This window comes from Actinomadura sp. NEAU-AAG7, from assembly GCF_018603865.1.
Lineage (GTDB): Bacteria > Actinomycetota > Actinomycetes > Streptosporangiales > Streptosporangiaceae > Spirillospora > Spirillospora litoris.
Genome location: NZ_JAHFZY010000004.1, coordinates 168,974 through 224,035 on the forward strand (window position 1 = coordinate 168,974; position 55,062 = coordinate 224,035).

Here is a 55,062-nt window from a genome sequence, read left to right on the forward strand (position 1 = left end):
CGAGTCCGTCACCGTCATGGACGGCCCGTTCGCCACGCTCCCCGCGACCGTGAACGAGATCAACGCCGAGCAGCAGAAACTGAAGGTGCTGGTCTCGATCTTCGGTCGCGAGACGCCGGTCGAGCTGTCGTTCAACCAGGTCTCCAAGATCTGACCGGAGCGCTCCGCGCACCGCGTAGCCTTGACGGGTCGCCCCGCCGTGCGGGGCCGGTCCGGTCTTGAGATCCCGCGCTCGCGGGACGCACGGGACTTCAACGGTTCCTACACGGCGGATTCGTCCCAGCCGCCGTGTCGCCCGGGTGTCCGGGAGTCGGAACCACCGATAAATGGGACAAAGGGGTTCGCATGCCTCCGAAGAAGAAGATTGCCGCGCTGGTCAAGGTGCAGCTCCAGGCCGGCCAGGCCACCCCGGCGCCGCCCGTCGGTACCGCGCTCGGCCCGCACGGCGTCAACATCATGGACTTCTGCAAGCAGTACAACGCTGCCACGGAGTCCCAGCGCGGCAACGTCATCCCCGTAGAGATCACCATCTACGAGGACCGCTCGTTCAGCTTCGTCACCAAGACCCCGCCGGCCGCGCAGCTCATCCTGAAGGCCGCCGGTGTCGAGAAGGGCAGCGGCGAGCCGCACAAGACCAAGGTCGGCTCGGTGACCCGCGACCAGATCCGCGAGATCGCCACGACCAAGATGCCCGACCTGAACGCCAACGACCTCGACGCCGCCGAGAAGATCGTCGCCGGCACCGCCCGCTCGATGGGCATCGAGGTCAAGTAACAAGGGGCACCACCGTGGAAGGGCCGGCGCTGGCCCGCACCACAACGTTTCCATTGGAGGAATCGGAAGATGAAGCGCAGCAAGGGCTACCGCGCCGCCGCCGAGAAGATCGACCGTGACCGGCTCTACAGCCCGGTCGAGGCCGTGAAGCTGGCCAAGGAGACCGTCGCCGTCAAGTTCGACCCGACCGTCGAGGTCGCGCTGCGGCTCGGCGTCGACCCGCGCAAGGCCGACCAGATGGTGCGCGGCACCGTCATCCTGCCGCACGGCACCGGCAAGACCGCCCGCGTGCTGGTCTTCGCCGGCGGCGCGAAGGCGGAGGAGGCCCGCGAGGCCGGTGCCGACCTCGTCGGATCGGACGAGATGATCGAGCGGATCCAGGGCGGCTTCCTGGAGTTCGACGCGGTCGTCGCGACGCCCGACCAGATGGGCAAGGTCGGCCGGCTGGGCCGCGTCCTCGGCCCGCGCGGCCTGATGCCGAACCCGAAGACCGGCACGGTCACGATGGACGTGGCGAAGGCCGTGTCCGACATCAAGGGCGGCAAGATCGAGTTCCGGGTCGACCGGCACGCGAACCTGCACTTCGTGATCGGTAAGGCGTCCTTCGCCGAGCGCCAGCTCGTGGAGAACTACGCGGCGGCGGTCGAGGAGATCCAGCGTCTCAAGCCGTCGGCCGCCAAGGGCCGCTACGTGAAGAAGGCGGCGCTGACGACCTCGATGGGCCCGAGCATCCCGCTCGACCCGAACGCGGTCCGCAACCTCGCGTCCGAGCTCGAAGAGGGCTGAGCCCAAGCGAGACCACCGGCAGGGCGTCCCCGGAAATCCGGGGGCGCCCTGCCGTTTTTTCATGGGCGTGCGGCCCTGGGCAGCAGGAACGCGGCGGTGGAGCCCAACGTCGCCAGGGCGGCGGCGCGCATCCAATCAAGTGTCTGTTTGATCGAATCAAGTGTTGACATGCGTCGAGGCGTTCGCCGGCGAGCCCTATCACGTCGTGCTGTCGGCCGGCCGCGACGCCGACCCGGCCGGTCCCGGCCCGCTGCCGGCCAACGTCGAGGCGCACCGGCACGTACCGTAGCCAGCCCCGATGGTGGCGGTGCCCCGCACGCCGGAGCAGCGGACCACCGCCGACCGCCTCGTCGAACTCGGGCTGGGCCGGAGCCCCGCCCCGGCCGAGGCGACCCCGGACCGGCTGCGCGAAGCCGTCCGCGACGCGGGCGGCGCCCCCAGGGCCGCCGACGTGATCGAGGCCCGGCTGGCCCCCGCCGCGGCGACCGGCGCGTGCTGACCTCTGCCCCGGCCGCCCGGGGGGTGGCGAGTGGGGGGGCGTGGGGGTACGCCATTGGTCGTAGCGGATCGGCGTCCATTCGTACCACCGGGGGATGTAGCGCTGGGGGCCCGCGACGAGACTGGGGTCACCTGAAGGCGACGAAGGAGGCACAACCCCCATGAACCGACGAATCGTGGTGGCGGCCGGTGGTACCGCGGTGGGCGCGGCGCTCGTGCTGTCCGGATGCAACGGGGACAACGGATCGGGGAACGGTTCGACGGAGAACATGAAGCTCAGCGCCAACGAGGCGCTGCTGAAATCGTCCGAGAAGACCGGGCAGGCCGACACGTTCAAGGCCGACCTCACCGTGAAGAGCACCGGGACGAACGGTGGGCAGGTCCACGCCAACGGCCAGTTCCGGCTGCGTCCGACGCTGAAGTTCACCGCGAAGCTGGACGAGTTCAGCCTCGGCGGGCGGGACGTCCCGGGCGTCAAGGGCCAGGCGATCTACACCGACAACGTCCTGTACGCGAAGGTCCCGCAGGTGGCGCAGTTCGTCAGCGGCGGCAAGTCGTGGGTGAAGGTCGACGCGAACAAGCTCGCGCAGCGCGGCGGGCTCAACCTCGGGGACCTGCTCAACCAGGTCCAGCAGGTGGACCCGGCCGAGCAGACCAAGATGTTCACCGGCTCCAAGGACGCCTCGCGCGTCGGCACCGAGACGATCGACGGGGTGAAGACCACGCACTACAGGGGCACGGTGACCGTGCAGGACGCGCTGAACCGGCTGGACGCGCAGGCGCGCCAGAACGTCCAGAAGTGGCTGCCGAAGGCCGACGGCGACGGCAAGATCAGCTTCGACCTGTGGACGGACGGCCAGAACCTGCCGCGCAAGCTGGAGTCGAGGGTCACGGGGTCCCAGGCCGAGAACGGCACGGTGACCGTGCTCTACAGCGACTACGGCAAGTCGTTCGGCGTGAACCCGCCGCCCTCGGACCAGGTGGGCGAACTCTCGCTCGGGTCGCTCCTCGGGGGCAACTAGCCACGGTTAGAAAAGCGGCAGCGCGGACAAAACGAACCCCGCTAGTCTCCTCTGCGTCCTACTTGACGTCCGGCCGGAGCGCTCGGGCACTCAGACCAGACGAAGGAGACCCCCCAGATGATCCGTCGCTTCACCGTGGGGACGGCGGTGGCCGCCGGCCTCGCCCTCTCGCTCACCGGCTGTCTCGGCGACTCCGGTACGAAGGTGGACGAGGCCGGCAAGAACATCAAGCTGACCGCCGCGCAGGTCCTGCACAGGACCGCGCAGAAGACCGGGCAGACCGACTCGTTCAAGGCGGACCTGTCCATGAAGGTGGAGGGCACCGCGGCGGGCGACACGTCGATGACGGGCAGCGTGCAGTACCGCCTGAAGCCCGACCTGGCGTTCGGCATGCGGTTCGACCGGATGACGGTCGCGGGCCGGTCGATGCCCGGCATGGAGCAGGTGCTGGTGGGCCGCACCATGTACATCAAGATGCCGATGCTGTCGCAGCTCGGCGGCAACGCGGCCAAGCCCTGGCTCAAGATCTCGCTGGACGAGCTGGGCAAGAAGTCGGGCATGAACCTCGACCAGCTCATGGAGCAGTCGCGGCAGATGGACCCGGTGGAGAGCACCAAGATGCTCACCGCGTCCAAGGACGTCCGGGAGGTCGGCAAGGAGACGGTGGACGGCGTCCGGACGACGCACTACACCGGCACCTACCGGCTGGAGGACGCGCTCGCCAAGCTCCCGGCCGAGGAGCAGCGGCGCAAGCGCCAGGCCATGGGCAAGCTCGGCATGGACGCGATGTCCTTCGACCTGTGGGTGGACGACCGGCAGCTCCCCCGCAAGATGGCGATGGGGTCGGGCCTGACGGCCGAAGGCAAGATGACGATGACGATGACGTTCCGCGACTACGGGAAGCCGGTGCAGATCACCGCGCCGCCCGCGAGCGAGACCAGCGACTTCGGCGCGATGCTCGGGCGGCTCGGCAACGGGTTGCGGCCCCCGACCGGGACCTGATCGCCTGACCTGGGGATCGCCTGCCAAGGGTGACGGGGCCGCGCCGGGAACGGCGCGGCCCTCCTGATTTGGCCCGGGGACGGCGAACGCGTATTCTGTTGCCTGCCGAAGACCGCCGGTCGTCGCCTCCCACGAGGCGACCGAAGGACCCGAAGAGATTCGGGCGGCCCGCGTAGGTGAGACGAGAGCTTCACATGACCTCCGTGTCGTGTCACGCCCCGTGCGCCTACGCCGGGGCGTTCCTGTTTTTCTGGAGCTTTTCAGCCCCGGCGGCTTCCCCAGGTAATCGGAAGGAGGCCCCATGGCCAAGGCCGAGAAGGCAGCGGCGATCGCCGAGCTCAAGTCCGAGTTCGAGAACTCCAGCGGCGCCGTGCTGACCGAGTACCGCGGGCTCACGGTGGCGCAGCTCAAGGAGCTGCGCGGCAACCTCGGCGACAACGCGAGGTTCGCCGTGGTGAAGAACACGCTGACCAGGCGCGCCGCGGGCGAGGCCGGTGTCGACGAGCGGTTCAGCGAACTGCTCGACGGCCCCTCGGCGATCGCGTTCGTCAAGGGCGACGTGGTCGAGGCCGCCAAGGGCCTGCGTGACTTCGCCAAGGCCAACCCGCTGCTGGTGATCAAGGGCGGCTTCATCGACGGTCAGTCGATGGACGCCTCCGAGGTCGCCAAGCTCGCGGACCTTGAGTCTCGCGAGGTCATCCTCGCGAAGCTGGCCGGCGCGATGAAGGCGAACATGAGCAACGCGGCCGCGCTGTTCAACGCCCTGCCGACCAAGGCCGCGCAGCTGGCCGAGGCCCTGCGCGTCAAGCGCGAGGCCGCCGGCGAGACCGCCGAGGCACCCGCCGACGCGGCGGTCGACGCTCCGGCCGACACACCGGCCGACGCTCCGGCCGACACGGCCGCCGAGGCCCCGGCCGACGCGCCCGCCGCCGAGTAGCACCCGCGGTTCCCCTAAACCCTGAAGCCATAGCGGAGGAAACATCATGGCGAAGCTCAGCAACGACGAACTGCTCGACGTCTTCAAGGAGATGACCCTTCTTGAGCTGTCCGCCTTCCTGAAGGAGTTCGAGGAGGCGTTCGACGTCAAGGCCGCCGCCCCGGTCGCGGCCGTGGCCGCCGCCCCCGCCGCCGGTGGTGCCGGTGGTGGCGAGGAGGCCGCCGTCCAGGACGAGTTCGACGTCATCCTCGAAGGTGCCGGCGACAAGAAGATCCAGGTCATCAAGGAGGTCCGCGCGCTGACGAGCCTCGGCCTCAAGGAGGCCAAGGACCTGGTCGACGGCGCGCCGAAGGCCCTGCTGGAGAAGGTCAACAAGGAGACGGCCGACAAGGCCAAGGAGGCCCTGGAGAAGGCCGGCGCCTCGGTGACCGTCAAGTAGCACGGCCCGCGCGCTTCTCTTCGACGAGGCGGTCGTCCCACCCGGTGGGGCGGCCGCCTCGTCGCGTCCGCCCGAACGGGTTGTGTGGATCCGGGTGCGCGGCGTAACGTCCCGTCTGACGCGGTGGCCCCAGCAGGCCACATCGTCCCCCACAGTGCCGTAAGTAACGATTGTCTTACAACGTCGCATTTTGCCGCTGATCTGGTACTGAACCCCTTCCATTTGCGCGAAGGGCCGCTACGGTAGTGGCACCCGTCACGGCTACCGGACGGTAGCAACAGGGTGGACACGAGGTGTCACGGCCCGCGTGCTACTCGCTCAGTGGTTCGGGAGCCCCCCGGCCTGGACGAAAGGTGACGAGTGGGTGTCGAGATCAGGGTCGAGGGCCTGACGAAGTCCTTCGGCCGTCAGACCATCTGGCAGGACGTGTCGCTGACCGTCCCTGCCGGAGAGATCTCCGTGCTGCTCGGCCCGTCCGGAACCGGCAAGTCGGTGTTCCTGAAGTCGCTGGTCGGCCTGCTCAAGCCCGATCGCGGCCACATCTGGATCGGCGACCGCGACCTGCCGCGCCTGCCCGAGTCCAAGCTGTATGAGACCCGCAAGCTGTTCGGCGTGCTCTTCCAGGACGGCGCGCTGTTCGGCTCGATGAACCTCTACGACAACGTCGCGTTCCCCCTGCGCGAGCACACGAAGAAGTCCGAGTCGCAGGTTCGGCGGATCGTCATGGAGAAGCTGGAGCTGGTCGGCCTCGTCGGCGCCGAGCGGAAGCTGCCCGGCGAGATCTCCGGCGGCATGAAGAAGCGCGCCGGGCTGGCCCGCGCCCTCGTCCTGGACCCCGAGATCCTGCTGGTGGACGAGCCGGACTCCGGCCTGGACCCGGTCCGCACCGCGCTGCTGAACCAGACGATGGTCGACCTCAACGCCGAGATCGGCGCGACGTTCCTGATCGTCACCCACGACATCAACACCGCCCGCACCGTCCCCGACAACATCGGCCTGCTGTTCCTGCGCGAGCTGGTGATGTTCGGGCCGCGCGAGATGCTGCTGTCCAGCGAGGAGCCGGTCGTCCGGCAGTTCCTCAACGCCCGCACGGTCGGGCCGATCGGCATGTCGGAGGAGAAGGACGTCTCGGAGCTGGAGGCCGAGGCGGCGCTCGGCCGCGACCCCGGACGGCTGCCGCCGATCCCGCCGCAGCTCATGACCAGCGACGGCCGCATCCGCCCGGGCCAGCACGCCCCGGGCGCGTGGTGCGCGGCGCACGGCGTCACGCCCCCGGCGGGCTCGTTCGTCGACGACCTCGGCCGCGACTGGGTGGAGGAGTGGCCGCGCTACGTCGCCTCGATGGCCCCGGGCGCCGCCGCCGCGGCCGACGGCGGCTTCGCGGGCGACCCGCGTCCCGGGCCGTCCGCGCCGGGTGCGGGGCGCTGATGGCCGCACCCGGCATCGACGCGGACCGGCGCGGCGGCGACGAGGCGGACGGCGCGTCCTCCGGCGGAGCCCTCGGCGCCTTCCGCCGGATCACCGACGGCGCGGCCAACATCGCGATCAAGGAGCCGGGCCGGTTCTTCGCGCTGTGCCTGGACACCTTCCGCGCGATGTTCAGGTGGCCGTTCCAGTGGCGGGAGTTCATCGAGCAGGCGTGGTTCATCGTCAGCGTCACCGTCATCCCGACGATGCTGGTCGCGATCCCGTTCGGCGGCGTGCTGTCGTTGCAGGTCGGCGGGCTGATCCGGCAGCTGGGCGCGCAGTCCTACACCGGCGCGACCGCGGTCGTGGCGATCGTGCGGGAGGCGAGCCCGCTGGTGACCTCGCTGCTGGTCGCGGGCGCCGCGGGCTCGGCGATGTGCGCCGACATCGGCTCCCGGAAGATCCGCGAGGAGATCGACGCGATGGAGGTGCTCGGCATCAACCCGCTGCACCGGCTGGTCGTGCCGCGGATGCTCGCCTGCGCGTTCGTCGCGGTCTTCCTCAACGGCCTGGTGTCGGTGGTCGGGCTGATGGGCGGCTACTTCTTCAACGTCATGCTCCAGGACGGGACGCCCGGCGCCTACCTCGCCTCCTTCAACGCGATCGCGCAGCTCCCCGACCTGCTCCAGGCCGAGCTGAAGGCGTTCGTGTTCGGGATCACCGCCGGGCTGGTCGCCGCCTACAAGGGGCTGAACGCCAAGGGCGGGCCGAAGGGCGTGGGCGACGCGGTCAACCAGACCGTCGTCATCACGTTCATGCTGCTGTTCCTGGAGAACTTCCTGATCTCCACCCTGTACTTCCAGTTCGTCCCGTCGAAGGGCATGTGATGGGGACCGGGGCGCCGCGAGGGGCGCCGCGCGGGGCGCGGCCGGGGGTGCGGCCATGAGCGCGACGTCGAGCGGCGCGCGGCGCACGTTCTTCCGGTGGCTGGGCGTCCCGATGCAGCGGCTTGAGGACTTCGGGCGGCAGCTCTGGTTCTACCTGCGCGCGTTCGCGTGGACGTTCCGGGTGCTGCGCCGCTACCGGACGGAGGTCCTGCGGCTGCTCGCGGAGGTCAGCCTCGGCACCGGCGGGCTCGCGGTGATCGGCGGCTCGGTGGTGATCGTCGGGTTCATGACGTTCTTCACCGGCAGCCAGGTCGGCCTCCAGGGGTATGAGTCGCTGAACCAGATCGGCACGGCCGCCTTCACCGGGTTCGTCGCGTCCTACTTCAACACGCGGGAGATCGCGCCGCTGGTGTCGGCGCTGGCGCTGTCGGCGACGGTCGGCTGCGGGTTCACCGCGCAGCTCGGCGCGATGCGGATCTCCGACGAGATCGACGCGCTGGAGGTCATGGCCGTCCCCTCGATGCCGTTCCTCGTCACCACCCGGATGATCGCCGGGATGATCGCGGTGGTGCCGCTGTACATCGTCGGGCTGCTCGCCTCCTACGGCGCGACACGGCTGATCGTGACGCTGTTCTACGGGCAGTCGACGGGCACCTACGACCACTACTTCCACCTGTTCCTGCCGCCGAACGACATCCTCTGGTCGTTCGGCAAGGTGATCGTCTTCGCGGTGCTGGTCATGCTGATCCACTGCTACTACGGCTACCACGCGAGCGGCGGCCCGGCGGGGGTCGGCATCGCGGTCGGCCGCGCCGTCCGCACCAGCATCGTCGTGATCAACGTGGTCGACCTGATGCTGGGGATGGCGATCTGGGGCGCCTCCACGTCCGTGCGGATCGCGGGGTGAGCGGGTGATGGGCGAACGGATCCGGTACCGGCTGCTCGGCCTGGCGATGCTGGTCGCGGTGGCGCTGCTGCTGGCGCTGACGGTCGCGCTGTTCAACAAGGCGCTGACCCCGGTGACCAGGGTGGACGTCGCGGCCGAGCGGGCCGGGCTGCAACTGCTGCCGCGCTCGGACGTGAAGGTGCGCGGGCTGATCGTCGGCGAGGTGCGCGGCACGGAGGCGACCGACGACGGCGCCCGGCTGCACCTGGCGCTCGACCCGGACAAGGCCCGGCTGATCCCGAACAACGTCCAGGCGCGGCTGCTGCCGAAGACGCTGTTCGGCGAGAAGTACGTCGACCTGGAGATCCCCGAGCACGCGGGCGCGCTCGGCCTGCGCAAGGGGCAGGTGATCCAGCAGGACCGCTCGCAGGCCGCCGTCGAGGTCAACAAGGTGCTCGACGACCTGCTCCCGCTCCTGCGGGCCGTGAAGCCCAAGCAGCTCAACTCGACGCTGAACGCGCTCGCCACCGCGCTCCAGGGGCGCGGCGACCAGATCGGCCGCGACATCGAGCAGGCCGACGCGCTGCTGCGGAAGGTCAACCCGGAGCTGGGCACGCTGGTGCACGACCTGAACGCGCTCTCGGACGTGTCCGACATCTACACCGCCGCGGCGCCCGACCTGCTCCAGACCCTGCGCAACCTCAACGTGACCAGCACGACCATCACCGACAAGAAGGCGACGATCGAGGGCCTGATCCCCGCGGTGACGAGCCTGGCGAACGACGGCGACGCGTTCATGCGGCGGAACGGCCCGAAGATCATCGGGTTCAACATCGCGAACCGGGACGCGCTCGGCGTGGTCGCCCGGTACTCGCCGTCGCTGCCGTGCGTGCTCGCCGGGATGATGAAGCTGAAGGGCGAGGCCGAGCGGGCGGCGGGCGCGAACGGCTCCAAGACCTTCAACCTGACGATCGAGATCGTCAAGCCGCGCCCCGCCTACACCTACCCGCTGGACAAGCCGGAGGCCAAGGACCAGCGGAACCCGCGCTGCTACGGCCTGCCGAACCCGAAGGTCCCCTTCCCCGACTACCTCGCGCTGGACGGCACGCAGGACGACCTGTGGTGGAAGAACCCCGATGACCCGAACGGCGGAGGCACCCCGGGGAACCGCGGCCGCGCCGTGTCGAACGTGTTCGTCGATCCCGGGTCGATGAGCGAGAAGGAGCGGGTCAAGAGCATCGTGGCGCCGATGACGCGCACCCCGTCCGACCGGCTGTCGGACCTGTCGCAGCTCATGATGGCGCCGCTGCTGCGCGGATCGGTGGTGACGGTCCGGTGAGGACGACGAGCGCCGCGATCAAGCTGGGGATCTTCGTGGTCCTCACCTCGCTCGCGACCGGCGTGCTGGCGATGACGATCGCCAACGTGCACTTCGGCGCGACGCGCGGCTATAAGGCGATCTTCACCGATGTGGCGGGGCTGCTGCCCAAGGACGACGTGCGGGTCGCGGGCGTCCGGGTCGGGCAGGTCGAGAAGATCCGGCTCCACCGCGGGAACCAGGCCGAGGTGACGTTCAGCGTCAGGAAGGGCGGGGTGTTCCAGGCGGGGCTGCCCGCGTCCACGAAGGTCCAGATCCGGTACCGGAACCTGATGGGGCAGCGCTACGTCGCGCTGACCGACGGGGCGGGCCGCTCCAACGACTACCTTCGCCCCGGCGGGACGATCCCGGTCGGCCAGACCGCGCCCGCGCTCGACCTGACGACGCTGTTCAACGGGTTCCGCCCGCTGTTCAAGGCGTTGGAGCCGGACGATGTGAACAAGCTCGCGTTCCAGATCGTCCAGACCCTCCAGGGCGAGGGCGGGACGGTCAACAGCCTGCTCGCGCACGTCGCCTCGCTCACCAACACCCTCGCGGACCGCGACCAGGTCATCGGGAAGGTCATCGACAACCTGAACGCGGTGCTCGGCACGATCAACGAGCGGCACGACGAGATCAACCAGCTGATCACCGACCTGCGCGGCTTCGTCGGCGGGGTGTCGGACGACCGGCAGGCGATCTTCGACTCGGTCGCGGCGATCAACGACCTGACCGGCACCACGCAGGGGCTGCTGAAGGACGTCCGGCCCGACCTGAAGGACGACATCGCGGGCCTGCGGCAGCTCACCGGGACGCTCAACGCGAACAGCGGCGCGCTCGACCAGGGCTTCCAGCGGACCCCGGGCCGGCTCCAGAAGCTCGTGAACATCTCCTCCTACGGCTCCTGGTTCAACATGTACATCTGCGGTTTCGACGCGAGGGTGCGGCTGCCGGGCGGACCGGCCATCCAGACCCCGGCGCTCGTGAACGAGAACGCGAGGTGCAAGTAGATGAGGGTCCCGTTCCGGGAGCGCAACCCGGTCCCCATCGGCCTCGCCGGGTTCGCGGTCATCATCGTCGCGCTGGCGGTCGCGCTGAACCTCGACGGCATCCCGTTCCTGTCCGGCGGCACGACCCACACCGCCGACTTCAAGGAGGCGGCCGGGCTGAAGTCCGACGAGGAGGTCCGCGTCGCGGGCGTCAAGGTCGGCAAGGTCACCGGCCTCGAACTCGACGGCGACCACGTGAGGGTCACCTTCCGGGTGGACGACGGCGTGCGGCTCGGCGACCGCACCGGCGCCGACATCAAGATCAAGACGGTGCTCGGCGCGCACTACCTGGCGCTGACCCCGCGCGGGAAGGGCGCGCTCGGCCGCCACATCCCGATCGAGCGGACGCACGTCCCCTTCGAGGTCGTCCCGGCGATCAGCGAGCTGACGAAGAAGTTCCAGAAGATCGACGAGAAGGAGGTCGCGCGGTCGTTCGACGTGCTCGCGCAGACCTTCCAGAACTCGCCCGAGGAGATCCGGGCGTCGCTGCGCGGGCTGCGGCGGCTGTCGAACACGGTCGCCTCCCGCGACGACCAGCTCCACGAGCTGACCGGCAAGGCCAGGGACGTCTCGCAGCTGCTCGCCGACCGGAACAAGGACTTCGCCAAGCTGATCCAGGACGGCGACAAGGTGCTCCAGGCCGTCCAGGCCAGGCGCGCGGTCATCCACCAGCTGCTCGTCAACACCGTGACGCTGTCGCAGCAGGTGAACGCCCTGATCAAGGAGAACGAGGCGCAGTTGCGCCCGATGCTCGACAACCTGCGCAAGACCAACGCGATCCTGCTGCGCAACCAGGACAACCTCGACCGGATCCTCCAGCTGTTCGCGCCGTTCGCCCGCCAGTTCGCGGACGTCACCGGCACCGGCCGCTGGTTCGACTCCTACATCCAGAACCTCATCCCCATCCCCGCGTCCCTGGAGCTCCCCTCGGGCGGCGGCGGGCAGAAGAAGGGCGGACCACGGCAAGGCGGACCACGGCAAGGCAGTCGGCCCGGCAACGACAGCCCGTTGCCCTTCCTCCCGTGAGCGGCAGGCAGGTTCCCCGTGCGTAACTCAGCGACCATCCTCCGGCTCGGCGGCGCGATCCTCGCGCTCGCCGTGCTGGCCGCGCTGCTCACGCTGGCGTTCCCGGAGAAGCGGCAGCGGCACATGACGGCCTACTTCAGCCGGACGGTCGGCCTCTACAAGGGCGCCGACGTGCGCATCCTCGGGATCCCGGTCGGCGAGGTGACCAGGGTGACGCCGGTCGGCGACTCGGTCCGCGTCGAGCTGCGCTACGACGCCAAGTACAAGGTCCCGGCCGACGCCCGCGCCGCCATCGTGAACCAGACGCTCGTCGCCGACCGCTACGTCCAGCTGACGCCGGTCTACCGGGGCGGGCCGGTCCTCCCGGACAAGGCGACGCTGACGGTCGGGCGCACCCAGGTGCCCGTCGAGGTCGACGAGATCGGCGGCAGCCTGAACGACCTCAGCCAGGCGCTGGGCCCGAAGGGCGCCAACGCCCCGGGCACGGACGGCACGGGCGCGCTGTCGCGGCTGCTGAAGGTCGGCGCCGACAACCTGGACGGGCAGGGCGCCGACATCCGGCAGACGATCGGCGACACGTCCAAGATGCTGAGCACGCTCAGCGCCGACCGCGGCGACGTCGCCAAGACGATCCAGAACCTGCGGGTCATCACTGACGCGATGAAGGCGAACGACCAGCAGATCAAGTCGTTCACCGGCCATCTGAACGGGGTGTCGGGGCAGCTCGCGGGGGAGAAGGAGGAGCTGAGCGCCGCGCTCAACACGCTCGCGCCGACGCTGCGCGACATCCAGCGGTTCATCAAGGACAACCGGGGCGAGCTGGCCGTGAACGTCCGGCAGCTCGCGCAGGTGACGGGCGTGCTCGTCAAGGAGAAGGACGCGCTGGCGGAGGTGCTGGAGGCCGGTCCGCTGGCGATCAACAACCTGGCCCGCGCCTACGACCCGATCAGCGGCACCATCCACGACCGCGCCGACCTGCGCCAGTTCCACGACCTGGCCGACTGGCTGTGCTCGCTGGCCTACTCGGTCGGGACGCCCGCCAAGCAGTGCCTGAGCTTCCTGCGGCCCTTCAACCCGATCGGCAAGGCGCTCACGAACTTCAGCCTGGACCTGTCCTGGATCACCGCGCTGACCACGCACTACGACCCGGTGCCGATCCCGCCGGACGCCTACGGCCCCGGCGGCCAGGGCAAGTCGGGCGGTCAGGGCGAGCCGGGCGGCAAGGGCCCGGGGACCACCGGCCGGCCGGTGCGCAACCCGCACCAGCCGCAGCCGATCACCTCGCTGCTCCCGGGAGGCGGCCGATGAGCCCCGCCCGGCGCCGCGCGCGGCTGCTCCTGTCGGCCGCCCTCGCGGGCGTGGCCGCGCTGTCGGGCTGCTCGTTCGGCGGCGTGGACTCCATCCCGCTGCCCGGCGGCCCCGACCTCGGCTCGAACCCGCGGACGGTGAAGATCGAGTTCGCGAACGTGCTGGACCTCGTCCCGCAGTCGGTCGTCAAGGTCAACGACGTCTCGGTCGGCAAGGTCGAGAAGATCGACCTCGCGGGCGGCGACGCGGGCTGGCACGCCGTCGTCACCGTCAAGCTGCGGCGGGACGTCCGGCTCCCCGACAACGCCACCGCGACGATCGGGCAGACCAGCCTGCTCGGCGAGAAGTACGTGGCGCTCGCGCCGCCCGCCGGGCAGCCCCCCACCGGGGAGCTCGGCTCGGGCGACCTGATCCCGCTCGGCCGCACGTCCCACGGCACCGAGATCGAGGAGGTGCTGTCGGCGATGTCGCTGCTGCTGAACGGCGGCGGCCTCGAACAGGTCGCCACGATCAGCCACGAGCTGCAGGCCGTGATGGGCGGCCGCGAGCCGACGATCAGGTCGGTGCTCGACCGGGTCAACACCTTCACCGGCACCCTCGACCGCAACCGCGCCGCGATCACCCGCGCGCTCGACAGCATCGAGCGGCTCACCGGCAGGCTCTCGGCCGAGCGCCGCACGATCACCGACACGATCGACCGGACCGGCCCGGCGATCACCGTCCTCGACCGCAACCGCGCCGACCTCACCAGGATGCTCGTCGCGCTGGACCGGCTGAGCCGCACCACGACCGGCGTGATCAGGGCCTCGCAGGCCGACATGGTCGCGAACCTGCGCGACCTCGACACGATCCTGCGCAACCTCAACAAGGCCGGGTCCGACCTGCCGCGCTCGCTGGAGGCGCTGATCACCTTCCCGTTCCCGGCGACGTTCGGCAACGTCGTCGAGGGCGACTACGGCAACGTCCGGCTGACCCTCGACCTGGACTTCGAGTCGATCGCGCGGAACCTGCTCGGCGGCACCGACCTCGAAGGGCTGCTCGGCAGCGGACAGCAGATGCGGAACATGCTCCAGGTGCCGAACGTGACGCTGCCGGAGGCCCCGCTGGGCGTGCTGCCGCAGACCCCCGAAGGGGGCGGCGGGGGAGGCGGGGGCGGCGTTCTCCCGGCCCTTCCGAGCCTTCCGGGTCTGACCGGAGGCGGCGCGTCCCCGAGCCCGTCCGGGACGCCCGCGACGCCGCGCGGGTCGGGCGGGTCGGGCAGGCCGCGCTCGATGGCGCCGCCCGGCGGCCTCCGGGACCTGATGACGGGGGGACTCTCGTGATCCTCAAACCCGGCGTCAAGCTCCAGCTCATCGCCTTCGCGCTCATCACGGTCATCGGTGTGGCCGTCGTGTCGGTGAACTACATCGGCATCGGACGCGGCGCGCTCGGCAAGGAGTACACCGCCTACGTCGACCTCACCGACTCCGGCGGCGTGTTCACCGGCGCGGAGGTCACCTACCGGGGCGTGCCCGTCGGACGCGTCGGCCCGATCGAGCTGACCCGCGACGGGATCCGCGTGAAGCTGAAGCTCGAACGCGGGAGCGGCAAGCGGATCCCGCGCGAGGGGACGTCCGCGATCGTGGCGAACCGGTCGGCGGTGGGGGAGCAGTACATCGACCTCCGGCCGAGCCGCAGGGACGGGCCCTACCTCGACCAGGGCGAGGCGTACACGATCCCCCGGAGGCTGACCAGGCTGCCGGTGTCGACCGCCGAGCTGCTGCGCAACGTCGACGCGCTCGTCGGGTCGGTGAACACCAGGGACCTCGCGACGATCGTGGACGAGCTGGACAAGGCGTTCACCGGATCCGCGTCCGACCTCCAGTCGATCCTGGACGACACCGACCGGCTGCTGAAGACCGCCGACCGGGCCTTCCCCGACACCAAGCGGCTGCTGGACAACAGCGTGACCGTGCTCGGCACGCAGCGGTCCCAGGGCGCGAACATCCGCGGGTTCGCCCGCAACCTCAACGAGCTGACGACCTCGCTCCGCGAGGACGACCCGGCGCTGCGCCGGACCATCACGAACGCCCCGGGCGCCGTGGACGAGACGCACAAGGCGATCGACCAGCTCGCGCCGACGCTGCCCGTCCTGCTGGCGAACCTCACCACGACCGGGCAGATCGTGTCGTCCCACAAAGCGGGGCTCCGGTCGCTGTTCATCCTGTATCCGGTGACGCTCGCGGGCGCGTTCACCGTCACCCCCGGCGACGGCACCCAGCACCTCGGCCTCGCGCTCAACATCGACTCCCCGCCCCCCTGCACCAAGGGCTACGAGAAGGTCAAGAAGCGCTGGCCGCAGGACACGTCCAAGAAGGACCCCAGGCTCGACGCAGGGTGCAAGGACGCGCACGACTCGCCGAGCGCCGTCCGCGGGGCCCGCAACTTCCCGCGCGAGGCCGTCGCGCCCTATCCGCGGGTCCCCCCGGGCGCCACCAGCGGCGCCGGATTCCCCGAAGGCGGCGCGGACGGGAAGAGCGGCAACGGCTCGCAGGCCGGGGGCCCGGACGGAAAGCAGCCGACGAAGGCGCCGACCGGCCAGCTCGCGGACGGCAATCTCTACCTTTCGTACCCGGCGGAAACAGTCGAATTCGCTGGATACGATCCATCGACCGGGGCGGTCTACGGCCCCGACGGCAAGCAGTACGTGATGCCCCGGAGCGCCGGAACCCGCCAGTTGGGAGAGGAAGCGTCGTGGAAGTGGCTCCTGCTCGGACCGTTGAGCCAGTGAGGCCGGCCCGATGAGGCGCACCCCCTGGCTCCCCCTGGCCACGATCGTGCTGAGCGTCCTCGTGGTGGGGCTCGTCGTCGCGTCCGCGTGGCTCGGCGTCGTCTCCATGCGGAAGAAGGACGACGCCGACCAGCGGGCGAAGGCCCTTCAGGCGGCGCGGCAGATGGGCGTCAACCTGATGACGCTCGACCACACGACCGCGCAGCGCGACGTCGACCGCATCGTCGCCGGCACCACCGGCGACCTCAGGAACAAGCTCGGCACCCAGGCGAAGCAGCTGCTGGACCAGCTCGCCAAGACCGGCGCCAAGTCCAGCGTCAGCGAGGTCGACGCCGCCGTGGTGTCGATGGACGGCGACTCCGCCGAGGTGATCGTCTCCCTGAACGGCACCGTCACCAACGCCAAGGTGAAGCAGGGCGCGCCGCGCGCCTACCGGTACCAGATGGACCTCACCCGAGACGGTGACCGCTGGCTCGTGTCCGAACTGGAGGTGGTCCCGTGACGGCCGAGACGACCGACAAGGCCCGCAGGGCCGCCGAGCGGGCGACGAAGGCCGAGGAGGCCGCCGAGGCCGCCCGGCTCGCCGAGGAGGCCGCGGCCAGGGCCAGGGAGGCGGCGCGGCTCGCCCAGATCGCCGCCGAGGCGGCCGCCGCCGAGGCCGAGGCCGAGCCGGAGGCGGAAGTCGAACCCGAGGCCGCCAGATCCGCTGAGACGCCTTCGGGTGACGGCGAGGCCCCCCAGGGCTCGGCCGCCCCCATCGAGGGCGCAGCGGACGGCTCAGCCCCTCCGGAGGCCGCCTCCGCGGCGGCCGAGACCTCCGCCGAGACGTCCAAGATCGACCTGAGGAGGCCCACCGGCGCCGAAGCCGGGGAGCCCTCGAAGGAAGCGACTCTCGCGAGCGTCGCCGAGTCCACCGAGTCCACCGCGTCCCCCGAGTCCGCGAAGACCGGGACCGTCCTGGACGAGTCCGGCGGCGACGGCGCCGAGGAGGGCGCGCCGAAGCGGAGGCGTGTCCGCGTCCCCAGGGTCCGCGCCGAGGGGCGGGGCTCCGGGGCGCTGCGGAGCGGGACGCTGGTCGTCGTGCTGGTGGGCCTCGTGCTCGCGCTGGGCGGCGCGACGACCATGCTCGCGCTCAAGGTGCGCGACCAGAAGGCGACGGAGACCGCGTCCAGGCAGGGGCTGTTCGCCGCGTCCCGCGCGGCCCAGGCGCTGTCGTCCTACGACTACCGGAGCCTGGACAGCGACCTGAAGGCCGGCGCGGCGATGACCACGGGCAGGCTGCGCGGCGAGTTCGAGAAGCTCGCCGAGACGCTGAAGACGCTGGCGCCCCGCGAACGGGCCGTCTCCTCGACGACGGTGATGAAGGCGGGCGTCGTGAGCGCGTCCCCGGACAGGGTCGTCGCGCTGGTGTACGCCAACCGGACGTCGCAGACCGCCTCCGACAAGCAGCAGCGCTTGCCCGAGCCCTTGCGGATCAGGTTGACCATGGTCAAGGAGCGGGGGAAGTGGCTCGCCTCGGAGCTCGCGGTGATCTCCTAGCGAGCCCGTGCGGCCCGCCCGCGAGACCCGCTCCGAGCGGCCTCGACGGGCCCGTCCGGCACCTGGTGATCGGTGCGTTATCGCCCGCCGCCAGGGGCGTTTCGTGCGCTTACCAACGGGTAGGCGACCGGATCCTAAACTATGGCCTTCCTCACTGCAGGTCAGAGCCCGAAAAGTCCAAGTCCGCTCTTGACTACACGCCCCTGAGGGGCGATGCTCCAAGGCAACTGTGATGCATACTGCGGCGCTAGAGTTGCGAGCGGTGTGGCGGTCGGCTACACTGCCCCTTTGCGCTGCCCTCTGACTATCCACGTGTGAGAGCTCCCCCGCGAGGGGTCCGTTTTGGACCCTGATGTGCGGGTCTTGGACGTGGATCGTCTGGCGTGCGTGTCGTCAGTTACGCCGCGAGCCCTCGGAAGGACCACTCTTGGCAGCCTCGCGCAACGCCTCGAATACCGCAACCGGTCCGAACCGCGTCTCCTTCGCGCGCATCAAGGAGCCGCTCGAAGTCCCGGACCTCCTTGCACTGCAGACCAACTCCGTTGACTGGCTGCTGGGCAACGAGAGGTGGAAGGCCCGGGTCGAGGCGGCCCAGAAGGCCGGAAGTAAGAGCGTCCCGACCCAGTCGGGGCTGGAGGAGATCTTCGAAGAGATCAGTCCGATCGAGGACTTCTCCGGAACCATGTCGCTGTCGTTCCGCGACCACCGGTTCGAACCGCCCAAGTACTCCGTCGAGGAGTGCAAGGACAAGGACATGACCTACTCCGCCCCGCTCTTCGTGACGGCGGAGTTCATCAACAACACCACCGGTGAGATCAAGAGCCAGACGGTCTTCATGGGCGACTTCCCGCTCATGACCCCGAAGGGCACCTTCATCATCAACGGCACCGAGCGCGTCGTGGTCTCGCAGCTGACCCGCTCGCCCGGCGTGTACTTCGACCGCGCCCTCGACAAGGCGTCCGACAAGGACATCTACGGCTGCCGGGTCATCCCGAGCCGCGGCGCCTGGCTTGAGTTCGAGATCGACAAGCGCGACAACGTCGGCGTGCGCATCGACCGCAAGCGCAAGCAGCCGGTCACCGTGCTGCTCAAGGCCCTCGGCTGGGACGAGGCGCGCATCCGCGAGCACTTCGGCGCCTACGAGTCGATCAACGTCACGCTGGAGAAGGACCACACCTCCGGCCAGGACGACGCGCTGCTGGACATCTACCGCAAGCTGCGGCCGGGCGAGCCGCCGACCCGCGAGTCGGCGCAGACCCTGCTGGAGAACCTGTACTTCAACCCCAAGCGGTACGACGTCGCCAAGGTCGGCCGATACAAGATCAATAAGAAGCTCGGCCTCGACCTCGACATGAAGCAGGGGACGCTCACCGAGGACGACATCGTCTCCACGATCGAGTACCTCGTCCGGCTGCACGCCGGCGAGGAGGAGGCCACCCTCGGGGCCGTCGCCGTGCCGATCGAGGTCGACGACATCGACCACTTCGGCAACCGGCGCCTGCGCACGGTCGGCGAGCTGATCCAGAACCAGGTCCGGCTCGGCCTCGCCCGCATGGAGCGCGTCGTCCGCGAGCGGATGACCACCCAGGACGTCGAGGCCATCACGCCGCAGACGCTGATCAACATCCGGCCGGTCGTCGCCTCCATCAAGGAGTTCTTCGGCACCAGCCAGCTCTCGCAGTTCATGGACCAGACCAACCCGCTGGCCGGGCTGACGCACAAGCGCCGCCTGAACGCGCTGGGTCCTGGCGGTCTGTCGCGTGAGCGCGCGGGCATGGAGGTCCGCGACGTCCACCCGTCGCACTACGGCCGCATGTGCCCGATCGAGACGCCGGAAGGCCCGAACATCGGCCTGATCGGCTCGCTGGCCGCCTTCGGCCGGGTCAACCCGTTCGGGTTCGTCGAGACCCCGTACCGCAAGGTCACCGACGGCGTGGTCACCGAGCAGATCGACTACCTGACCGCCGACGAGGAGGACCGCTACGTCATCGCGCAGGCCAACTCCCTGCTCAACGACGACGGCACCTTCGTCGAGGACAAGGTCCTCATCCGCAAGAAGGGCGGCGAGGTCGAGCTGATCCCGCCGCGCGACGTCCAGTACATGGACGTCTCCGCGCGGCAGATGACCTCGGTCGCGACCGCGATGATCCCGTTCCTGGAGCACGACGACGCCAACCGCGCGCTGATGGGCTCCAACATGCAGCGGCAGTCGGTGCCGCTGCTGCGCAGCGAGGCGCCGCTGGTCGGCACCGGCATGGAGTACCGTGCCGCGACCGACGCGGGCGACGTCATCACGGCCGAGAAGGCGGGGGTCGTCGAGGAGGTCTCGGCCGACTACGTCACCGTGATGAACGACGACGGCACCCGCACCACCTACCGGGTCGCCAAGTTCAAGCGGTCCAACCAGGGCACCTGCTTCAACCAGAAGCCCATCGTGGAAGAGGGCGCCCGGGTCGAGCTGGGCCAGGTCATCGCCGACGGGCCGTGCACCGACAACGGTGAGATGGCGCTCGGCAAGAACCTGCTCGTGGCGTTCATGCCGTGGGAGGGCCACAACTACGAGGACGCGATCATCCTCAGCCAGCGCCTCGTCCAGGACGACGTGCTGTCCTCGATCCACATCGAGGAGCACGAGGTCGACGCCCGCGACACCAAGCTCGGCCCCGAGGAGATCACCCGGGACATCCCGAACGTCTCCGAGGAGGTCCTGGCCGACCTCGACGAGCGCGGCATCATCCGCATCGGCGCGGACGTCGTCCCCGGCGACATCCTGGTCGGCAAGGTCACGCCCAAGGGCGAGACCGAGCTGACCCCCGAGGAGCGGCTGCTGCGCGCGATCTTCGGTGAGAAGGCGCGCGAGGTCCGCGACACCTCGCTGAAGGTGCCGCACGGCGAGCAGGGCAAGGTCATCGGCGTCCGGGTGTTCTCCCGGGACGAGGGCGACGAGCTCCCGCCCGGCGTGAACGAGCTGGTCCGGGTGTACGTGGCGCAGAAGCGCAAGATCACCGACGGGGACAAGCTCGCGGGCCGGCACGGCAACAAGGGCGTCATCTCCAAGGTGCTCCCGGTCGAGGACATGCCGTTCCTTGAGGACGGCACGCCCGTCGACATCGTCCTGAACCCGCTCGGCGTCCCCGGACGCATGAACGTGGGCCAGGTCCTGGAGACCCACCTCGGCTGGGTCGCCTCCCGCGGCTGGAAGGTCGAGGGCGACGACGCCGAGTGGAAGCGCGCGCTCAAGGAGATCGGCGCCGACGAGGCCCCGGCCTGGACCAACACCGCCACGCCGGTGTTCGACGGCGCCCGCGAGGACGACGTCACCGGTCTGATCGAGAGCACCCTGCCCAACCGCGACGGCAACCGCATGGTGGGCCCGGGCGGCAAGGCGCGGCTGTTCGACGGTCGCACCGGCGAGCCCTACAAGGACCCGATCTCGGTCGGCTACATCTACATCCTCAAGCTGCTCCACCTGGTCGACGACAAGATCCACGCCCGCTCGACCGGCCCGTACTCCATGATCACCCAGCAGCCGCTCGGCGGTAAGGCCCAGTTCGGCGGCCAGCGCTTCGGTGAGATGGAGGTGTGGGCGCTGGAGGCCTACGGCGCCGCCTACGCCCTCCAGGAGCTGCTGACCATCAAGTCCGACGACGTCCTCGGCCGCGTCAAGGTCTACGAGGCCATCGTCAAGGGCGAGAACATCCCCGAGCCCGGCATTCCCGAGTCCTTCAAGGTGCTCATCAAGGAGATGCAGTCGCTGTGCCTCAACGTCGAGGTGCTCTCCAGCGACGGCATGTCCATCGAGATGCGCGACACCGACGAGGACGTCTTCCGCGCCGCGGAGGAGCTCGGCATCGACCTGTCCCGGCGTGAGCCGAGCAGTGTCGAAGAGGTCTGATCAACTCAAGGGGAAAACAGTTGCTTGACGTCAACTTCTTCGACGAGCTACGCATCGGCCTGGCGACCGCTGACGACATCCGCCAGTGGTCGCACGGCGAGGTCAAGAAGCCGGAGACGATCAACTACCGCACCCTCAAGCCGGAGAAGGACGGGCTCTTCTGCGAGAAGATCTTCGGTCCGACCCGGGACTGGGAGTGCTACTGCGGCAAGTACAAGCGCGTCCGGTTCAAGGGCATCATCTGTGAGCGCTGCGGCGTCGAGGTGACGCGCGCCAAGGTGCGGCGCGAGCGGATGGGCCACATCGAGCTGGCCGCGCCGGTCACGCACATCTGGTACTTCAAGGGCGTCCCCTCGCGCCTCGGCTACCTGCTGGACCTGGCCCCGAAGGATCTCGAAAAGATCATCTACTTCGCGGCCTACATGATCACCAGCGTGGACGCCGAGCGCCGCGACCGCGACCTGCCCACGCTGGAGGCCCACATCTCGGTGGAGCGCCAGCAGATCGAGCAGGCCCGCGACGCGCAGGTCGAGGCCCGCCAGCAGAAGCTGGAGGGCGACCTCGCGGAGCTGGAGGAGGCCGGCGCGAAGGCCGACCAGAAGCGCAAGGTGCGCGACGGCGCCGAGCGGGAGATGAAGCAGCTGCGCGACCGCGCGCAGCGCGAGATCGACCGGCTCGACGAGGTCTGGAGCCGCTTCAAGAACCTCAAGGTCCAGGACCTTGAGGGCGACGAGCTGCTCTACCGCGAGATGCGCGACCGGTTCGGCAAGTACTTCGAGGGCGGCATGGGCGCCGCGGCCATCCAGGCCCGGCTCCAGAACTTCGACCTCGACGCCGAGGCCGAGAAGCTGCGCGACATCATCCGCACCGGCAAGGGGCAGAAGAAGGCCCGCGCGCTGAAGCGGCTGAAGGTCGTCTCGGCGTTCCTCAACACCCGCAACAGCCCGCTCGGCATGGTGCTGGACTGCATCCCGGTGATCCCGCCGGACCTGCGTCCGATGGTGCAGCTCGACGGTGGGCGGTTCGCCACCTCCGACCTGAACGACCTGTACCGCCGCGTCATCAACCGCAACAACCGGCTCAAGCGGCTGCTCGACCTCGGCGCGCCCGAGATCATCGTCAACAACGAGAAGCGGATGCTGCAGGAGGCCGTCGACGCGCTGTTCGACAACGGCCGCCGCGGCCGCCCGGTCACCGGGCCGGGCAACCGCCCGCTGAAGTCGCTGTCGGACATGCTCAAGGGCAAGCAGGGCCGGTTCCGCCAGAACCTGCTGGGCAAGCGCGTCGACTACTCGGGCCGCTCGGTCATCGTCGTCGGCCCGCAGCTGAAGCTGCACCAGTGCGGCCTGCCCAAGCAGATGGCGCTGGAGCTGTTCAAGCCGTTCGTGATGAAGCGGCTGGTCGACCTCAACCACGCGCAGAACATCAAGTCCGCCAAGCGGATGGTCGAGCGGGCCCGCCCGGTCGTGTGGGACGTGCTGGAAGAGGTCATCACCGAGCACCCGGTGCTGCTGAACCGCGCGCCGACCCTGCACCGCCTCGGCATCCAGGCGTTCGAGCCGCAGCTGGTCGAGGGCAAGGCCATCCAGATCCACCCGCTCGTCTGCACGGCGTTCAACGCCGACTTCGACGGCGACCAGATGGCGGTGCACCTGCCGCTGTCGGCCGAGGCCCAGGCCGAGGCGCGGATCCTGATGCTCTCGACCAACAACATCCTGAAGCCGTCGGACGGCAAGCCCGTCACCATGCCCACCCAGGACATGGTCATCGGCCTGTACTGGCTGACGACGGAGAAGGACGGCGCCCAGGGCGAGGGCCGTGCGTTCGGCGGCATCGCCGAGGGCATCATGGCCTACGACCGGGGCGAGCTCGACCTCCAGGCGAAGATCCACATCCGGCTCAAGGACGTCCCGCCGCCGCGGGACTGGATCGCGCCCGAGGGCTATGAGCCCGGCCAGCCCTACCGGCTGGAGACCACGCTCGGCCGCGCGCTGTTCAACGAGACGCTGCCGGAGGACTTCCCCTTCGTCAACGACGAGATCGGCAAGAAGCAGCTGTCGGCGATCGTCAACGAGCTGGCGGAGACCTACCCGAAGGTCGCCGTCGCCAACGCCCTGGACGCGCTGAAGAGCACCGGCTTCCACTGGGCCACCCGGTCCGGCGTCACGATCGCGATCGACGACGTCATCACCCCGCCGAACAAGCAGGACATCCTCGGCGGGTACGAGGCGCGCGCCGACAAGGTGCAGCGGGAGTTCAACCGCGGTCTGATCACCGATGACGAGCGCAAGCAGGAGCTCATCGAGATCTGGAACCACGCGACCGCCGACGTCGCCAAGGACATGGAGCAGGCGTTCCCGAAGGCCAACCCGATCTGGATGATGATCCAGTCGGGCGCCCGGGGCAACCCGCTCCAGCTGCGGCAGATCGCCGGTATGCGCGGGCTGGTGTCGAACCCGAAGGGCGAGACGATCCCGCGTCCGATCAAGTCCTCGTTCCGCGAGGGCCTGTCGGTCGTCGAGTACTTCATCTCGACGCACGGCGCCCGCAAGGGTCTGGCCGACACCGCGCTGCGCACCGCCGACTCGGGCTACCTGACCCGGCGCCTGGTGGACGTCGCGCAGGACGTCATCGTCCGCGAGGAGGACTGCGGCACCGACCGCACGATCCCCTTCGAGGTCGCCGACCGGCTGGAGGACGGCTCGCTGGTCAAGCTGGCCACGACCGAGACCAGCCTGGTCGGCCGCACGATCGCCGAGGACGTCGAGGTCGACGGGACCGTCATCTTCCCGGCCGACACCGACCTGTCCGACGCGGTCGTGACGCGGCTGGTCGAGGCGGGCGTGGACCGCGTCCGCACCCGCAGCGCCCTGGTCTGCGAGGCCAAGATCGGTGTCTGCGCCGCCTGCTACGGCCGCTCGCTGGCCACCGGCAAGCGGGTGGACGTCGGCGAGGCCGTCGGGATCATCGCCGCGCAGTCGATCGGTGAGCCCGGCACGCAGCTGACGATGCGCACCTTCCACACCGGCGGTGTGGCCGGTGGCGACATCACGCACGGTCTGCCGCGTGTCCAGGAGCTGTTCGAGGCGCGCATCCCCAAGGGTGTCGCCCCGATCAGCGAGGTCGCCGGCCGCGTCAAGATCGACGAGACCGAGAAGGCGCGCAAGGTCGTCGTCGTCCCCGACGACGGCGCCGACGAGATCGCCTACCCGGTGCCGATGCGCTCGCGCCTGCTGGTGAAGGAGGGCGAGCACGTCGACGTCGGCCAGCAGCTCATCGCGGGTGCGATCAACCCGCACGAGGTGCTGCGCATCCTCGGCCCCCGCGCCGTGCAGCTCCACCTGGTCCACGAGGTCCAGGAGGTCTACCGGTCGCAGGGCGTGTCGATCCACGACAAGCACATCGAGATCATCGTCCGCCAGATGCTGAAGCGGGTGAACATCCTTGAGTCCGGCGACACCGAGCTGCTGCCGGGCGACCTCGTGGAGCGTCCGATCTTCGAGGAGCGCAACCGGAACGTCGTCGCCGAGGGCGGGGTGCCCGCCGCGGGCCGCCCGGTCCTGATGGGCATCACCAAGGCCTCGCTCGCGACCGAGTCGTGGCTGTCGGCGGCGTCCTTCCAGGAGACGACCCGGGTGCTCACCGAGGCCGCGATGCACGCCAAGAGCGACCCGCTGCTCGGCCTCAAGGAGAACGTCATCATCGGCAAGCTCATCCCGGCCGGTACCGGCATGCCGCAGTACCGCAACGTCCGGGTGGAGCCCACCGAGGAGGCGAAGGCGGCGGTGTACTCCGTCGGCTCCTACGACGACGGCGCCGAGTACGCCTTCGGCCAGGGCTCCGGCGAGGCCGTCCCGCTGGAGGAGTACGACTTCGGGCAGTACAACCGGTAGTTCCGCAAGGCACGGCGAGGCCGTACGGAAAGGCCGCCCCCCGCGTTCGCGGGGGGCGGCCTTTCCGCGTTGTCACAGGATGCGGGCCTGTTTCGTCCCCATGACGTGTGGGACGACGAAGAGTTGGCGAGGGAGTTCCAGGCGCTGCGCGGACGGCTCCTGGGCGTGGCCTACGGGCTCCTCGGCAGCGTGGACGAGGCGGAGGACGTGGTCCAGGAGAGCTGGCTGCGGCTCCGCTCGGCCGACCGCGCCCGGATCGAGGACCTGACCGGCTGGCTGATCGTCACGACCGCGCGGCTGGCGCGGGACGTGCTGCGCTCGGCGCGGTACCGGCGGGAGGAGTACGTCGGCCCGTGGCTGCCGGAGCCGCTGGTGACCGGTGGGCGCCCGCGCCCCGACCCCGCAGGCGGCGGCGACCCCGCCGACCGGGTGACGCTGGACGAGTCGCTCAGCATGGCCCTGCTGGTCGTGCTGGAGTCGCTCACCCCCGCAGAGCGGACGGCGTTCGTCCTGCACGACGTGTTCGGGATCGGGTTCCCCGAGATCGGCGAGGTGGTGGGCCGCGGACCGGCGGCCTGCCGCCAGCTCGCCGTGCGGGCCCGCAGGCGGATCGAGGCGCGGGCCCCGCGCTTCGAGGCGCCCCCGGACGAGCAGCGCCGCGTCCTCGCGGCGTTCGCCGCCGCCTGCCGGACCGGCGACGTCCAGGCGCTGCTGGCGCTGCTCGACCCCGATGTCGTCGTGCGCAGCGACGGCGGCGGGCGGGTGGCGGCGGCGCGCCGTCCCGTCCACGGCGCCGACCGCGTCGCCCGCTACCTGTTGGGCGTCGCCCGGTGGTACGCGGGCGACGGCGGCATCACGCACGCCACGGTCAACGGCCGCCCGGGGCTGCTCTGGGCGCGGGACGGCCATCTCCAGGGCGTCATGTCCCTCACCCTCGACGGCGGCCGGATCGTCTCCGTCGACTTCGTCCGCAATCCCGACAAGCTCGAACGCGCACGACACCTGAGAGGAACACACTGATGCCGGACGTTCTGATCCTCGGCGGCGGGTTCGCCGCCGTCTGGAGCGCCGCCGCGGCCACCCGCCTGCTGCGCGAGGAGGGCGCTGAGCGCTCCGTCACGGTCGTGGCACCCGACGACCACATGGTGATCCGGCCCCGGCTCTACCAGGCCGACCCGGGCGCGATGCGGGTCCCGCTGGACGGCGTCCTCGGGCCGATCGGCGTGGAGCGGGTGCGGGGGTACGCCACCGCCGTCCATACCGACCGGTCGGCGGTCACCGTCCGAGGGCGGGACGGGAGCGTCACCGAGCTCTCCTACCAGCGCCTCGTCCTGGCCACGGGCAGCGCGCTGGCCCAGCCGGACCTGCCCGGCGCCGAGCACCTCCACAACGTGGACACCGTCCAGGCCGCCATCGCGCTCGACGAGCACCTGCACGCCCTGCCCGAGGGCCCGGGACGCCACACGGCCGTGGTCATCGGCGCGGGCTTCACCGGCCTGGAGGTCGCGACGGAGCTGGCCGGGCGCATGCGGGCGCCGGGCGTCGCCGGGGACGCGGCGGACGGGGTCCGCGTCGTCCTCGTGGAGCGCGCCGACGTCCTCGGCCCCGACCTCGGCCCCGGCCCCCGCCCCGTCATCACCTCCGCGCTGGAGGAGCTGGGCGTCGAGGTGCGGCTCGGCGCGTCGGTGACCGAGATCACGCCGAACGGCGTCGTGCTCGGCGACGGCACGTCCATCCCGGCGAGCACCGTCGTGTGGACGGCCGGGGTGCAGGCCAGCCCGCTCACCCGCGACGTCCCGGCCGAGCGCGACCGCATCGGGCGCCTGGTCACCGACGCGTACCTGCGCGTCCCCGGGGTCCCGGGCGTGTACGCGGCGGGCGACACCGCCGCCGCCCCGGTCGAGGGCGGCAACCTCACGATGCCGAGCTGCCAGCACGCGACCCCCCTCGGCCGCCACGCGGGCCACAACGCCGCCGCCGACCTGCTCGGGCTCACGCCGGCGGAGTTCGCCCCCGACCCCTACGTGACGTGCCTGGACCTCGGCGCGGCCGGCGCGGTCTTCACCACCGGGTTCGAGCGGACGGTCGAGAGCACCGGGGAGACGGCCAAGGCCCGCAAGCGCGCGGTGAACGAGGAGTGGATCTACCCGCCGGTGCACGACGCGGAGGCGCTGCTGCGGCAGGCCGACCACCGGCTGTCCGTCCGCCGCCCGGTCGCCGCCGGCTGACCCGGCACGCCGTTTACCTGCGGTTATCTGGGTTTTCTTGACCTTTGACCGGGTTTTGCGGTGCCGTGCCCGGGGAGGGACCGGTTGCTGGCTAATCTGCGTGACGGGGAGGAAACCATATGAAACGGGTCATTACCGCAGCAGTGATCGCGATCGCGGCGACGGGGGTCGGGGCGGGAGCGGCCGGCGCCGCCCAGACGTCGCAGCCATCGCGACCAACGCAGCCGTCGCAGCAGCGCCAGGACTGCCGGACCTACTCCAGCACCACCGTGTGCGGCAAGGTCCAGCTCGACCAGAAGCAGCAGGCGTGCGCGACCTCGATGGTCCAGCAGGGGATGACCCAGCGCCGAGCCGAGGTGGAATGCCACGCGTTCGGCTGACCGTCCGCGAAGCCCGCGAAGCCCGCTTCCCCCGAGGGGGAGCGGGCTTCCGGCATTCCGGGACACCCCGAGGTCGCCATCCGGGCGCGCGGGGTGAAACGATCGAGGCTCGGTCTGCGAAGGAGGCGGGACATGGATCAGGTGCGGCTCGGCGCGACGGGAACGAAGGTCTCGCGGATCTGCCTCGGCATGATGAGCTACGGCGACCCGGGGCAGCGGGAGTGGTTCCTCGGCGAGGACGCCGCCGAGCCGATCGTCCGGCACGCCGTCGAGGCGGGCGTGACGTTCTTCGACACCGCCGACATGTACTCCACCGGCGCCAGCGAGGAGATCACCGGCCGCCTGCTGGGCCGCATGTTCCAGAACCGCGACGACTACGTCCTCGCGACGAAGGTGTACTTCCCGATGGGCCCCGGCGCCAACGAGTCCGGCCTGTCGCGCAAGCACGTGATGGCCTCCATCGACGCGTCCCTGCGGCGCCTCGGCACCGACCACGTGGACCTGTACCAGATCCACCGGTGGGACGACGAGACGCCCATCGAGGAGACCATGGAGGCCCTGCACGACATCGTGCGCTCGGGGAAGGCCCGCCACATCGGCGCGTCCAGCATGTACGCGTGGCAGTTCGCCAAGGCGCAGCACGTCGCCGAGACCCATGGCTGGACGAAGTTCGTCACCATGCAGAACCACTACAACCTCGTCTACCGCGAGGAGGAGCGGGAGATGATCCCGCTCTGCCTCGACCAGGGCGTGGGCTGCCTTCCCTGGAGCCCCCTGGCGCGCGGCCTGCTGGCGGGCAACCGCGAGCGGGGCGGCGGGCGCAACACCGTCCGCGCCAACACCGACGCCTACGCCGACCAGCTCTACGACGAGGCCGACTTCGACGTGGTGGACGTCGTCCGGCAGGTCGCCGCCGAGCGCGACGTCCCGCCCGCGCGGGTCGCGCTGGCGTGGCTGCTCGCCAAGCCCGCCGTGACCGCCCCCATCGTCGGCGCGACGAAGCTCGGCCACATCGAGGACGCGATCGCCGCCGCCGACATCCGCCTGGACGACAAGGAGATCGCCCGCCTGGAGGCCCCCTACCGTCCGCACCCGGTCTACGGGCACTCCTGACCTGCGCGGCCGGCACGGCGTCCCCGGGCAAGGAACGGTCCGGGGTCGTCCGACGTCTATCCGGGGGGTGGTGATTTGCGATTCCACCGGCTATCGGGGCAGGCTGGTGACGAGAACGCCCACGGGTGGCAAGACCGCCACGTGGGGACATCGGTGACAAGGTTCGGAGGCCGCGTTATGCGCCGCGCGTCTCCGAGCGTCCGGGTGCTGAGGAGCCCCGGGACGACGGCGCTGAAGGAGCCCGACGATGACCGAGAATGACGGCACGCAGGGACCGCAGTGGCCGTTGCCGGAGGACGAGGGCCAGCGGCCCCCGGAGCAGAACGAGCCTCCGGCCCGTCCCCTGGGTGACCGCACCGTGGTGTTCGGAGCCCCGCAACTGGGCGGCAACGCGGGCCCGCAGCAGCCCCCGCAGCCTCCGCGGCCGGAGCAGCCCGCGCACCCCACGCGGGTCGAGCAGCCGATCCAGCAGCAGCAGTACGGCGAGCAGCCCCCGGCGCCGCCCCAGCAGCCCTACAACCCGCCGCAGGAGCAGCAGTACGGGCAGCAGCAGCCCTACGGGCAGCAGCCGGGCCAGCAGCCGGGGCAGGGCGGCGGATACCAGCCGCCCGAGCCGCCCCCGTTCGGCCAGCAGCAGCCCTACGGCCAGCAGCCCGAGGACCCGTACGCGCAGCAGCAGGGCTACCCGCAGCAGCCCAGGCACGGCGCGCCCCAGGAACCGCAGCAGCAGCCCTACGGGCAGCCCGAGCAGCCGCAGTACGGCCAGCCCGAGCAGCAGCAGCCGTTCGGCCAGCCGCAGTTCGGCCAGGAGCCGCCGCCGCAGGACGCCACCGACCGCACGCTGATCGTCCCCGGGCCCGGCGCCGGTACGCCCGAGCCCGAGGCGCCGCCGCGTCCGGTGATCGACGACCAGGCCACGCTGCACTGGTCGCCGGGCACCGACATCCCGGTGGCGACCGGCCCCGAGCGCAAGCACGAGGCCCCGGCCGAGCCCTGGCAGCCCTCGCCCGCGCCGTCCGGCCCCGAGGCGTGGTCGGCGGAGCCGCCCCAGCAGGGCCAGCAGGGTCAGCAGGGCCAGGTGGACCACGAGCGGACGTTGATGGTCCCGCCCCCGGAGTCGGGCTTCGGCGCGCCGGCCGCCCCGTCCCCGGCGGAGGACCCCTACGGCCGTCCCGAGGTGGAGGACGCCAAGCCGACCCAGGCCTTCGACCCGGGCCGCCAGTCCGAGCCGCAGGGCATGGCCGAGCACACCCGCATGGACATCGGCCAGCAGCAGTGGGGCCAGCAACAGCAGCAGCCGGGCCAGCAGCAGCACGGCGGGCAGCAGCAGCCCTACAACGCCCAGCAGCAGTACGGCCAGCAGGAGCAGTACGGCCAGCAGGAGCAGTACGGCCAGCAGGAGCAGTACGGCCAGCAGGAGCAGTACGGCCAGCAGGAGCAGTACGGCCAGCAGGAGCAGTACGGCCAGCAGGAGCAGCAGCAACAGCAGTTCGGCCAGCAGGAGTTCGGCCAGCAGCAGCCCTACGGCTCCCAGCAGAACCAGGGGCAGCAGCAGCCCTACAACGCCCAGCAGCAGTACGGCCAGCAGGACCAGCAGCCGCAGTACGGGCAGCAGGACCAGCAACAGCAGCAGTACGGTCAGCCGGACCAGCAGCAGCAACAGCAGTTCGGCCAGCCCGACCAGCAGCAGTTCGGCCAGCAGCAGTACGGCGGCCAGCAGCAGCAGTACGGCGGCGCCCAGCAGCCCGCCGCCTACGGCGGCGACGAGGGCAAGGGCGGCGGCCGGAACACGCTGTGGCTGGTCATCGGCGGCGTGGCGATCGTCGTCATCCTGGTCGTGGTGGTAGTAGCCTTCGTCCTCTAGGACGGCCGGGGGCGGCGTAAAAAGTGGTCAAGATCTTCCCCAACGAGGGATGAATGGGCCACAATGCGAGAACCGCGCCGTCCCCGACACCCCACCCCGCGGGCAGCGACGCAGACGTCGCGGCCGGGTCCGAGGGCGGCCGCGAGAGAAGCGGCGCGGTGGCCTTCGGGGAGAGCGCCCAAGCCCTGACGCCCAAGGCGTCGCGTCGGGCATCATTTTGATTTTCAGCCCGCGGGTCGGTAACCTCTTCACTTGTGCCCGCTGTGCGGGCCGCTATGCGTGCGCACCGGCGAGGTCCAGTCGGCCAGGCCCAGCGCCGCATCTACTCCCCGGCTTGATCTGGCCCTGGTATGGGCCGGGCGGTCTGTGTCGGTTCTGAACGGCGCGATGCTCCGTGAGGTGGCGACACGCCCGACCGCGTGGGTCGGAGAGGTCGGGAAACCGGCAGGTCACAGCCTCGCCTGAGGTGGTGATTGCAGCATAGGACTTACCGGCTCGGTACGAGGAAGACGGAGACGCGGTGCCCACGATCCAGCAGCTGGTCCGAAAGGGCCGCCAGGACAAGGTGACCAAGAACAAGACGCCCGCGCTGAAGGAGAGCCCCCAGCGGCGGGGCGTCTGCACGCGCGTCTACACGACGACGCCCAAGAAGCCGAACTCCGCGCTTCGCAAGGTCGCCCGTGTCCGGCTGACCAGCGGGATCGAGGTCACGGCCTACATCCCCGGCGTCGGTCACAACCTGCAGGAGCACTCGATCGTGCTCGTGCGCGGCGGGCGTGTGAAGGACCTCCCCGGTGTTCGGTACAAGATCATCCGCGGGTCCCTGGACACGCAGGGGGTCCGCAACCGCAAGCAGGCGCGTAGCAAGTACGGCGCGAAGAAGGAGAAGAGCTGATGCCGCGCAAGGGCCCCGCTGGCAAGCGCCAGCTGATCGCTGACCCGGTGTACAACTCGCCGCTGGTCACCGCGCTCATCAACAAGATTCTCCTGGACGGCAAGCGTTCGATCGCGCAGAGCATCGTGTACGACGCTCTTGAGGGCGCTCGCGAGAAGACCGGCAACGACCCGGTCGTCACGCTGAAGCGCGCGCTCGACAACGTCAAGCCGACCCTGGAGGTCCGCAGCCGCCGCGTCGGTGGCGCGACCTACCAGGTGCCGGTGGAGGTGCGGCCGGCCCGCAGCACCACCCTCGCCCTCCGCTGGCTGGTGGTGTACGCGCGGCAGCGCCGCGAGAAGACCATGACCGAGCGGCTGATGAACGAGCTGCTCGACGCGAGCAACGGCCTCGGCGCGTCTGTCAAGAAGCGCGAGGACACCCACAAGATGGCGGAGTCCAACAAGGCCTTCGCCCACTACCGCTGGTAACCCCGGCGGCTTGAGAACGACGAGACGACGCGAGGACGCGAGGACACTGTGGCTACCAAAACCGGTGTAGACCTTGCCAGGGTCCGCAACATCGGGATCATGGCCCATATCGACGCTGGCAAGACCACGACGACCGAGCGGATCCTGTACTACACGGGCATCAGCTACAAGATCGGCGAGGTCCACGACGGCGCCGCCACCATGGACTGGATGGAGCAGGAGCAGGAGCGGGGGATCACGATCACCTCCGCGGCCACCACCTGCGAATGGCCCGTCGACGAGGTCAAGCACACGATCAACATCATCGACACCCCGGGGCACGTCGACTTCACCATCGAGGTGGAGCGCAACCTGCGGGTGCTCGACGGCGCGGTCGCGGTGTTCGACGGTGTCGCCGGTGTGGAGCCGCAGTCCGAGACGGTGTGGCGGCAGGCCGACCGCTACGGCGTGCCCCGCATGTGCTTCGTCAACAAGCTCGACCGGGTCGGCGCGGAGTTCCACCGCTGCGTCGACATGATCGAGAACCGGCTGAACGCGACCCCGCTCGTGCTCCAGCTCCCGATCGGCGCCGAGGCCGACTTCAAGGGCGTCATCGACCTGGTGACCATGAAGGCCCTCGTGTGGAACGAGGAGGCCAAGCTCGGCGAGATGTACGACACGGTCGACATCCCCGAGACGCACGCCGAGCTCGCGCGCGAGTGGCACGACAAGCTGGTCGAGACGCTCGCCGAGAACGACGACGAGATCATGGAGCTGTACCTGGAGGGCAACGAGCCCACCGTGGAGCAGCTGCACGACGGCATCCGGCGCGCGACGATCGCCGCGAAGCTCACCCCGGTGACCTGCGGCACGGCCTTCAAGAACAAGGGCGTGCAGCCGCTGCTGGACGCGATCGTCCGCTACCTCCCCTCGCCGCTGGACGTGGAGGCCATCGAGGGCCACGCCGTCCGCGACGAGGAGAAGGTCCTCACCCGCAAGCCGAGCGAGGACGAGCCGTTCTCCGCGCTCGCGTTCAAGATCGCCAGCGACCCGCACCTGGGCAAGCTCACCTTCGTGCGCGTGTACTCCGGTGTGCTGGAGTCCGGCGCGAACGTGATGAACTCCGTCAAGGAGCGCAAGGAGCGCATCGGCAAGATCTACCGGATGCACGCCAACAAGCGCACCGAGATCGAGCGCGCGGGCGCCGGCGACATCGTCGCGGTGATGGGCCTCAAGCAGACCACCACCGGTGAGACGCTGAGCGACGACAAGGACCCGATCGTCCTTGAGTCGATGAACTTCCCGGCGCCGGTCATCCACGTGGCGATCGAGCCGAAGACCAAGGCCGACCAGCAGAAGCTGGGCACCGCGATCCAGCGGCTGGCCGAGGAGGACCCGTCCTTCCAGGTCCGCACCGAGGAGGACACCGGCCAGACCGTGATCTCCGGCATGGGCGAGCTCCACCTGGAGATCCTCGTCGACCGGATGAAGCGCGAGTTCAAGGTCGACGCCAACGTCGGCAAGCCGCAGGTGGCCTACCGCGAGACCATCAGCCGCAAGGTCGAGAAGGTCGAGTACACCCACAAGAAGCAGACGGGTGGCTCCGGCCAGTTCGGCCGCGTGATCATCGACCTGGAGCCGCTCGGCGGCGGGTCCGACGGGTATGAGTTCGAGAACAAGGTCACCGGCGGCCGCATCCCGCGGGAGTACATCCCGTCGGTGGACGCGGGCTGCCAGGAGGCCGCCGAGTTCGGTGTCCTCGCCGGCTACCCGATGGTGGGCGTCAAGGTCACTCTGCAGGACGGCGCCTACCACGAGGTGGACTCCTCGGAAATGGCGTTCAAGGTCGCCGGTTCCATGGCGTTCAAGGAGGCCGCCCGCAAGGCGTCCCCGACGCTGCTGGAGCCGATGATGGCCGTCGAGGTCACCACGCCCGAGGACAACATGGGCGATGTGATCGGCGACCTCAACAGCCGTCGCGGCCAGGTCCAGTCCATGGACGAGCGGCACGGCATGCGCGTCATCAAGGCGCTCGTGCCCCTGTCCGAGATGTTCGGCTACGTGGGTGATCTGCGCAGCAAGACCCAGGGCCGGGCCGTCTTCACCATGCAGTTCGACTCCTACGCCGAGGTTCCCGGGAACGTCGCGCAGGAGATCATCGCGAAGGCGCGGGGCGAGTAAGCGCCGGGCCTGCCCACAGATCACACCAGACGTACATCGAAGCGGTCGTCTAGACGGCCGAGGATCGCGACAAGGAGCAACCAGTGGCGAAGGCCAAGTTCGAGCGGACGAAGCCGCACGTGAACATCGGCACCATTGGACACATCGACCACGGTAAGACCACGCTTACCGCGGCGATCACCAAGGTGCTCCACGACAAGTACCCGGACCTCAACCCCTTCACGCCGTTCGAGGACATCGACAAGGCGCCGGAGGAGCGCGAGCGCGGCATCACGATCTCGATCGCGCACGTCGAGTACCAGACCGAGGCCCGGCACTACGCGCACGTGGACTGCCCGGGGCACGCCGACTACATCAAGAACATGATCACCGGTGCGGCGCAGATGGACGGCGCCATCCTGGTGGTCGCCGCCACCGACGGCCCGATGCCGCAGACCAAGGAGCACGTGCTCCTGGCCCGCCAGGTCGGCGTCCCCTACATCGTCGTCGCGCTGAACAAGTGCGACATGGTGGACGACGAGGAGATCCTGGAGCTCGTCGAGCTTGAGGTCCGCGAGCTCCTCTCGGAGTACGAGTTCCCGGGCGACGACCTTCCGGTCATCCGCGTCTCCGCCTTCCAGGCGCTGCAGGGCGACGCCAAGTGGGGCGAGACCATCGTCGAGCTGATGGACGCCGTCGACAACAACGTGCCGGAGCCGGTGCGCGACGTCGACAAGCCGTTCCTGATGCCGATCGAGGACGTCTTCTCGATCACCGGTCGCGGCACGGTCGTCACCGGCCGCGTCGAGCGCGGTGTCGTGAACGTCAACGAGACCGTCGACATCATCGGCATCAAGAACGAGACCACCACGACCACCGTCACCGGTGTCGAGATGTTCCGCAAGCTGCTCGACCAGGGCCAGGCGGGCGACAACGTCGGCCTGCTCCTGCGCGGCATCAAGCGCGAGGACGTCGAGCGCGGCCAGTGTGTCATCAAGCCGGGCACGACCACCCCGCACACCGAGTTCGAGGCGCAGGTCTACATCCTGTCCAAGGACGAGGGCGGCCGCCACACGCCGTTCTTCAACAACTACCGTCCGCAGTTCTACTTCCGGACCACGGACGTCACCGGCGTGGTGAACCTCCCCGAGGGCACCGAGATGGTCATGCCGAGCGACAACACCGAGATGCGCGTCGAGCTGATCCAGCCCGTCGCCATGGAGGAGGGCCTGAAGTTCGCCATCCGCGAGGGTGGCCGGACGGTCGGCTCCGGTCGCGTCACCAAGGTCATCAAGTAACACCTCTCGTGGACGCGGCGGCCTGGTTCGCCGACAAACGGCTTTTGCCGGGGAGTCTGGGGGGTCGTCCCCCCAGGCGGACACAGCAACCGGGCCGCCGCGTCGCGATCACTGAAGTATCCAGCGGCACTACAGCAAAGGACACCGAGGCCACCATGGCGGGACAGAAGATCCGCATCCGGCTCAAGGCCTACGACCACGAGGTCATCGACACTTCGGCGAAGAAGATCGTTGAGACGGTGACGCGGACGGGCGCCAAGGTCGCGGGCCCGGTGCCGCTGCCGACCGAGAAGAACGTGTACTGCGTCATCCGCTCGCCGCACAAGTACAAGGACAGCCGCGAGCACTTCGAGATGCGCACGCACAAGCGGTTGATCGACATCATCGACCCGACGCCCAAGACGGTCGACTCGCTGATGCGGCTCGACCTTCCGGCCGGCGTTGACATCGAGATCAAGCTCTAAGGGACGCACCGAGAGATGAGTACGCAGAGGAAGGGCGTCCTGGGCGAGAAGCTCGGCATGACCCAGGTCTTCGACGATGAGGGCCGGATCGTGCCGGTGACCGTCGTCCAGGCCGGGCCGTGTGTCGTCACGCAGCTCCGCACCCAGGAGAAGGACGGCTACACCGCCGTCCAGATCGGGTACGGGCAGATCGACCCGCGCAAGGTGAACAAGCCGCGCACGGGCCACTTCGAGAAGGCCGGCGTCACGCCGCGCCGCTACCTCGTCGAGCTGCGTTCGGACGACACCACCGAGTTCGAACTCGGCCAGGAGATCACCGCCAGCGTCTTCGAGGCCGGCCAGAAGATCGACGTCACCGGGACGAGCAAGGGCAAGGGCACCGCCGGTGTCATGAAGCGCCACGGCTTCAAGGGCCTCGGCGCCTCGCACGGCACCCAGCGCAAGCACCGCTCCCCGGGCTCGATCGGCGGCTGCGCGACCCCCGGTCGCGTCTTCAAGGGCCTCCGCATGGCGGGACGGCACGGCAACGCCCGTACCACCGTGCAGAACCTGACCGTCCACGCCATCGACGCGGAGAAGAACCTGCTGCTCATCAAGGGCGCGGTTCCCGGTCCCAACGGCGGCGTGGTGCTGGTCCGCGACGCAGTGAAGGGGACTGGCAAGTGACTGCCAAGCTCGACATCGACCTGCCCGCCGAGGTCTTCGACGCGAAGACCAGCGTGCCGCTGATCCACCAGGTCGTGGTGGCCCAGCTGGCCGCGGCGCGCCAGGGCACACACGCCACCAAGACCCGCGGCGACGTCCGCGGCGGTGGCAAGAAGCCGTACCGGCAGAAGGGCACCGGTCGCGCCCGCCAGGGTTCGACCCGCGCGCCCCAGTTCGCCGGCGGCGGCACCGTGCACGGCCCGCAGCCGCGGGACTACACGCAGAAGACGCCCAAGAAGATGAAGGCGGCGGCGCTGCGCGGCGCCCTGTCCGACCGCGCCCGCTACGGCCGGGTGCACGTGGTCGACCACCTCATCGAGGGCGACGCCCCGAAGACCAGGACGGCGCTGACGGCGCTGCGCTCGGTCACCGAGGCCAAGCGCGTCCTGCTGGTCCTGGACCGCGAGGACGAGCTGACCTGGAAGAGCCTGCGCAACGAGCCGAGCGTGCACGTGCTCGTCTCCGACCAGCTCAACACCTACGACGTGCTGGTGAACGACGACGTCGTCTTCACGCAGAAGGCGTACGACGAGTTCATCTCGCGCGCGGCGAAGAAGTAAGGAGGGTCGCACATGAACAAGATCGCCGACCCCCGCGACATCATCATCGCGCCGGTCGTCTCGGAGAAGAGCTACGGGCTGCTGGACGAGAACAAGTACACGTTCGTCGTCCGCCCGGACGCCAACAAGACGCAGATCAAGCAGGCCGTCGAGGCCGTGTTCGGCGTCAAGGTGACCAGCGTGAACACGCTCAACCGGCAGGGGAAGCGCAAGCGGACCCGGTTCGGCTACGGCAAGCGCAAGGACACCAAGCGCGCCATCGTCAGCCTCGCCGAGGGCGAGCGGATCGACATCTTCGGCGGCACGGCCTAGTACAGGCCGGGTCGTCCCGAAGTCAGATAAAGGGATGAACGAATAAGATGGGCATCCGTAACTACAAGCCGACGACTCCGGGTCGTCGTGGCTCCAGCGTGGCCGACTTCGTCGAGATCACGCGCAGCGAGCCGGAGAAGTCGCTGCTGCGTCCGCTCCCCAAGAAGGGCGGCCGCAACAACCACGGCCGCATCACGACCCGGCACCAGGGCGGCGGCCACAAGCGCGCCTACCGCGTGATCGACTTCCGTCGGCACGACAAGGACGGCATCCCGGCGAAGGTCGCGCACATCGAGTACGACCCGAACCGCACCGCGCGCATCGCGCTGCTGCACTACGTGGACGGCGAGAAGCGCTACATCATCGCCCCCCGCGGGCTGCGCCAGGGCGACCGGGTCGAGAACGGGCCGGGCGCCGACATCAAGCCGGGCAACTGCCTGCCGCTGCGCAACATCCCGACGGGTACCGTCGTCCACGCCATCGAGCTGCGGCCCGGCGGCGGCGCCAAGATCGCCCGCAGCGCGGGCGCGGGCGTCCAGCTGCTGGCCAAGGAGGGCAAGTACGCCACGCTGCGCATGCCCTCGGGCGAGATGCGGATGGTGGACGTGCGCTGCCGCGCGACGGTCGGCGAGGTCGGCAACGCCGAGCAGTCGAACATCAACTGGGGCAAGGCCGGACGCATGCGGTGGAAGGGCAAGCGCCCGACCGTCCGCGGCGTGGCCATGAACCCGATCGACCACCCGCACGGTGGTGGTGAGGGCAAGACCTCCGGTGGCCGGCACCCGGTGAACCCGAACGGTAAGAAGGAAGGCCGCACTCGCCAGGCGAACAAGTCGAGCGACCGGCTGATCGTCCGTCGTCGCAGCAAGAAGAAGCGGTAGGAGTCGCTCGTCATGCCACGTAGCCTCAAGAAGGGCCCCTTCGTGGACGACCACCTCATCAAGAAGGTGGACGTCCAGAACGAGAAGGGCACCAAGAACGTCATCAAGACGTGGTCGCGGCGCTCCATGATCGTGCCGGACATGATCGGTCACACGATCGCCGTGCACGACGGCCGCAAGCACGTCCCGGTGTTCATCACCGACGCCATGGTGGGGCACAAGCTCGGCGAGTTCGCGCCGACGCGGACGTTCCGCAGCCATGTCAAGGAAGACCGCCGCAGCCGACGCGGCTGAGTCCTAGCAACAGAGAGGGATCAGCGATGGAAGCCAGGGCCCAGGCGCGGTTCATCCGCGTCACGCCCAGGAAGGCCCGCCGCGTGGTGGACCTCATCCGCGGCCTGCCCGCCGCGGAGGCTCAGGCGGTGCTGCGGTTCGCCCCCCAGGCGGCGAGTGAGCCTGTGGGCAAGGTGCTGGCGAGTGCCATCGCCAACGCCGAGCACAATTTCAAGCTCGACTCGGACACGCTCGTCGTGAGCCGTGCGTGGGTGGACGAGGGGCCGACGCTCAAGCGTTTCCGCCCCCGCGCCCAGGGCCGGGCGTACCGCATCAACAAGCGCACGAGCCACATCACCGTGGTCGTGGAGTCGCGCGACGAAGCAGCGTCCGCGTCCGGCGGCGGTAAGAAGACGAGGAGGGCCCGGTAGTGGGTCAGAAGATCAACCCGCACGGGTTCCGGCTCGGGATCACCACCGACCACAAGTCCGTGTGGTTCGCCGACAAGCTCTACAAGGACTACGTCAAGGAAGACGTCCAGATCCGGCGCATGCTGCAGAAGGGCATGGACCGGGCGGGCATCTCCAAGGTCGAGATCGAGCGGACCCGTGACCGCGTCGAGGTCAACATCCACACCGCCCGGCCGGGCATCGTCATCGGCCGCCGCGGCGCGGAGGCCGAGCGGCTGCGCGGCGACCTGGAGAAGCTGACCGGCAAGCAGGTCCGGCTGAACATCCTTGAGGTCAAGAACCCCGAGATCGACGCGCAGCTCGTCGCGCAGGGCGTGGCCGAGCAGCTGTCGAGCCGGGTCGCGTTCCGGCGCGCCATGCGCAAGGCGATCCAGTCCGCGATGAAGTCGGGCGCCAAGGGCATCAAGGTGCAGTGCGGCGGACGGCTGGGCGGCGCCGAGATGTCCCGCTCGGAGTTCTACCGCGAGGGCCAGGTCCCGCTGCACACGCTGCGCGCCGACATCGACTACGGCTTCTACGAGGCCCGGACGACGTTCGGCCGCATCGGCGTCAAGGTGTGGATCTACAAGGGCGAGGCCGCGCAGACGCGCGCCGAGCGCGAGCAGCAGGCCGCGCAGCAGCGCGCCGCCGGTGGCGGCGGCGGCCGTGAGCGCCGCGGCGGCGACCGCCGGGGCGGCGGCCGCGGTGGCCGTGGCGGCCGCGGCGGCGCCGGGGGCGGCGGCGAGCGCGGTGGCGCCCGCGACGGCGCGCCCCGTCAGCAGCAGCAGAGTTCCGAGCAGCCCGCGCAGACGGCCGAGGCTGCTCCGCAGGGTGAGGGGAGCTGAGTAACCCATGCTGATCCCTCGCAAGGTCAAGCACCGCAAGCAGCATCACCCGAGGCGCCGGGGCATGGCCAAGGGCGGCACCAAGGTGACGTTCGGCGAGTACGGCATCCAGGCGGTCGAGCCCGCGTACGTGACCAACCGGCAGATCGAGGCCGCGCGTATCGCGATGACCCGGCACATCAAGCGTGGCGGCAAGGTGTGGATCAACATCTTCCCCGACCGCCCGCTGACCAAGAAGCCCGCCGAGACCCGCATGGGCTCCGGCAAGGGCTCGGTCGAGTGGTGGGTCGCGAACGTCAAGCCGGGCCGTGTGATGTTCGAGATCTCCTACCCGAACGAGCAGGTCGCGCGCGAGGCGCTCACCCGCGCGATCCACAAGCTGCCGATGAAGTGCAAGATCGTTAAGCGAGAGGTGGGTGAGTCCTGATGGCCAAGGGTCTTGCCGCCGACGACCTGCGGACCGAGCCCGACGACGTCCTGGTCACCAAGCTGAAGGAGGCGAAGGAGGAGCTGTTCAACCTCCGCTTCCAGGCCGCGACCGGCCAGCTTGAGAGCCACGGGCGGCTGCGCACGGTGAAGCGCGAGATCGCCCGCATCTACACCGTGATGCAGGAGCGCAAGCTCGGCATCGTCGCGGTCGCCGAGGACGCCGTGGAGGGCGACGAATGACCGAGCAGCAGACCGAGCAGCGGAAGAGCCGGAAGATCCTTGAGGGTCTCGTGGTCAGCGACAAGATGGACAAGACCGTGGTCGTGTCCGTCGAGGACCGCGTGAAGCACGCCAAGTACCACAAGGTGATCCGCCGCACGAAGAACTACAAGGCGCACGACGAGGCCAACGAGTGTGGCGTCGGCGACCGCGTCCGTCTCATGGAGACCCGCCCGCTGTCGGCCACCAAGCGGTGGCGCGTGGTGGAGATCCTTGAGAAGGCCAAGTAATTACTGGTTCCACCAGGCTGCCCACCGGACGAGGTCCGGGGCAGAACCGGTGTGACGAACAGGAGTTGACGTGATCCAGCAGGAGTCGCGACTCAAGGTCGCCGACAACACGGGTGCGAAGGAGATCCTTTGCATCCGGGTTCTCGGCGGCTCGGGTCGGCGCTACGCGGGAGTCGGCGACATCATCGTCGCGACGGTGAAGGACGCCCTTCCCGGCGCCGGCGTGAAGAAGGGTGACGTCGTCAAGGCGGTCGTCGTGCGCACCCGCAAGGAGCGCCGGCGCCCGGACGGCTCCTACATCCGCTTCGACGAGAACGCGGCCGTCCTGATCAAGGACGGCGGGGACCCCCGGGGCACCCGTATCTTCGGCCCGGTGGGCCGTGAACTGCGCGAGAAGAAGTTCATGCGCATCATCTCGCTCGCGCCGGAGGTGCTGTGATGAAGATCCGTAAGGGCGACGAGGTCATCGTCATCGCCGGCAAGGACAAGGGCGCGACGGGCAAGGTCCTGCGCGTCGACCCGCGCGCCGAGCGCGTCGTCGTCGAGGGCGTCAACCTCATCACCAAGAACATCAAGGCCGACCAGCAGCGCGCGGGCAAGGAGAGCGGTCGCGTGACGGTCGAGGCGCCGCTGCACGTCAGCAACGTCGCCCTCGTCGAGGACGGCAAGCCCGTCCGCGCCGGCTACCGCTTCAACGACGACGGGACGAAGGTCCGGATCTCGCGCCGCAGCGGTAAGGAGATCTGAGACCGATGACCGACACCGCCACCGAGACGCAGACGGACTCCCGTCCCGTCCCGCCGCCGAGGCTCAAGCTCCGCTACCGCGCGGAGATCGCGAAGGCGATGCAGGAGCAGTTCGGCTACGCCAACGTCATGCAGATCCCCGGGTTGACCAAGATCGTGGTCAACATGGGGGTCGGCGAGGCCGCCAAGGACGCCAAGGTGATCGAGGGCGCGATCCGCGACCTCTCCGCGATCACCGGCCAGAAGCCGGCCGTGAACCGGGCCCGCAAGTCCATCGCGCAGTTCAAGCTGCGCGAGGGCATGCCGATCGGCGCGCACACCACGCTGCGCGGCGACCGGATGTGGGAGTTCCTGGACCGGCTGCTGTCGACCGCGCTGCCCCGCATCCGCGACTTCCGCGGCCTGTCGCCGCGGCAGTTCGACGGCAACGGCAACTACACCTTCGGGCTGACCGAGCAGGTCATGTTCCACGAGGTCGACCCCGACAAGATCGACCGGCAGCGGGGCATGGACATCACGGTCGTGACGACCGCGAAGACCGACGAGGAGGGCCGGGCGCTGCTCAAGCTTCTGGGCTTCCCCTTCAAGGAGAGCTGAGTAGATGGCGAAGAAGTCGCTGATCGCCAAGGCCGGGCGCAAGCCCAAGTTCGGGGTGCGCGCGTACACTCGGTGCTCGCGCTGCGGACGTCCGCGCTCGGTCTACCGGAAGTTCGGCCTGTGCCGTGTGTGCTTCCGGGAGATGGCCCACCGCGGTGAGCTGCCCGGCATCACGAAGTCGAGCTGGTGACGTCCCGCCCCTGAGGGGGCGGCGCACCGGCATGTAATAACCACCGGGCACCCGTCGAGGGTGTCCACGACCGCGCCAAAGGTCCACGGGACCACATCAGCCCGAGGAAACCGTGGCGAGGGAGGGCCAGCAGGCCATGACGATGACCGACCCGATCGCAGACATGCTGACGCGTCTGCGGAACGCGAATTCGGCGTACCACGACCAGGTGGCGATGCCGTACTCGAAGATCAAGGCGCACATCGCCGAGATCCTCCAGCAGGAGGGGTACATCTCGGGTTGGACCGTGGAGGACGCCGAGGTCGGAAAGAAGCTCAACATCGAGCTGAAGTTCGGCCCGACCCGCGAGCGTTCGATCGCCGGTATCAAGCGCGTCTCGAAGCCGGGTCTGCGCGTGTACGCGAAGAAGGACAACCTGCCCAAGGTCCTCGGCGGACTGGGCGTCGCGATCATCTCGACGTCCTCCGGCCTGATGACCGACCGGCAGGCGGGCAAGCGCGGCGTGGGCGGGGAAGTCCTCGCCTACGTCTGGTGAGGGGAGGGCACTAACTATGTCGCGAATCGGACGTCTCCCCATCGCCGTGCCCGGTGGCGTCGAGGTGAGCCTCGACGGCCAGCAGGTCACCGTCAAGGGGCCGAAGGGCACGCTGTCGCACACGGTCGCCGAGCCGATCGAGGTTCAGCTGGAGGACGGTCAGGTCACCGTCTCCCGGCCGAACGACATCAACACGGTGCGCGCCCTGCACGGGCTCACCCGCTCGTTGATCAACAACATGGTCGTCGGTGTCACCGAGGGCTACAAGAAGACCCTCGTCATCCAGGGCGTCGGCTACCGCGTGGTCGCCAAGGGCAAGAACCTGGAGTTCTCGCTCGGGTACAGCCACCCGATCACGGTCGAGCCCCCCGAGGGCATCACCTTCACGGTCGAGCGGCCGACCCAGCTCGTGGTCGAGGGCATCGACAAGCAGAAGGTCGGCGAGGTCGCCGCTAACATCCGCAAGCTGCGCAAGCCCGACCCCTACAAGGGCAAGGGCGTGCGGTACGAGGGTGAGCAGATCCGCCGCAAGGTTGGAAAGGCTGGTAAGTAGTCATGGCAGGCACCAAGACCCTGGCCGGTAAGGCCACGTCGGCGCGGGCCAAGTCCCGCAGGCGCCGGCACCTGCGGGTCCGGAAGAAGGTCGTCGGCAGCGCCGCGCGTCCTCGCCTGGTCGTGACCCGCTCCACCCGCCACGTGTTCGTCCAGGTCATCGACGACGCCAAGGGCCACACGCTGGCCTACGCCTCGACGATGGAGGCCGACCTGCGCGCCACCGACGGCGACAAGACCGCCAAGTCCCGCAAGGTCGGCGAGCTCGTCGCCCGCCGGGCCAAGGAGGCGGGCGTGTCCGCGGTCGTCTTCGACCGCGGCGGCAACAAGTACCACGGCCGCATCGCCGCTGTCGCGGACGGTGCGCGCGAGGGGGGCCTGGAGCTGTGATGGCCCTTCCCATGGCAAACGAGAGGAACCACTGATGGCAGCGCAGAGGCGTGGTGGCGGTCAGGGTGGCGACCGTCGCGACGGCCGCCGCGACGACCGCCGCGGTGGCGCCGACAAGGGCCAGTCGTACATCGAGAAGGTCGTGGCGATCAACCGTGTCGCCAAGGTCGTCAAGGGCGGTCGTCGCTTCAGCTTCACCGCCCTGGTGATCGTCGGTGACGGCAACGGCACCGTCGGCGTCGGCTACGGCAAGGCCAAGGAGGTGCCCGCGGCGATCGCCAAGGGCGTCGAGGAGGCCAAGAAGCACTTCTTCAAGGTGCCGCGGATCCAGGGCACCATCCCGCACCTGGTGCAGGCGCGGGACGCGGCGGGCGAGGTCCTGCTGCGTCCGGCCAGCCCCGGTACCGGCGTCATCGCCGGCGGCCCGGTGCGCGCGGTGCTGGAGTGCGCGGGCATCCACGACGTGCTCAGCAAGTCGCTCGGCAGCGACAACGCGATCAACATCGTGCACGCGACGATCGCGGGCCTCAAGGCGCTCAAGCGCCCCGAGGAGATCGCGGCCAAGCGCGGCCTGCCGATCGAGGACGTCGCCCCCGCCGCCATGCTGCGGGCCCGCGCCGCGGGCAGCGAGCCGAGGGCGGAGGCCGCGACCTCATGAGCAATCTGAAGATCACGCAGAAGAAGTCCGTGATCAGTGAGAAGCAGAACCAGCGTGACACGCTGCGCACCCTCGGCCTGAAGAAGATCGGGCAGAGCGTGGTCCGCGAGGACCGCCCCGAGGTGCTCGGCATGATCCGGACGGTGGCGCACCTGGTCACCGTCGAGGAGGTCGACTGACATGGCGGCTGATCTCGGTAAGAACGCCACCGAGGACACCACCGAGGGCACCCCGCTGAAGGTCCACGACCTGCGTCCGGCCCCCGGCGCCAACCGCCGCAAGGTCCGCAAGGGCCGCGGCGAGGCGTCCAAGGGCAAGACCGCGGGCCGCGGCACCAAGGGCACCAAGGCGCGCAGCACCGTCCCGGTCGGGTTCGAGGGCGGGCAGATGCCACTGATCCGCCGGCTTCCGAAGCTCAAGGGCTTCAAGAACCCGAACCGGGTCGAGTTCCAGGTCGTGAACCTGGACAAGCTGGCCGCGCTGTACCCCGAGGGCGGCGAGGTGACCGCGGACGACCTGGCGGCCAGGGGAGCGGTTCGCCGCGGCCGTCCGGTCAAGGTGCTCGGCACCGGCGAGATCTCCGTGGCGGTCCAGGTGAAGGTTCACGCCTTCTCCGGAGCCGCCAAGGAGAAGATCGCCGCAGCCGGCGGCACCACCGACGAGCTGTAAGAAGGACACCTGCGATGCCGGGGCCGTCTTCACCAAGCGCCGGGGGCCGGAAGGTCGCCGCGTTCGGCGGGGCGGCCCCGCTTGCATGTGCTGTTAGAGTCACACCGGCAGATGCGACCGAAGTGAGATTTCACACGGTCGTTTCCGCCGAACCTCATGGACCTGTAACCGGCCCCTCGGCGGCCATGAATTCGCCAGTCGCGCAGGAGGAATGGTGCTGACCGCGTTCGCTCGGGCTTTCCGTACGCCTGACCTGCGTAAAAAGCTGTTGTTCACGCTGTTCATGATCTTGGTGTTCCGGATCGGATCGATCCTGCCGACACCGAACGTGAACGTGAAGGTGCTGAAAGAGACGGCGGACCAGGCCAAGGATCAGAACCAGCTCTACGGCCTCGTTGACCTGTTCAGCGGCGGCGCGTTGCTGAAGCTGTCGGTGTTCGCGCTGGGGATCATGCCCTACATCACCGCGAGCATCATCCTCCAGCTGCTGACCGTTGTGATCCCCCGGCTGGAGGCCCTCAAGAAGGAGGGCCAGGCCGGCACCACGAAGATCACCCAGTACACCCGCTACCTGACGGTCGGCCTCGCGATCCTGCAGGCGACCGGCATCGTGGCGATGGCGAGCACCGGGCAGCTCTTCCAGGGTGTGAACACCAGCAACGGCGACATCCTGTACGACACGGGCGTCTTCCCGATCATCACGATGGTGATCTGCATGGTGGCCGGCACCTCGGTGATCATGTGGCTGGGCGAGCTGGTCACCGACCGCGGCGTCGGCAACGGCATGTCGATCCTGATCTTCACCCAGGTCGTCGCGGTCTTCCCCGCGCAGTTCTGGAGCATCTACCAGACCAAGAACGGCTTCGTCTTCGCGGTCGTCGTCTTGGTCGGTCTGGCGATCATGGCCGGTGTCGTGTTCGTCGAGCAGGCGCAGCGCCGCATCCCCGTCCAGTACGCCAAGCGCATGGTCGGGCGCCGCATGTACGGCGGCACCTCCACCTACATCCCGCTGAAGGTCAACCAGGCCGGCATCATCCCGGTGATCTTCGCCTCATCGCTGCTGTACCTCCCGGTGCTGGCGACGCAGCTCTGGCCCGACACCAAGTGGCTCCAGAAGCTCCAGCCCTACCTGCAGCCGAACAACGCCTGGCACATGGCGGTCTTCTTCGTCTTCATCATCTTCTTCACCTACTTCTACGTGGCGATCACGTTCAACCCCACTGAAGTGGCCGACAACATGAAGAAGTATGGTGGGTTCATCCCAGGTATCCGTCCGGGACGGCCGACCGCCGAATACCTCGACTTCGTGCTGACCCGGATCACCACACCCGGTGCGCTGTACCTGGGGCTCGTGGCACTGATTCCCATGGTGGCCTTCGCACTCCTGAAGGCCAGCCAGGACTTCCCCTTCGGCGGCACGAGCATCCTCATCGTCGTCGGCGTCGGACTGGATACCGTGAAGCAGATCGAGAGTCAGCTGCAACAGCGCAACTACGAGGGCTTCCTCCGGTAGTGCGTATCGTGCTGGTGGGCCCCCCGGGAGCGGGCAAGGGGACGCAGGCCCAGTTCATCGCATCTCATCTGTCCATCCCGAAGATCTCGACAGGTGACATCTTCCGCGCCAACGTGAGCGGCGGTACCGAGCTCGGCCGGCAGGCCAGGCAGTACATGGACCGCGGCGACCTCGTCCCCGACGAGGTCACGATCGCGATGGTGCGCGACCGGCTCGGCGAGGACGACGCGCGCGACGGGTTCCTGCTCGACGGGTTCCCGCGCAACGTCCCGCAGGCGGAGACGCTGAAGAAGATCCTCGCCGAGTGGGACACCCGCCTGGACATCGTCCTGGAACTGGTCGTCGACGAGGACGAGGTCGTCCGGCGGCTGTCGGGCCGGCGCACCTGTGACAAGTGCGGGCGCATCTGGCACGTCGACTTCGACGACAAGCAGGACGACATCTGCGACGACTGCGGCGGTCACCTGTTCCAGCGCGACGACGACAAGGAAGAGGTCGTCATGCACCGCCTGGAGGTGTACCGGCACGACACGGCCCCGCTGGTGCAGTTCTACGCCGACGAGGACATCCTCGTCGGCATCGACGCGACCGGCCCGGTCGAGGAGGTCACCAAGCGCGCGCTCACCGCGCTTCGGCCGCTGGAGAAATGACGGCGGGGCCCGTGGCGCACGGTGGGCCCGCCGGAGGACTGACCGAGGACTGACCATGGACGCGGCGCCGCCGCGTCCATGGGCCGGGCCCCGCCCCGACGAGCGGTCCCGGGCGAGGCGTTCAGGGGAAACATTGTTCAAACGGCGTAGGCCCGCGATCCAGGTGAAGACGCCGGAGCAGGTCGAGGCGATGCGCGCGGCCGGGCTGCTGGTCGGCGAGACCCTTGAGGTGCTGCGCGAGGCGGTCAGGCCCGGCATCACCACCATGGAGCTGGACGAGATCGCCGAGCGGCACATCCGCTCCAACGGCGGCGTCCCGTCCTTCAAGGGCTACCACGGCTTCACCGGGACGATCTGCGCGTCCATCAACGAGGAGATCGTGCACGGCATCCCCGCCCGGGAGCGGGCCGTGCAAGAGGGCGACATCATCTCCATCGACTGCGGCGCGATCGTGGAGGGCTGGCACGGCGACGCGGCGGTCACGGTCCCGGTCGGGGAGATCACCGATGAGCTGCGGACGCTCCTGGAGGTCACCGAGACGTCCCTGTGGCGCGGTCTGGCGGCCGGAAAGGCCGGGGCCAGGCTGAGCGACATCTCGCACACGATCGAGGCTCACATCCGCTCTCAGGGCCCCTACGGCATCGTTGAGGGCTACGGCGGGCACGGCATCGGCACCGAGATGCACATGGACCCGCTCGTCCCGAACCACGGGCCCGCCGGGCACGGCCCGGAGCTGGTGCCCGGGATGTGCTTCGCGATCGAGCCGATGGTCAACCTCGGCACCAAGGAGACCATCGAGCTCGACGACGGCTGGACGGTCGTCACCGCCGACGGCCGCCGCTCCGCGCACTTCGAGCACTCCTTCGCGGTCACCCCGGACGGCCCCCGCGTGCTCACCGCACTTGACGAGGGGCGGGAGTGGTTCGCCAAGCTGGAGGCGGACGCTCCGTCCTAGCCGATCGAGACGAGGAGCCTTGCGATGGCGCCGAACCCTGACATCCGGGCGTCGGACGCCGACCGCGACCGGGTCGCCGCGAACCTGCGCGAGCACTGCGCCGTGGGCCGGATCACCGTCGAGGAGATGAACGAGCGCCTCGACCTGGTCTACCAGGCGAAGACCCTCGGCCACCTCCAGGCGGTCACCCACGACCTACCGGAAGAGGACCTGCACCAGCTGCCCGTCCCCGCGGGGCAGGGCAACAGCACCGCGTCGGTGGCGCCGCGCCAGTCCGGCGGCGAGCTGTACCGGCGCGGCGGACGGGCCATGTGGGGCGCCTGGGCCATGGTCAGCGGCATCAACTTCACCATCTGGCTGGTCATCGCCCTGACCGGGAACGTCGTCTACCCCTGGTGGCTGTGGGTCGCGGGCCCATGGGGCGCGCTGATCCTGCTCAGCTCGCTCCTGGGCCCGAAACGCCACGGCTAGGGGGCTCTACTCGACCTCCATGAGCGGCCGGTAGTTCCCCGTGGGGACGAAGTGCGTGGTCGCCATGCCGTCGTCCGCGACCAGGTGCACCGCGAACCCGGCGGGCTCCCCGGTCACCGCCGCCCGTCCCGGCCGGGTCAGGTCGAGGAACAGCTGCCGGTAGGTGCTCGGGCACGTGGTGCTCACCCGCCCGGCGAGCTGCCCGACCGCGCCCCGGTGCACATGCCCGCTGATGATCCGGACGACCTGCCGATGTCGCGCGATCACCGCCTCGAACCCCGCCGGGTCCACGAACCGCATGTCGTCGATGAAGCGGATCCCGATCGGGAACGGCGGATGGTGGGTCGCCACGACCGTGGGGACGTCGGGCGCGGCGCCGAGCGTCGCGTCCAGCCAGGCGAGCCGGTCCTCGCTCATGTGCCCGTGCGGATGCCCGTCCATGGTCGTGTCGCAGCACACGAGCCGCACCCCGCCGACGTTCACCGCGTACTGGACGGGCGCCTGTGGAGCGGTCCCGGTCTCGGCCACCGCCGGATGGTCGTTGAACGCGGCGCGCAGCGCGTCCCGGTCGTCATGGTTGCCGGGCATCGGGAACACGGCCATCGGCAGCGGCGACAGCAGCGCGTGCAGCCGCGCGTACTCCTCGGGACGCCCCCCGTCGGCGAGGTCCCCCGTCAGCACCACCGCGTCCGGCCGCGCCGGCAGCGACAGCAGGCTGGACACCGCCGCCCGCAGGGCCCGCACCGGCCCGGACCCGTCGTCCACCGCGCCGTCCCGCCCCGCGGCGAGATGGATGTCGCTCAGCTGCGCGAGGATCACGGCATCGCCAGTGATCGCTGCGGACCGGCCTGGCGGCTCGCCGTGTGTATCGCAGTGCCCTTGGCGTCGGGCGTTGGACGCCCTCCTTCAACGGCCACCGCAGCGATCGCTGCATCGCTCCGACTCGCCTGGCGGCTCGATCCGCGATCAGGTTCTCGCAGGCTCGAACCTGCCTTCGGACGCGATCGCAACGCTTGGGGCTGAAGCGGGCTCAACTCGACCTCCATGTTCACAGTGTCCGTCGGCCGGCACCTTCGGCTCACCCTGGGACTCGCTGCGTGATCAGTTTCCCGCATGCACGAAACCGCCTTCGCACACGACCACGCCGCCCAGGCCCCGAGCAAGCGTCAGCTTTCCTGTCCTATGCCCTTTGACCTGCGGCGTTGCTGTGAGCGCAGCGTGGTTGCGCCACTCAGATTCGCATTGGCCCAGCTCCGGGCACGCCGGGGAGGAACCGGCGGACGGCCACCGCGCGGCGACCCGCGCGAGCGGTAAGCCCAGCCGCCCGGCAACCGAAACGTCCCGATCGCGTCCGAAGGCGGTGCGGCCCACCCGGAGAGGGGGTGGCTACACGTTCACGCGACGTGGGGGATGACCAGGGAGAGGGCGGAGGTGACGTCCTCGGCCGCCGGGGCCACGTCGGGGACCACGTCGCGGAGGGCCAGCCAGCCGTTGATGGCCTGGACGGTGGGCTTGGCCTCGATGAGCTGGGGGTCGTCCAGGCCGTACCAGGCGGCGACCTTGGACCAGCGCCAGAGGCGGTGGCCGGCGGTCGACATCTCCGAGGCGGGGAAGCCGCCGGGGCCCCGGGCGCCGGTGATCGCCAGGCGGACGGAGTCGAACGAGCGGCCGACGCGTTCGGCGATGTCGCGGATGGTCATCAGGGGGTCGGCCTCGACCTGGAGGACGTGCAGTTCCGGCGCGCTGGCCTCGACGTGCTCGACGACCTCCATGATCGCGGCGGCGAGGGTGGCGCCGGTCCAGGTGCAGGAGGCGTTCCCGGGACGTTCGGCGTGCTGCGGCTCGCTGATGATCGACACGGTGACGGCGCCGTGCGTCCGGTCGAACAGGGGGTCCAGCTCGTCCTCGTAGAGGGGACGGCTGAGGATCAGCGCGAAGTCATAGCTCGGCATGCTGACCCTCCTTCGGACGTCTTGACGCCCTGTCATCGCAGGGGAACCGCCCCGTAGGTTCCCCCGCCCGCTGCGCGGGCTCTCTCTGGAAAGGTACAACGCGGACGCGAGGTATGCTTGGGTCAGGACAGGTCTCCGGAGCCGTATCATGCGACAATTTCGCATTCGACGGCCCGGTGCCGTAGACTCCTATGCCGGTCCGATGTCGGCCGTCTGATTCCCTCTTCCCGGTGCTCTGCACCGTGTGTGTGGGTGTGGCCGCCTCCCCTCACGGGACTCCGGACCGGGTCCAATGAGCCGATCAGCGAAGCGCGGAGGACATGCCCAAGAAAGAAGGGGCCATCGAGATCGAGGGCACCGTCATCGAGTCCCTCCCGAACGCCATGTTCCGGGTGGAGCTCGACAACGGGCACAAGGTGCTCGCCCACATCAGCGGCAAGATGCGGATGCACTACATCCGGATCCTGCCGGACGACCGCGTCGTCGTGGAGCTGAGTCCCTACGACCTCACGCGCGGCCGGATCGTCTACCGGTACAAGTAAGGTCTACCGGTACAAGTAAGAACGTCCACTGGGGTTGCCTTCCCCGCGCGTGGCGGCGCGGGGGTGACCCTGATTCCTAGGAGACCCAGTGAAGGTCAAGCCGAGCGTCAAGAAGATCTGCAACAAGTGCCGCGTCATCCGCCGGCACGGCCGGGTCATGGTGATCTGCTCCGACCCGCGCCACAAGCAGCGCCAGGGCTGACCGGCCGCACGGCCGGCAGCGCCTGACAACTGAAAGCGCATCGCAGCCTTCGCACGGGTAGCCGTACGACCTTGATCGGGTCGTGCGGCACCAGCGTGTGAAGGGGCACCCTCGGACCGCCGGAGGCCGGGGCCGCCACCCGGGCAGGGTGTGTGCGGAGGCGATGCGTCCATACCTCCGCGAAATGAAGGGAACTGCCCACGATGGCACGCCTCCTCGGCGTCGACCTCCCGCGCGAAAAGCGCTTGGAGGTCGCTCTCACCTACATCTTCGGCATCGGCCGGACCCGCGCTCTGGAGACCCTCGCGGGCACCGAGATCAGCGGTGACCTGCGGGTGCACCAGCTCGGCGACGACGAGCTGGTGAAGCTGCGCGACTGGATCGAGGCGAACTACAAGATCGAGGGTGATCTTCGCCGCGAGGTCCAGGCGGACATCCGTCGCAAGATCGAGATCGGGTGCTACCAGGGCATCCGGCACCGTCGCGGCCTTCCGGTCCACGGTCAGCGCACGCAGACCAACGCGCGCACCCGCAAGGGCAAGAAGAAGACCGTGGCCGGCAAGAAGAAGGCCGGCAAGAAGTAGTCCGGAGTCGGTCCTCCGGATCGATGACCTCAAGAGTAGAGAGAGCAGATGCCTCCTAAGAGCCGGGTCGGCGCCAAGAAGGTGCGCCGCAAGGAAAAGAAGAACGTCGCTCACGGGCACGCCCACATCAAGAGCACGTTCAACAACACGATCGTCTCGATCACCGACCCCAACGGCAACGTGATCTCCTGGGCCTCCTCGGGCCACGTGGGCTTCAAGGGCTCGCGCAAGTCGACCCCGTTCGCCGCGCAGCAGGCCGCCGAGGCCGCCGCCCGGCGCGCGATGGAGCACGGCATGCGCAAGGTCGACGTCTTCGTGAAGGGCCCGGGCTCGGGCCGCGAGACCGCCATCCGCTCGCTTCAGGCGACCGGCCTTGAGGTGGGCTCCATCCAGGACGTCACGCCCGTTCCGCACAACGGCTGCCGCCCGCCGAAGCGTCGGCGTGTCTGAGGCAGGGGAGATCTAACAATGGCTCGTTACACCGGTGCGGACTGCAAGCTCTGCCGCCGCGAGAAGATGAAGCTGTTCCTCAAGGGCAGCAAGTGCGAGGGCCCCAAGTGCCCGATCGAGATCCGTCCCTACCCGCCGGGTGAGCACGGACGCGGTCGGCCCAAGGAGACCGAGTACCTGCTCCAGCTCCGCGAGAAGCAGAAGGCGCGCCGTATCTACGGCGTCCTGGAGCGCCAGTTCCACAACTACTACGTCGAGGCCAACCGCCAGGGCGGCAAGACGGGTGAGAACCTGCTCACGCTGCTGGAGCGCCGTCTCGACAACGTGGTCTACCGCGCGGGCTTCGCCAAGTCCCGCGACATGGCCCGCCAGCTCATCCGCCACGGCCACATCAAGGTCAACGGCAGGAAGGTCGACATCCCGTCCTTCCAGGTGGCCGAGGCCGACATCGTCGACGTCAAGGGCAAGTCGCTGGAGATGACGCCCTTCCAGGTCGCCAAGGCCGAGGCGGGCGAGCGCCAGGTTCCGGCGTGGCTCGGGGTGGACGCCGACCGGATGCGGATCCTGGTCCACTCGCTGCCCGTCCGGCAGCAGATCGACGCTCCCGTCCAGGAGCAGCTGATCGTCGAGCTCTACTCCAAGTAGGGCTCGAACTCACCGGGATCCCGCGGGCCCGATCCGTGGGATCCTGGTGAGACTGGGAACAATCCAGAACGCGGTAGTCAAATAGCGGGCACCGCGGGAAGAAGGCACAACCATGCTCATCGCACAGCGTCCCACTCTCACCGAAGAGCAGGTCGACGAGTACCGGTCGCGGTTCACCATCGAGCCGCTGGAGCCGGGCTTCGGCTACACGATCGGCAACTCGCTGCGCCGCACGCTGCTCTCCTCGATCCCCGGCGCCGCCGTCACCAGCATCCGGATCGAGGGCGTCCTCCACGAGTTCTCCACCGTCCCGGGGGTGAAGGAGGACGTCACCGACATCATCCTGAACCTCAAGGAGCTGGTCGTCTCCTCCGAGCACGACGAGCCGGTGGTCATGTACCTGCGCAAGCAGGGTCCGGGCGAGGTGACCGCGGCCGACATCGCGCCGCCGGCGGGCGTCGAGGTCCACAACCCCGACCTGCACATCGCCACGCTGAACAACAAGGCCAAGCTGGAGATGGAGCTGACGGTCGAGCGCGGCCGCGGCTACGTCTCGGCCGCCCAGAACAAGCAGCCGGGCCAGGAGATCGGCCGGATCCCGATCGACTCCATCTACTCGCCCGTGCTCAAGGTCACCTACAAGGTCGAGGCGACCCGCGTCGAGCAGCGCACCGACTTCGACCGCCTGATCCTGGACGTGGAGACCAAGCAGGCGATGCTGCCGCGCGACGCGGTGGCCTCCGCCGGCAAGACCCTCGTCGAGCTGTTCGGGCTGGCCCGGGAGCTCAACGTCGAGGCCGAGGGCATCGACATGGGCCCGTCCCCGACGGACGCCGCGCTCGCCGCGGACCTGGCCCTGCCGATCGAGGAGCTGAACCTCACGGTCCGCTCCTACAACTGCCTCAAGCGCGAGGGCATCCACTCTGTGGGCGAGCTGGTCGCCCGCAGCGAGCAGGACCTTCTCGATATAAGGAATTTCGGCGCCAAGTCGATCGAAGAGGTCAAGCAGAAGCTCAACGACATGGGCCTGTCGCTGAAGGACTCCCCGCCCGGGTTCGACCCGAGCGCGGCGGCCGACAACTACGGCGACGACGACCAGAGCTACGCCGAGACCGAGCAGTACTAGAAGGCACGACCCCACGCGGCCGGGGGGACCTCCCCCGGCCGCGTCCGGCTGACATCGGTACCTGGTACGGCCGATGCAGGAAGGAAGCACCATGCCCAAGCCCACCAAGGGCCCCCGCTTCGGCGGCAGCGCCGCGCACCAGCGCCTGATCCTGGCGAACCTCGCCACCGCGCTGTTCGAGCACGGCCGCATCACCACCACCGAGGCCAAGGCCCGGCGGGTGCGCCCGCTGGCGGAGAAGCTGATCACCAAGGCCAAGAAGGGCGACCTGCACAACCGTCGCCTGGTGGCCCGGACGGTCCGCGACAAGAGCGTCCTGCACGAGCTCTTCACCGAGATCGCGCCG

The 55,062-nt window shown here is 69.4% G+C and carries 65 protein-coding genes (2 of these 65 only partly in view); 63 read left to right on the forward strand and 2 right to left on the reverse strand.

The genetic code is table 11. From position 1 onward, the window contains the following. From nusG to KLI87_RS20050, 56 genes are all read left to right on the forward strand, one after another. Positions 1-154: the 3' end of a transcription termination/antitermination protein NusG gene (gene nusG, locus KLI87_RS19780; protein ID WP_214618580.1), read on the forward strand. 749 nt of this gene lie to the left of the window's left edge; the window shows 154 of its 903 coding nt (coding positions 750-903); its start codon lies beyond the left edge, outside the window; the stop codon is at positions 152-154. A 191-nt stretch (positions 155-345) separates the two neighbouring features. Beyond that, on the forward strand, positions 346-774 hold the full coding sequence (rplK, locus tag KLI87_RS19785) for a 50S ribosomal protein L11 (RefSeq protein WP_156219801.1): 429 nt from the start codon (positions 346-348) through the stop codon (positions 772-774). Between the two features lie 69 nt (positions 775-843). After that, entirely contained in the window at positions 844-1,560 is a 717-nt protein-coding gene (rplA, locus tag KLI87_RS19790) for a 50S ribosomal protein L1 (RefSeq protein ID WP_156219800.1), read from the forward strand. 163 nt (positions 1,561-1,723) lie between these two features. Then, a complete protein-coding gene (locus tag KLI87_RS41040; RefSeq protein ID WP_284734165.1) occupies positions 1,724-1,849 on the forward strand; it encodes a hypothetical protein in 126 nt (41 codons plus the stop codon). Positions 1,850-1,858: 9 nt separating this feature from the next. Continuing rightward, positions 1,859-2,059, forward strand: a complete 201-nt coding sequence (locus KLI87_RS19795) for a hypothetical protein (RefSeq protein WP_214618217.1) — start codon at positions 1,859-1,861, stop codon at positions 2,057-2,059. A 160-nt stretch (positions 2,060-2,219) separates the two neighbouring features. Next, entirely contained in the window at positions 2,220-3,080 is an 861-nt protein-coding gene (locus KLI87_RS19800; RefSeq protein ID WP_156219798.1) for an LppX_LprAFG lipoprotein, read from the forward strand. A 117-nt stretch (positions 3,081-3,197) separates the two neighbouring features. Beyond that, on the forward strand, positions 3,198-4,082 hold the full coding sequence (locus KLI87_RS19805; protein WP_214618218.1) for a hypothetical protein: 885 nt from the start codon (positions 3,198-3,200) through the stop codon (positions 4,080-4,082). Positions 4,083-4,383: 301 nt separating this feature from the next. After that, on the forward strand, positions 4,384-5,019 hold the full coding sequence (gene rplJ, locus KLI87_RS19810) for a 50S ribosomal protein L10 (RefSeq protein WP_156219796.1): 636 nt from the start codon (positions 4,384-4,386) through the stop codon (positions 5,017-5,019). A 46-nt stretch (positions 5,020-5,065) separates the two neighbouring features. Continuing rightward, the gene (rplL, locus tag KLI87_RS19815; protein ID WP_156219795.1) at positions 5,066-5,458 is read left to right on the forward strand and encodes a 50S ribosomal protein L7/L12; all 393 of its coding nucleotides are present in this window, start codon (positions 5,066-5,068) and stop codon (positions 5,456-5,458) included. Between the two features lie 360 nt (positions 5,459-5,818). Then, positions 5,819-6,886 carry an ABC transporter ATP-binding protein gene (locus KLI87_RS19820; protein WP_214618219.1) on the forward strand — a complete coding sequence of 356 codons (1,068 nt, stop codon included), beginning with the start codon at positions 5,819-5,821 and terminating at the stop codon, positions 6,884-6,886. Between the two features lie 167 nt (positions 6,887-7,053). After that, positions 7,054-7,752, forward strand: a complete 699-nt coding sequence (locus KLI87_RS19825) for an ABC transporter permease (RefSeq protein WP_156219889.1) — start codon at positions 7,054-7,056, stop codon at positions 7,750-7,752. Positions 7,753-7,807: 55 nt separating this feature from the next. After that, the gene (locus KLI87_RS19830) at positions 7,808-8,659 is read left to right on the forward strand and encodes an ABC transporter permease (RefSeq protein ID WP_156219794.1); all 852 of its coding nucleotides are present in this window, start codon (positions 7,808-7,810) and stop codon (positions 8,657-8,659) included. Positions 8,660-8,666: 7 nt separating this feature from the next. After that, positions 8,667-9,977, forward strand: coding sequence for an MCE family protein (locus KLI87_RS19835; RefSeq protein WP_214618220.1), 1,311 nt, complete (start codon positions 8,667-8,669; stop codon positions 9,975-9,977). Next, a complete protein-coding gene (locus tag KLI87_RS19840; protein WP_214618221.1) occupies positions 9,974-11,005 on the forward strand; it encodes an MCE family protein in 1,032 nt (343 codons plus the stop codon). The genes KLI87_RS19835 and KLI87_RS19840 overlap by 4 nt, the downstream gene beginning before the upstream one ends. Next, the gene (locus tag KLI87_RS19845; protein ID WP_156219792.1) at positions 11,006-12,070 is read left to right on the forward strand and encodes an MCE family protein; all 1,065 of its coding nucleotides are present in this window, start codon (positions 11,006-11,008) and stop codon (positions 12,068-12,070) included. Positions 12,071-12,088: 18 nt separating this feature from the next. Then, the gene (locus KLI87_RS19850; RefSeq protein ID WP_214618222.1) at positions 12,089-13,378 is read left to right on the forward strand and encodes an MCE family protein; all 1,290 of its coding nucleotides are present in this window, start codon (positions 12,089-12,091) and stop codon (positions 13,376-13,378) included. After that, complete coding sequence (locus KLI87_RS19855) at positions 13,375-14,700, forward strand: MCE family protein (protein ID WP_214618223.1); 1,326 nt, start codon at positions 13,375-13,377, stop codon at positions 14,698-14,700. Before KLI87_RS19850 ends, KLI87_RS19855 begins: the two co-directional genes overlap by 4 nt. After that, positions 14,697-16,148: an MCE family protein gene (locus tag KLI87_RS19860; RefSeq protein WP_214618224.1), complete on the forward strand. Its 1,452-nt coding sequence runs from the start codon at positions 14,697-14,699 to the stop codon at positions 16,146-16,148. Before KLI87_RS19855 ends, KLI87_RS19860 begins: the two co-directional genes overlap by 4 nt. Positions 16,149-16,158: 10 nt before the next feature. Continuing rightward, positions 16,159-16,650, forward strand: a complete 492-nt coding sequence (locus tag KLI87_RS19865) for a hypothetical protein (protein ID WP_214618225.1) — start codon at positions 16,159-16,161, stop codon at positions 16,648-16,650. Then, complete coding sequence (locus tag KLI87_RS19870; RefSeq protein WP_214618226.1) at positions 16,647-17,687, forward strand: hypothetical protein; 1,041 nt, start codon at positions 16,647-16,649, stop codon at positions 17,685-17,687. Before KLI87_RS19865 ends, KLI87_RS19870 begins: the two co-directional genes overlap by 4 nt. Before the next feature lie 427 nt (positions 17,688-18,114). After that, a complete protein-coding gene (gene rpoB, locus KLI87_RS19875; RefSeq protein ID WP_156219789.1) occupies positions 18,115-21,582 on the forward strand; it encodes a DNA-directed RNA polymerase subunit beta in 3,468 nt (1,155 codons plus the stop codon). 20 nt (positions 21,583-21,602) lie between these two features. Next, a complete protein-coding gene (locus tag KLI87_RS19880) occupies positions 21,603-25,475 on the forward strand; it encodes a DNA-directed RNA polymerase subunit beta' (protein WP_156219788.1) in 3,873 nt (1,290 codons plus the stop codon). 105 nt (positions 25,476-25,580) lie between these two features. Further along, positions 25,581-26,495, forward strand: coding sequence for an RNA polymerase sigma factor SigJ (gene sigJ / locus KLI87_RS19885; RefSeq protein WP_308166083.1), 915 nt, complete (start codon positions 25,581-25,583; stop codon positions 26,493-26,495). Next, positions 26,495-27,703 (forward strand): NAD(P)/FAD-dependent oxidoreductase, encoded by a 1,209-nt coding sequence (locus KLI87_RS19890; RefSeq protein ID WP_214618228.1) that lies wholly within the window; start codon positions 26,495-26,497, stop codon positions 27,701-27,703. Before sigJ ends, KLI87_RS19890 begins: the two co-directional genes overlap by 1 nt. A 119-nt stretch (positions 27,704-27,822) precedes the next feature. Further along, a complete protein-coding gene (locus KLI87_RS19895; RefSeq protein ID WP_156219785.1) occupies positions 27,823-28,083 on the forward strand; it encodes a hypothetical protein in 261 nt (86 codons plus the stop codon). A gap of 132 nt (positions 28,084-28,215) precedes the next feature. Next, positions 28,216-29,196 (forward strand): aldo/keto reductase, encoded by a 981-nt coding sequence (locus KLI87_RS19900; protein ID WP_214618229.1) that lies wholly within the window; start codon positions 28,216-28,218, stop codon positions 29,194-29,196. A 247-nt stretch (positions 29,197-29,443) separates the two neighbouring features. Beyond that, positions 29,444-31,060 carry a hypothetical protein gene (locus tag KLI87_RS19905; RefSeq protein ID WP_214618230.1) on the forward strand — a complete coding sequence of 539 codons (1,617 nt, stop codon included), beginning with the start codon at positions 29,444-29,446 and terminating at the stop codon, positions 31,058-31,060. 520 nt (positions 31,061-31,580) lie between these two features. Further along, positions 31,581-31,955 carry a 30S ribosomal protein S12 gene (gene rpsL / locus KLI87_RS19910; protein ID WP_030176166.1) on the forward strand — a complete coding sequence of 125 codons (375 nt, stop codon included), beginning with the start codon at positions 31,581-31,583 and terminating at the stop codon, positions 31,953-31,955. Continuing rightward, complete coding sequence (gene rpsG / locus KLI87_RS19915) at positions 31,955-32,425, forward strand: 30S ribosomal protein S7 (protein WP_021597494.1); 471 nt, start codon at positions 31,955-31,957, stop codon at positions 32,423-32,425. Before rpsL ends, rpsG begins: the two co-directional genes overlap by 1 nt. A 48-nt stretch (positions 32,426-32,473) precedes the next feature. Beyond that, on the forward strand, positions 32,474-34,585 hold the full coding sequence (gene fusA, locus KLI87_RS19920) for an elongation factor G (RefSeq protein ID WP_214618231.1): 2,112 nt from the start codon (positions 32,474-32,476) through the stop codon (positions 34,583-34,585). Positions 34,586-34,668: 83 nt separating this feature from the next. Further along, positions 34,669-35,862 (forward strand): elongation factor Tu, encoded by a 1,194-nt coding sequence (tuf, locus tag KLI87_RS19925; protein WP_214618232.1) that lies wholly within the window; start codon positions 34,669-34,671, stop codon positions 35,860-35,862. A 155-nt stretch (positions 35,863-36,017) separates the two neighbouring features. Then, positions 36,018-36,326, forward strand: a complete 309-nt coding sequence (gene rpsJ, locus KLI87_RS19930) for a 30S ribosomal protein S10 (RefSeq protein ID WP_018657599.1) — start codon at positions 36,018-36,020, stop codon at positions 36,324-36,326. A gap of 15 nt (positions 36,327-36,341) precedes the next feature. Further along, positions 36,342-36,992 (forward strand): 50S ribosomal protein L3, encoded by a 651-nt coding sequence (gene rplC, locus KLI87_RS19935; protein ID WP_156219778.1) that lies wholly within the window; start codon positions 36,342-36,344, stop codon positions 36,990-36,992. Beyond that, the gene (gene rplD / locus KLI87_RS19940; protein ID WP_214618233.1) at positions 36,989-37,591 is read left to right on the forward strand and encodes a 50S ribosomal protein L4; all 603 of its coding nucleotides are present in this window, start codon (positions 36,989-36,991) and stop codon (positions 37,589-37,591) included. Before rplC ends, rplD begins: the two co-directional genes overlap by 4 nt. 12 nt (positions 37,592-37,603) lie before the next feature. Next, a complete protein-coding gene (gene rplW / locus KLI87_RS19945; protein WP_156219776.1) occupies positions 37,604-37,903 on the forward strand; it encodes a 50S ribosomal protein L23 in 300 nt (99 codons plus the stop codon). 47 nt (positions 37,904-37,950) lie between these two features. Beyond that, positions 37,951-38,784 (forward strand): 50S ribosomal protein L2, encoded by an 834-nt coding sequence (gene rplB, locus KLI87_RS19950; RefSeq protein WP_156219775.1) that lies wholly within the window; start codon positions 37,951-37,953, stop codon positions 38,782-38,784. Positions 38,785-38,796: 12 nt separating this feature from the next. Continuing rightward, positions 38,797-39,078, forward strand: coding sequence for a 30S ribosomal protein S19 (rpsS, locus tag KLI87_RS19955; RefSeq protein WP_067454662.1), 282 nt, complete (start codon positions 38,797-38,799; stop codon positions 39,076-39,078). Positions 39,079-39,104: 26 nt separating this feature from the next. Then, a complete protein-coding gene (gene rplV / locus KLI87_RS19960) occupies positions 39,105-39,488 on the forward strand; it encodes a 50S ribosomal protein L22 (RefSeq protein ID WP_156219773.1) in 384 nt (127 codons plus the stop codon). Next, positions 39,488-40,351: a 30S ribosomal protein S3 gene (rpsC, locus tag KLI87_RS19965; protein WP_214618234.1), complete on the forward strand. Its 864-nt coding sequence runs from the start codon at positions 39,488-39,490 to the stop codon at positions 40,349-40,351. The genes rplV and rpsC overlap by 1 nt, the downstream gene beginning before the upstream one ends. 7 nt (positions 40,352-40,358) lie before the next feature. Next, positions 40,359-40,778, forward strand: a complete 420-nt coding sequence (rplP, locus tag KLI87_RS19970) for a 50S ribosomal protein L16 (protein ID WP_156219771.1) — start codon at positions 40,359-40,361, stop codon at positions 40,776-40,778. Next, positions 40,778-41,020 carry a 50S ribosomal protein L29 gene (gene rpmC / locus KLI87_RS19975; protein WP_156219769.1) on the forward strand — a complete coding sequence of 81 codons (243 nt, stop codon included), beginning with the start codon at positions 40,778-40,780 and terminating at the stop codon, positions 41,018-41,020. The genes rplP and rpmC overlap by 1 nt, the downstream gene beginning before the upstream one ends. Further along, a complete protein-coding gene (rpsQ, locus tag KLI87_RS19980; RefSeq protein WP_156219767.1) occupies positions 41,017-41,289 on the forward strand; it encodes a 30S ribosomal protein S17 in 273 nt (90 codons plus the stop codon). The genes rpmC and rpsQ overlap by 4 nt, the downstream gene beginning before the upstream one ends. Positions 41,290-41,359: 70 nt before the next feature. After that, a complete protein-coding gene (gene rplN / locus KLI87_RS19985; protein ID WP_021596728.1) occupies positions 41,360-41,728 on the forward strand; it encodes a 50S ribosomal protein L14 in 369 nt (122 codons plus the stop codon). Beyond that, positions 41,728-42,036: a 50S ribosomal protein L24 gene (gene rplX, locus KLI87_RS19990; RefSeq protein ID WP_156219766.1), complete on the forward strand. Its 309-nt coding sequence runs from the start codon at positions 41,728-41,730 to the stop codon at positions 42,034-42,036. Before rplN ends, rplX begins: the two co-directional genes overlap by 1 nt. 5 nt (positions 42,037-42,041) lie before the next feature. Then, the gene (gene rplE, locus KLI87_RS19995) at positions 42,042-42,632 is read left to right on the forward strand and encodes a 50S ribosomal protein L5 (RefSeq protein WP_156219763.1); all 591 of its coding nucleotides are present in this window, start codon (positions 42,042-42,044) and stop codon (positions 42,630-42,632) included. A 4-nt stretch (positions 42,633-42,636) separates the two neighbouring features. Further along, entirely contained in the window at positions 42,637-42,822 is a 186-nt protein-coding gene (locus tag KLI87_RS20000; protein ID WP_067454638.1) for a type Z 30S ribosomal protein S14, read from the forward strand. Between the two features lie 136 nt (positions 42,823-42,958). Then, complete coding sequence (gene rpsH / locus KLI87_RS20005) at positions 42,959-43,357, forward strand: 30S ribosomal protein S8 (RefSeq protein WP_156219882.1); 399 nt, start codon at positions 42,959-42,961, stop codon at positions 43,355-43,357. Between the two features lie 16 nt (positions 43,358-43,373). Then, complete coding sequence (gene rplF / locus KLI87_RS20010) at positions 43,374-43,910, forward strand: 50S ribosomal protein L6 (RefSeq protein ID WP_156219761.1); 537 nt, start codon at positions 43,374-43,376, stop codon at positions 43,908-43,910. A 2-nt stretch (positions 43,911-43,912) separates the two neighbouring features. Further along, the gene (gene rplR / locus KLI87_RS20015) at positions 43,913-44,299 is read left to right on the forward strand and encodes a 50S ribosomal protein L18 (RefSeq protein ID WP_156219759.1); all 387 of its coding nucleotides are present in this window, start codon (positions 43,913-43,915) and stop codon (positions 44,297-44,299) included. 34 nt (positions 44,300-44,333) lie between these two features. Further along, positions 44,334-44,957, forward strand: coding sequence for a 30S ribosomal protein S5 (rpsE, locus tag KLI87_RS20020; protein WP_372492411.1), 624 nt, complete (start codon positions 44,334-44,336; stop codon positions 44,955-44,957). After that, entirely contained in the window at positions 44,954-45,136 is a 183-nt protein-coding gene (gene rpmD, locus KLI87_RS20025) for a 50S ribosomal protein L30 (protein WP_156219757.1), read from the forward strand. Before rpsE ends, rpmD begins: the two co-directional genes overlap by 4 nt. A 1-nt stretch (position 45,137) precedes the next feature. After that, positions 45,138-45,626 carry a 50S ribosomal protein L15 gene (gene rplO, locus KLI87_RS20030; RefSeq protein ID WP_156219756.1) on the forward strand — a complete coding sequence of 163 codons (489 nt, stop codon included), beginning with the start codon at positions 45,138-45,140 and terminating at the stop codon, positions 45,624-45,626. A gap of 214 nt (positions 45,627-45,840) precedes the next feature. Next, entirely contained in the window at positions 45,841-47,139 is a 1,299-nt protein-coding gene (gene secY, locus KLI87_RS20035; protein ID WP_214618584.1) for a preprotein translocase subunit SecY, read from the forward strand. Next, complete coding sequence (locus tag KLI87_RS20040) at positions 47,139-47,789, forward strand: adenylate kinase (RefSeq protein ID WP_214618235.1); 651 nt, start codon at positions 47,139-47,141, stop codon at positions 47,787-47,789. The genes secY and KLI87_RS20040 overlap by 1 nt, the downstream gene beginning before the upstream one ends. 133 nt (positions 47,790-47,922) lie before the next feature. Further along, positions 47,923-48,744 carry a type I methionyl aminopeptidase gene (gene map / locus KLI87_RS20045; protein WP_214618236.1) on the forward strand — a complete coding sequence of 274 codons (822 nt, stop codon included), beginning with the start codon at positions 47,923-47,925 and terminating at the stop codon, positions 48,742-48,744. 24 nt (positions 48,745-48,768) lie between these two features. Beyond that, on the forward strand, positions 48,769-49,215 hold the full coding sequence (locus KLI87_RS20050) for a DUF1707 domain-containing protein (RefSeq protein ID WP_156219750.1): 447 nt from the start codon (positions 48,769-48,771) through the stop codon (positions 49,213-49,215). A 6-nt stretch (positions 49,216-49,221) separates the two neighbouring features. On the opposite strand, the gene KLI87_RS20055 is transcribed toward KLI87_RS20050, so the two are convergent. Both KLI87_RS20055 and KLI87_RS20060 read right to left on the reverse strand, forming a co-directional pair. Continuing rightward, the gene (locus tag KLI87_RS20055; protein WP_214618237.1) at positions 49,222-50,034 is read right to left on the reverse strand and encodes a phosphodiesterase; all 813 of its coding nucleotides are present in this window, start codon (positions 50,032-50,034) and stop codon (positions 49,222-49,224) included. Between the two features lie 575 nt (positions 50,035-50,609). Further along, complete coding sequence (locus tag KLI87_RS20060) at positions 50,610-51,167, reverse strand: hypothetical protein (RefSeq protein ID WP_156219749.1); 558 nt, start codon at positions 51,165-51,167, stop codon at positions 50,610-50,612. A gap of 320 nt (positions 51,168-51,487) precedes the next feature. Between KLI87_RS20060 and infA the strand changes: the two genes are divergently transcribed. The 7 genes from infA to rplQ form a co-directional block, all read left to right on the forward strand. Beyond that, the gene (gene infA / locus KLI87_RS20065; protein ID WP_018657567.1) at positions 51,488-51,709 is read left to right on the forward strand and encodes a translation initiation factor IF-1; all 222 of its coding nucleotides are present in this window, start codon (positions 51,488-51,490) and stop codon (positions 51,707-51,709) included. Between the two features lie 88 nt (positions 51,710-51,797). Beyond that, the gene (gene rpmJ, locus KLI87_RS20070; RefSeq protein WP_021596712.1) at positions 51,798-51,911 is read left to right on the forward strand and encodes a 50S ribosomal protein L36; all 114 of its coding nucleotides are present in this window, start codon (positions 51,798-51,800) and stop codon (positions 51,909-51,911) included. A 203-nt stretch (positions 51,912-52,114) separates the two neighbouring features. Then, positions 52,115-52,495, forward strand: coding sequence for a 30S ribosomal protein S13 (rpsM, locus tag KLI87_RS20075; RefSeq protein WP_067454606.1), 381 nt, complete (start codon positions 52,115-52,117; stop codon positions 52,493-52,495). Positions 52,496-52,543: 48 nt separating this feature from the next. After that, positions 52,544-52,945, forward strand: coding sequence for a 30S ribosomal protein S11 (rpsK, locus tag KLI87_RS20080; RefSeq protein WP_021596710.1), 402 nt, complete (start codon positions 52,544-52,546; stop codon positions 52,943-52,945). Positions 52,946-52,963: 18 nt separating this feature from the next. Continuing rightward, positions 52,964-53,590: a 30S ribosomal protein S4 gene (gene rpsD, locus KLI87_RS20085; RefSeq protein ID WP_156219747.1), complete on the forward strand. Its 627-nt coding sequence runs from the start codon at positions 52,964-52,966 to the stop codon at positions 53,588-53,590. Positions 53,591-53,702: 112 nt separating this feature from the next. Then, complete coding sequence (locus KLI87_RS20090; RefSeq protein ID WP_131741171.1) at positions 53,703-54,716, forward strand: DNA-directed RNA polymerase subunit alpha; 1,014 nt, start codon at positions 53,703-53,705, stop codon at positions 54,714-54,716. A gap of 91 nt (positions 54,717-54,807) precedes the next feature. Then, a protein-coding gene (gene rplQ, locus KLI87_RS20095; protein WP_214618238.1) for a 50S ribosomal protein L17 crosses the window boundary here: on the forward strand, positions 54,808-55,062 show its beginning. It continues 294 nt past the right edge of the window; 255 of the gene's 549 nt are visible here — the first part of the coding sequence; it begins with the start codon at positions 54,808-54,810; the stop codon falls past the right edge of the window.

What these genes read in the sequence shown, in the direction of transcription:
- rpsM (WP_067454606.1), top strand. Translation starts at nt 52,115, where the DNA reads ATGGCACGCCTCCTCGGCGTCGACCTCCCGCGCGAAAAGCGCTTGGAG.
- KLI87_RS20090 (WP_131741171.1), top strand. Translation starts at nt 53,703, where the DNA reads ATGCTCATCGCACAGCGTCCCACTCTCACCGAAGAGCAGGTCGACGAG.
- rpsG (WP_021597494.1), top strand. Translation starts at nt 31,955, where the DNA reads ATGCCGCGCAAGGGCCCCGCTGGCAAGCGCCAGCTGATCGCTGACCCG.
- rpsJ (WP_018657599.1), top strand. Translation starts at nt 36,018, where the DNA reads ATGGCGGGACAGAAGATCCGCATCCGGCTCAAGGCCTACGACCACGAG.
- KLI87_RS19890 (WP_214618228.1), top strand. Translation starts at nt 26,495, where the DNA reads ATGCCGGACGTTCTGATCCTCGGCGGCGGGTTCGCCGCCGTCTGGAGC.
- KLI87_RS19835 (WP_214618220.1), top strand. Translation starts at nt 8,667, where the DNA reads ATGGGCGAACGGATCCGGTACCGGCTGCTCGGCCTGGCGATGCTGGTC.
- KLI87_RS20000 (WP_067454638.1), top strand. Translation starts at nt 42,637, where the DNA reads ATGGCGAAGAAGTCGCTGATCGCCAAGGCCGGGCGCAAGCCCAAGTTC.
- rpsK (WP_021596710.1), top strand. Translation starts at nt 52,544, where the DNA reads ATGCCTCCTAAGAGCCGGGTCGGCGCCAAGAAGGTGCGCCGCAAGGAA.
- rpmC (WP_156219769.1), top strand. Translation starts at nt 40,778, where the DNA reads ATGGCCAAGGGTCTTGCCGCCGACGACCTGCGGACCGAGCCCGACGAC.
- KLI87_RS19865 (WP_214618225.1), top strand. Translation starts at nt 16,159, where the DNA reads ATGAGGCGCACCCCCTGGCTCCCCCTGGCCACGATCGTGCTGAGCGTC.
- KLI87_RS20050 (WP_156219750.1), top strand. Translation starts at nt 48,769, where the DNA reads ATGGCGCCGAACCCTGACATCCGGGCGTCGGACGCCGACCGCGACCGG.
- rplA (WP_156219800.1), top strand. Translation starts at nt 844, where the DNA reads ATGAAGCGCAGCAAGGGCTACCGCGCCGCCGCCGAGAAGATCGACCGT.
- KLI87_RS19845 (WP_156219792.1), top strand. Translation starts at nt 11,006, where the DNA reads ATGAGGGTCCCGTTCCGGGAGCGCAACCCGGTCCCCATCGGCCTCGCC.
- KLI87_RS19795 (WP_214618217.1), top strand. Translation starts at nt 1,859, where the DNA reads ATGGTGGCGGTGCCCCGCACGCCGGAGCAGCGGACCACCGCCGACCGC.
- rplE (WP_156219763.1), top strand. Translation starts at nt 42,042, where the DNA reads ATGACCGACACCGCCACCGAGACGCAGACGGACTCCCGTCCCGTCCCG.
- rplJ (WP_156219796.1), top strand. Translation starts at nt 4,384, where the DNA reads ATGGCCAAGGCCGAGAAGGCAGCGGCGATCGCCGAGCTCAAGTCCGAG.
- rpsQ (WP_156219767.1), top strand. Translation starts at nt 41,017, where the DNA reads ATGACCGAGCAGCAGACCGAGCAGCGGAAGAGCCGGAAGATCCTTGAG.
- rplL (WP_156219795.1), top strand. Translation starts at nt 5,066, where the DNA reads ATGGCGAAGCTCAGCAACGACGAACTGCTCGACGTCTTCAAGGAGATG.
- rplX (WP_156219766.1), top strand. Translation starts at nt 41,728, where the DNA reads ATGAAGATCCGTAAGGGCGACGAGGTCATCGTCATCGCCGGCAAGGAC.
- KLI87_RS19895 (WP_156219785.1), top strand. Translation starts at nt 27,823, where the DNA reads ATGAAACGGGTCATTACCGCAGCAGTGATCGCGATCGCGGCGACGGGG.
- KLI87_RS19800 (WP_156219798.1), top strand. Translation starts at nt 2,220, where the DNA reads ATGAACCGACGAATCGTGGTGGCGGCCGGTGGTACCGCGGTGGGCGCG.
- rplK (WP_156219801.1), top strand. Translation starts at nt 346, where the DNA reads ATGCCTCCGAAGAAGAAGATTGCCGCGCTGGTCAAGGTGCAGCTCCAG.
- KLI87_RS19805 (WP_214618218.1), top strand. Translation starts at nt 3,198, where the DNA reads ATGATCCGTCGCTTCACCGTGGGGACGGCGGTGGCCGCCGGCCTCGCC.
- KLI87_RS19855 (WP_214618223.1), top strand. Translation starts at nt 13,375, where the DNA reads ATGAGCCCCGCCCGGCGCCGCGCGCGGCTGCTCCTGTCGGCCGCCCTC.
- KLI87_RS19830 (WP_156219794.1), top strand. Translation starts at nt 7,808, where the DNA reads ATGAGCGCGACGTCGAGCGGCGCGCGGCGCACGTTCTTCCGGTGGCTG.
- KLI87_RS19900 (WP_214618229.1), top strand. Translation starts at nt 28,216, where the DNA reads ATGGATCAGGTGCGGCTCGGCGCGACGGGAACGAAGGTCTCGCGGATC.
- rpsE (WP_372492411.1), top strand. Translation starts at nt 44,334, where the DNA reads ATGGCAGCGCAGAGGCGTGGTGGCGGTCAGGGTGGCGACCGTCGCGAC.
- rplW (WP_156219776.1), top strand. Translation starts at nt 37,604, where the DNA reads ATGAACAAGATCGCCGACCCCCGCGACATCATCATCGCGCCGGTCGTC.
- infA (WP_018657567.1), top strand. Translation starts at nt 51,488, where the DNA reads ATGCCCAAGAAAGAAGGGGCCATCGAGATCGAGGGCACCGTCATCGAG.
- rplF (WP_156219761.1), top strand. Translation starts at nt 43,374, where the DNA reads ATGTCGCGAATCGGACGTCTCCCCATCGCCGTGCCCGGTGGCGTCGAG.
- KLI87_RS19905 (WP_214618230.1), top strand. Translation starts at nt 29,444, where the DNA reads ATGACCGAGAATGACGGCACGCAGGGACCGCAGTGGCCGTTGCCGGAG.
- rpsS (WP_067454662.1), top strand. Translation starts at nt 38,797, where the DNA reads ATGCCACGTAGCCTCAAGAAGGGCCCCTTCGTGGACGACCACCTCATC.
- rplR (WP_156219759.1), top strand. Translation starts at nt 43,913, where the DNA reads ATGGCAGGCACCAAGACCCTGGCCGGTAAGGCCACGTCGGCGCGGGCC.
- rplB (WP_156219775.1), top strand. Translation starts at nt 37,951, where the DNA reads ATGGGCATCCGTAACTACAAGCCGACGACTCCGGGTCGTCGTGGCTCC.
- KLI87_RS20060 (WP_156219749.1), bottom strand. Translation starts at nt 51,167, where the DNA reads ATGCCGAGCTATGACTTCGCGCTGATCCTCAGCCGTCCCCTCTACGAG.
- rpmD (WP_156219757.1), top strand. Translation starts at nt 44,954, where the DNA reads ATGAGCAATCTGAAGATCACGCAGAAGAAGTCCGTGATCAGTGAGAAG.
- rplC (WP_156219778.1), top strand. Translation starts at nt 36,342, where the DNA reads ATGAGTACGCAGAGGAAGGGCGTCCTGGGCGAGAAGCTCGGCATGACC.
- rplO (WP_156219756.1), top strand. Translation starts at nt 45,138, where the DNA reads ATGGCGGCTGATCTCGGTAAGAACGCCACCGAGGACACCACCGAGGGC.
- rplP (WP_156219771.1), top strand. Translation starts at nt 40,359, where the DNA reads ATGCTGATCCCTCGCAAGGTCAAGCACCGCAAGCAGCATCACCCGAGG.
- rpsD (WP_156219747.1), top strand. Translation starts at nt 52,964, where the DNA reads ATGGCTCGTTACACCGGTGCGGACTGCAAGCTCTGCCGCCGCGAGAAG.
- rpsH (WP_156219882.1), top strand. Translation starts at nt 42,959, where the DNA reads ATGACGATGACCGACCCGATCGCAGACATGCTGACGCGTCTGCGGAAC.
- KLI87_RS19825 (WP_156219889.1), top strand. Translation starts at nt 7,054, where the DNA reads ATGTTCAGGTGGCCGTTCCAGTGGCGGGAGTTCATCGAGCAGGCGTGG.
- rplV (WP_156219773.1), top strand. Translation starts at nt 39,105, where the DNA reads ATGGAAGCCAGGGCCCAGGCGCGGTTCATCCGCGTCACGCCCAGGAAG.